General features: G+C 56.9%; 58 protein-coding genes, 1 tRNA gene and 1 pseudogene (1 of these 60 running past the window's edge). 24 read left to right on the forward strand and 36 right to left on the reverse strand.

The genetic code is table 11. The features are described from left to right. Nucleotides 1–244: 244 nt before the first annotated feature. The gene (gene msrQ / locus GOW16_RS18545; protein ID WP_170418053.1) at nt 245–859 is read right to left on the reverse strand and encodes a protein-methionine-sulfoxide reductase heme-binding subunit MsrQ; all 615 of its coding nucleotides are present in this window, start codon (nt 857–859) and stop codon (nt 245–247) included. A gap of 4 nt (nt 860–863) precedes the next feature. Then, nucleotides 864–1766 carry a protein-methionine-sulfoxide reductase catalytic subunit MsrP gene (gene msrP / locus GOW16_RS18550; RefSeq protein ID WP_170418056.1) on the reverse strand — a complete coding sequence of 301 codons (903 nt, stop codon included), beginning with the start codon at nt 1764–1766 and terminating at the stop codon, nt 864–866. A gap of 334 nt (nt 1767–2100) precedes the next feature. Here msrP and GOW16_RS18555 point away from each other — a divergent pair, with 334 nt between their 5' ends. Continuing rightward, nucleotides 2101–2916 (forward strand): cyclase family protein, encoded by an 816-nt coding sequence (locus GOW16_RS18555; protein WP_170418060.1) that lies wholly within the window; start codon nt 2101–2103, stop codon nt 2914–2916. A gap of 70 nt (nt 2917–2986) precedes the next feature. Further along, nucleotides 2987–3382 (forward strand): GFA family protein, encoded by a 396-nt coding sequence (locus GOW16_RS23155; RefSeq protein ID WP_170418063.1) that lies wholly within the window; start codon nt 2987–2989, stop codon nt 3380–3382. Nucleotides 3383–3502: 120 nt separating this feature from the next. On the opposite strand, the gene clpB is transcribed toward GOW16_RS23155, so the two are convergent. Beyond that, nucleotides 3503–6121 (reverse strand): ATP-dependent chaperone ClpB, encoded by a 2619-nt coding sequence (clpB, locus tag GOW16_RS18565; protein ID WP_170418066.1) that lies wholly within the window; start codon nt 6119–6121, stop codon nt 3503–3505. Nucleotides 6122–6248: 127 nt separating this feature from the next. Next, nucleotides 6249–6569, reverse strand: a complete 321-nt coding sequence (locus GOW16_RS18570) for a hypothetical protein (RefSeq protein WP_170418069.1) — start codon at nt 6567–6569, stop codon at nt 6249–6251. Between the two features lie 147 nt (nt 6570–6716). Between GOW16_RS18570 and pyrF the strand changes: the two genes are divergently transcribed. Further along, nucleotides 6717–7421, forward strand: a complete 705-nt coding sequence (gene pyrF / locus GOW16_RS18575; RefSeq protein WP_170418072.1) for an orotidine-5'-phosphate decarboxylase — start codon at nt 6717–6719, stop codon at nt 7419–7421. Between the two features lie 264 nt (nt 7422–7685). On the opposite strand, the gene GOW16_RS18580 is transcribed toward pyrF, so the two are convergent. Continuing rightward, a complete protein-coding gene (locus tag GOW16_RS18580; RefSeq protein WP_170418075.1) occupies nt 7686–8093 on the reverse strand; it encodes an NUDIX domain-containing protein in 408 nt (135 codons plus the stop codon). An 87-nt stretch (nt 8094–8180) separates the two neighbouring features. Here GOW16_RS18580 and GOW16_RS18585 point away from each other — a divergent pair, with 87 nt between their 5' ends. Further along, nucleotides 8181–9434, forward strand: a complete 1254-nt coding sequence (locus tag GOW16_RS18585) for a DNA polymerase IV (RefSeq protein ID WP_170418078.1) — start codon at nt 8181–8183, stop codon at nt 9432–9434. Between the two features lie 2 nt (nt 9435–9436). On the opposite strand, the gene GOW16_RS18590 is transcribed toward GOW16_RS18585, so the two are convergent. Then, the gene (locus GOW16_RS18590) at nt 9437–10297 is read right to left on the reverse strand and encodes an N-formylglutamate amidohydrolase (RefSeq protein ID WP_170418081.1); all 861 of its coding nucleotides are present in this window, start codon (nt 10295–10297) and stop codon (nt 9437–9439) included. A 149-nt stretch (nt 10298–10446) separates the two neighbouring features. On the opposite strand from GOW16_RS18590, the gene GOW16_RS18595 reads away from it, so the two are divergent. From GOW16_RS18595 to GOW16_RS18610, 4 genes are all read left to right on the forward strand, one after another. Further along, a tRNA-Val gene (locus tag GOW16_RS18595) sits at nt 10447–10521 on the forward strand. Nucleotides 10522–10614: 93 nt separating this feature from the next. Then, nucleotides 10615–10740 (forward strand): type B 50S ribosomal protein L36, encoded by a 126-nt coding sequence (gene ykgO, locus GOW16_RS18600; protein ID WP_005648635.1) that lies wholly within the window; start codon nt 10615–10617, stop codon nt 10738–10740. 142 nt (nt 10741–10882) lie between these two features. Then, nucleotides 10883–11701: a DUF2189 domain-containing protein gene (locus GOW16_RS18605; RefSeq protein ID WP_170418117.1), complete on the forward strand. Its 819-nt coding sequence runs from the start codon at nt 10883–10885 to the stop codon at nt 11699–11701. Between the two features lie 237 nt (nt 11702–11938). Next, nucleotides 11939–12955: a Fe(3+) ABC transporter substrate-binding protein gene (locus GOW16_RS18610; protein WP_170418120.1), complete on the forward strand. Its 1017-nt coding sequence runs from the start codon at nt 11939–11941 to the stop codon at nt 12953–12955. 66 nt (nt 12956–13021) lie between these two features. Here GOW16_RS18610 and GOW16_RS18615 read toward each other — a convergent pair whose 3' ends face one another. Continuing rightward, nucleotides 13022–13951 carry an autotransporter domain-containing protein gene (locus tag GOW16_RS18615; RefSeq protein WP_170418136.1) on the reverse strand — a complete coding sequence of 310 codons (930 nt, stop codon included), beginning with the start codon at nt 13949–13951 and terminating at the stop codon, nt 13022–13024. A 242-nt stretch (nt 13952–14193) separates the two neighbouring features. Here GOW16_RS18615 and GOW16_RS18620 point away from each other — a divergent pair, with 242 nt between their 5' ends. The 3 genes from GOW16_RS18620 (at nt 14194) to GOW16_RS18630 (ending at nt 16543) form a co-directional block, all read left to right on the forward strand. Further along, nucleotides 14194–14409 carry a hypothetical protein gene (locus GOW16_RS18620; RefSeq protein WP_170418139.1) on the forward strand — a complete coding sequence of 72 codons (216 nt, stop codon included), beginning with the start codon at nt 14194–14196 and terminating at the stop codon, nt 14407–14409. 163 nt (nt 14410–14572) lie between these two features. After that, nucleotides 14573–16105 (forward strand): phospholipase D family protein, encoded by a 1533-nt coding sequence (locus GOW16_RS18625; RefSeq protein ID WP_170418142.1) that lies wholly within the window; start codon nt 14573–14575, stop codon nt 16103–16105. 72 nt (nt 16106–16177) lie between these two features. After that, a complete protein-coding gene (locus GOW16_RS18630; RefSeq protein ID WP_170418145.1) occupies nt 16178–16543 on the forward strand; it encodes a cupin in 366 nt (121 codons plus the stop codon). A 147-nt stretch (nt 16544–16690) separates the two neighbouring features. On the opposite strand, the gene htpX is transcribed toward GOW16_RS18630, so the two are convergent. Further along, complete coding sequence (htpX, locus tag GOW16_RS18635; RefSeq protein ID WP_170418148.1) at nt 16691–17596, reverse strand: zinc metalloprotease HtpX; 906 nt, start codon at nt 17594–17596, stop codon at nt 16691–16693. A 284-nt stretch (nt 17597–17880) separates the two neighbouring features. Here htpX and GOW16_RS18640 point away from each other — a divergent pair, with 284 nt between their 5' ends. Then, nucleotides 17881–18300, forward strand: a complete 420-nt coding sequence (locus GOW16_RS18640) for a hypothetical protein (RefSeq protein WP_170418151.1) — start codon at nt 17881–17883, stop codon at nt 18298–18300. 60 nt (nt 18301–18360) lie between these two features. On the opposite strand, the gene gyrB is transcribed toward GOW16_RS18640, so the two are convergent. Beyond that, nucleotides 18361–20778, reverse strand: a complete 2418-nt coding sequence (gyrB, locus tag GOW16_RS18645) for a DNA topoisomerase (ATP-hydrolyzing) subunit B (RefSeq protein WP_170418154.1) — start codon at nt 20776–20778, stop codon at nt 18361–18363. A 125-nt stretch (nt 20779–20903) separates the two neighbouring features. Continuing rightward, the gene (locus GOW16_RS18650; RefSeq protein WP_170418157.1) at nt 20904–21476 is read right to left on the reverse strand and encodes a TetR/AcrR family transcriptional regulator; all 573 of its coding nucleotides are present in this window, start codon (nt 21474–21476) and stop codon (nt 20904–20906) included. A gap of 99 nt (nt 21477–21575) precedes the next feature. Between GOW16_RS18650 and GOW16_RS18655 the strand changes: the two genes are divergently transcribed. Beyond that, entirely contained in the window at nt 21576–22142 is a 567-nt protein-coding gene (locus GOW16_RS18655; RefSeq protein WP_170418160.1) for a carboxymuconolactone decarboxylase family protein, read from the forward strand. Here the strand turns inward: GOW16_RS18655 and recF are convergent. The 6 genes from recF to mutM all read right to left on the reverse strand — a co-directional run bounded on the left by recF (nt 22139) and on the right by mutM (nt 28747). Continuing rightward, nucleotides 22139–23236: a DNA replication/repair protein RecF gene (gene recF / locus GOW16_RS18660; RefSeq protein ID WP_170418163.1), complete on the reverse strand. Its 1098-nt coding sequence runs from the start codon at nt 23234–23236 to the stop codon at nt 22139–22141. The two genes, GOW16_RS18655 and recF, sit on opposite strands and share 4 nt — an antisense overlap. Nucleotides 23237–23280: 44 nt before the next feature. Further along, nucleotides 23281–24402 carry a DNA polymerase III subunit beta gene (dnaN, locus tag GOW16_RS18665; protein WP_170418165.1) on the reverse strand — a complete coding sequence of 374 codons (1122 nt, stop codon included), beginning with the start codon at nt 24400–24402 and terminating at the stop codon, nt 23281–23283. Between the two features lie 228 nt (nt 24403–24630). Further along, on the reverse strand, nt 24631–26016 hold the full coding sequence (gene dnaA, locus GOW16_RS18670; protein ID WP_170418168.1) for a chromosomal replication initiator protein DnaA: 1386 nt from the start codon (nt 26014–26016) through the stop codon (nt 24631–24633). 540 nt (nt 26017–26556) lie between these two features. After that, entirely contained in the window at nt 26557–26820 is a 264-nt protein-coding gene (gene rpsT / locus GOW16_RS18675; RefSeq protein ID WP_170418171.1) for a 30S ribosomal protein S20, read from the reverse strand. Nucleotides 26821–27052: 232 nt separating this feature from the next. Then, a complete protein-coding gene (locus tag GOW16_RS18680; RefSeq protein WP_170418174.1) occupies nt 27053–27829 on the reverse strand; it encodes an enoyl-CoA hydratase in 777 nt (258 codons plus the stop codon). A gap of 66 nt (nt 27830–27895) precedes the next feature. Then, a complete protein-coding gene (gene mutM, locus GOW16_RS18685; RefSeq protein ID WP_170418177.1) occupies nt 27896–28747 on the reverse strand; it encodes a bifunctional DNA-formamidopyrimidine glycosylase/DNA-(apurinic or apyrimidinic site) lyase in 852 nt (283 codons plus the stop codon). Nucleotides 28748–28833: 86 nt separating this feature from the next. Between mutM and ubiE the strand changes: the two genes are divergently transcribed. Together ubiE and ubiB are read left to right on the forward strand one after the other, a co-directional pair. Continuing rightward, nucleotides 28834–29586, forward strand: a complete 753-nt coding sequence (gene ubiE / locus GOW16_RS18690; RefSeq protein WP_170418180.1) for a bifunctional demethylmenaquinone methyltransferase/2-methoxy-6-polyprenyl-1,4-benzoquinol methylase UbiE — start codon at nt 28834–28836, stop codon at nt 29584–29586. After that, the gene (gene ubiB / locus GOW16_RS18695; RefSeq protein WP_170418183.1) at nt 29587–31116 is read left to right on the forward strand and encodes a 2-polyprenylphenol 6-hydroxylase; all 1530 of its coding nucleotides are present in this window, start codon (nt 29587–29589) and stop codon (nt 31114–31116) included. It abuts the gene before it with no gap. A gap of 96 nt (nt 31117–31212) precedes the next feature. Here ubiB and GOW16_RS18700 read toward each other — a convergent pair whose 3' ends face one another. Continuing rightward, on the reverse strand, nt 31213–32388 hold the full coding sequence (locus tag GOW16_RS18700; RefSeq protein ID WP_170418185.1) for an acetyl-CoA C-acyltransferase family protein: 1176 nt from the start codon (nt 32386–32388) through the stop codon (nt 31213–31215). A gap of 119 nt (nt 32389–32507) precedes the next feature. On the opposite strand from GOW16_RS18700, the gene GOW16_RS18705 reads away from it, so the two are divergent. From GOW16_RS18705 to GOW16_RS18725, 5 genes are all read left to right on the forward strand, one after another. Next, the gene (locus GOW16_RS18705) at nt 32508–33071 is read left to right on the forward strand and encodes a helix-turn-helix domain-containing protein (RefSeq protein WP_170418188.1); all 564 of its coding nucleotides are present in this window, start codon (nt 32508–32510) and stop codon (nt 33069–33071) included. A gap of 111 nt (nt 33072–33182) precedes the next feature. Next, nucleotides 33183–34367, forward strand: coding sequence for a glycine C-acetyltransferase (locus tag GOW16_RS18710; protein ID WP_170418191.1), 1185 nt, complete (start codon nt 33183–33185; stop codon nt 34365–34367). Between the two features lie 14 nt (nt 34368–34381). After that, on the forward strand, nt 34382–35410 hold the full coding sequence (tdh, locus tag GOW16_RS18715; RefSeq protein ID WP_170418561.1) for an L-threonine 3-dehydrogenase: 1029 nt from the start codon (nt 34382–34384) through the stop codon (nt 35408–35410). A gap of 45 nt (nt 35411–35455) precedes the next feature. Further along, entirely contained in the window at nt 35456–36352 is an 897-nt protein-coding gene (locus GOW16_RS18720; protein ID WP_254429846.1) for a tryptophan 2,3-dioxygenase, read from the forward strand. A gap of 3 nt (nt 36353–36355) precedes the next feature. Beyond that, nucleotides 36356–37183, forward strand: coding sequence for an alpha/beta hydrolase (locus tag GOW16_RS18725; RefSeq protein WP_170418194.1), 828 nt, complete (start codon nt 36356–36358; stop codon nt 37181–37183). A 164-nt stretch (nt 37184–37347) separates the two neighbouring features. Here GOW16_RS18725 and GOW16_RS18730 read toward each other — a convergent pair whose 3' ends face one another. From GOW16_RS18730 to pip, 10 genes and pseudogenes are all read right to left on the reverse strand, one after another. Next, complete coding sequence (locus tag GOW16_RS18730; RefSeq protein ID WP_217354678.1) at nt 37348–38025, reverse strand: hypothetical protein; 678 nt, start codon at nt 38023–38025, stop codon at nt 37348–37350. A gap of 48 nt (nt 38026–38073) precedes the next feature. Next, nucleotides 38074–38496: pseudogene (locus tag GOW16_RS23160) on the reverse strand (DMP19 family protein); the annotation flags it as partial. A gap of 258 nt (nt 38497–38754) precedes the next feature. Then, complete coding sequence (gene infB / locus GOW16_RS18735) at nt 38755–41229, reverse strand: translation initiation factor IF-2 (RefSeq protein ID WP_170418200.1); 2475 nt, start codon at nt 41227–41229, stop codon at nt 38755–38757. Nucleotides 41230–41237: 8 nt separating this feature from the next. Next, a complete protein-coding gene (locus tag GOW16_RS18740) occupies nt 41238–41861 on the reverse strand; it encodes an RNA-binding protein (RefSeq protein ID WP_170418203.1) in 624 nt (207 codons plus the stop codon). A gap of 22 nt (nt 41862–41883) precedes the next feature. Then, nucleotides 41884–43497: a transcription termination factor NusA gene (gene nusA, locus GOW16_RS18745; protein ID WP_170418208.1), complete on the reverse strand. Its 1614-nt coding sequence runs from the start codon at nt 43495–43497 to the stop codon at nt 41884–41886. After that, a complete protein-coding gene (rimP, locus tag GOW16_RS18750; RefSeq protein ID WP_170418211.1) occupies nt 43497–44087 on the reverse strand; it encodes a ribosome maturation factor RimP in 591 nt (196 codons plus the stop codon). The genes nusA and rimP overlap by 1 nt, the downstream gene beginning before the upstream one ends. 164 nt (nt 44088–44251) lie before the next feature. Beyond that, nucleotides 44252–44422, reverse strand: coding sequence for a hypothetical protein (locus GOW16_RS18755; protein WP_170418215.1), 171 nt, complete (start codon nt 44420–44422; stop codon nt 44252–44254). A 9-nt stretch (nt 44423–44431) separates the two neighbouring features. Next, nucleotides 44432–45349: a hypothetical protein gene (locus GOW16_RS18760; RefSeq protein ID WP_170418218.1), complete on the reverse strand. Its 918-nt coding sequence runs from the start codon at nt 45347–45349 to the stop codon at nt 44432–44434. Between the two features lie 93 nt (nt 45350–45442). After that, entirely contained in the window at nt 45443–46264 is an 822-nt protein-coding gene (locus tag GOW16_RS18765; protein ID WP_170418221.1) for an ABC transporter substrate-binding protein, read from the reverse strand. Beyond that, the gene (gene pip / locus GOW16_RS18770) at nt 46261–47238 is read right to left on the reverse strand and encodes a prolyl aminopeptidase (protein ID WP_170418225.1); all 978 of its coding nucleotides are present in this window, start codon (nt 47236–47238) and stop codon (nt 46261–46263) included. Before pip ends, GOW16_RS18765 begins: the two co-directional genes overlap by 4 nt. Nucleotides 47239–47286: 48 nt before the next feature. On the opposite strand from pip, the gene ubiG reads away from it, so the two are divergent. Further along, entirely contained in the window at nt 47287–48036 is a 750-nt protein-coding gene (gene ubiG / locus GOW16_RS18775) for a bifunctional 2-polyprenyl-6-hydroxyphenol methylase/3-demethylubiquinol 3-O-methyltransferase UbiG (RefSeq protein WP_170418229.1), read from the forward strand. Nucleotides 48037–48598: 562 nt separating this feature from the next. Here ubiG and GOW16_RS18780 read toward each other — a convergent pair. Genes GOW16_RS18780 through GOW16_RS18795 form a run of 4 tightly spaced genes read right to left on the reverse strand, consistent with a single transcriptional unit; the run spans nt 48599 to nt 50907 of the window. Further along, a complete protein-coding gene (locus GOW16_RS18780) occupies nt 48599–49039 on the reverse strand; it encodes a MarR family winged helix-turn-helix transcriptional regulator (protein WP_170418232.1) in 441 nt (146 codons plus the stop codon). Nucleotides 49040–49053: 14 nt separating this feature from the next. Beyond that, nucleotides 49054–49884, reverse strand: a complete 831-nt coding sequence (locus GOW16_RS18785; protein WP_170418236.1) for a carbon-nitrogen hydrolase family protein — start codon at nt 49882–49884, stop codon at nt 49054–49056. Further along, the gene (gene grxC, locus GOW16_RS18790; RefSeq protein ID WP_050605571.1) at nt 49884–50141 is read right to left on the reverse strand and encodes a glutaredoxin 3; all 258 of its coding nucleotides are present in this window, start codon (nt 50139–50141) and stop codon (nt 49884–49886) included. Before grxC ends, GOW16_RS18785 begins: the two co-directional genes overlap by 1 nt. A gap of 37 nt (nt 50142–50178) precedes the next feature. Beyond that, nucleotides 50179–50907 carry a ComF family protein gene (locus tag GOW16_RS18795; RefSeq protein WP_170418240.1) on the reverse strand — a complete coding sequence of 243 codons (729 nt, stop codon included), beginning with the start codon at nt 50905–50907 and terminating at the stop codon, nt 50179–50181. 16 nt (nt 50908–50923) lie between these two features. Here GOW16_RS18795 and GOW16_RS18800 point away from each other — a divergent pair, with 16 nt between their 5' ends. Both GOW16_RS18800 and hemH read left to right on the forward strand, forming a co-directional pair. Beyond that, complete coding sequence (locus tag GOW16_RS18800) at nt 50924–51754, forward strand: methyltransferase domain-containing protein (RefSeq protein ID WP_170418244.1); 831 nt, start codon at nt 50924–50926, stop codon at nt 51752–51754. Nucleotides 51755–51811: 57 nt separating this feature from the next. Then, nucleotides 51812–52861 (forward strand): ferrochelatase, encoded by a 1050-nt coding sequence (hemH, locus tag GOW16_RS18805; RefSeq protein ID WP_170418247.1) that lies wholly within the window; start codon nt 51812–51814, stop codon nt 52859–52861. A gap of 76 nt (nt 52862–52937) precedes the next feature. Here the strand turns inward: hemH and GOW16_RS18810 are convergent, their stop codons facing one another. Next, nucleotides 52938–53120, reverse strand: coding sequence for a hypothetical protein (locus tag GOW16_RS18810; protein WP_010442520.1), 183 nt, complete (start codon nt 53118–53120; stop codon nt 52938–52940). A 139-nt stretch (nt 53121–53259) separates the two neighbouring features. Next, nucleotides 53260–53859, reverse strand: coding sequence for a L,D-transpeptidase (locus tag GOW16_RS18815; protein ID WP_170418249.1), 600 nt, complete (start codon nt 53857–53859; stop codon nt 53260–53262). A gap of 169 nt (nt 53860–54028) precedes the next feature. On the opposite strand from GOW16_RS18815, the gene GOW16_RS18820 reads away from it, so the two are divergent. Next, entirely contained in the window at nt 54029–54544 is a 516-nt protein-coding gene (locus GOW16_RS18820; protein ID WP_170418567.1) for a CAP domain-containing protein, read from the forward strand. 69 nt (nt 54545–54613) lie between these two features. Here GOW16_RS18820 and GOW16_RS18825 read toward each other — a convergent pair whose 3' ends face one another. The 3 genes from GOW16_RS18825 to lptB all read right to left on the reverse strand — a co-directional run. Then, nucleotides 54614–55078 (reverse strand): PTS sugar transporter subunit IIA, encoded by a 465-nt coding sequence (locus GOW16_RS18825; RefSeq protein WP_170418252.1) that lies wholly within the window; start codon nt 55076–55078, stop codon nt 54614–54616. Nucleotides 55079–55138: 60 nt separating this feature from the next. Then, nucleotides 55139–55702, reverse strand: a complete 564-nt coding sequence (hpf, locus tag GOW16_RS18830; protein ID WP_058273067.1) for a ribosome hibernation-promoting factor, HPF/YfiA family — start codon at nt 55700–55702, stop codon at nt 55139–55141. 253 nt (nt 55703–55955) lie between these two features. After that, nucleotides 55956–55970 carry the 3' end of an LPS export ABC transporter ATP-binding protein gene (lptB, locus tag GOW16_RS18835; protein ID WP_170418255.1) on the reverse strand. Its footprint extends 744 nt past the window's final position, so the window shows 15 of its 759 coding nt (coding positions 745–759); its start codon lies off the right edge, out of view — the gene reads right to left on this strand; it ends in the stop codon at nt 55956–55958.

A 55970-nucleotide genomic window follows, 5' to 3' on the forward strand; every position in this document is an offset into this window, starting at 1 on the left:
TGTCCAACCGTCTCTCCGGCCCGTCAGCACCGCCTCAGCAGCGCCGGTGAAGGGGGTTCTAAGGTCTACCAAACAAAGCCGCAAGCGGAAAATTCGATAAATTTGCAAAAAACCGAAAAATCTATTTTTGCGCGCAAAAACAACAATCTAGCAAAGAGAAGTTATTCCTGAGAACGCCACAAGGGGATTACTCAGCACCGAATCTGACGGTTTCGACAGTGTTCCCCGCAGACTTGGTGCCGAGTCACGCGGAATCGGCTGGACGGATCCGAGTCAGAAGGTCGGAAACCCGAACGCGTAACAATAGCAGGCTTACGATCAGAGAAAGATAGACCAGCGGCTCGATCTGAAATCCCTTGGCTAGCATGACATAGTGCAGCCCGCCCAAAATCGCGGCAGGAAAGACAAGCCGCTGCAGGCTGCGCCAACGGGGGCCTAATTTACGCACCGACAGATTGTTTGACGTCACCGCCAGCGGGATCATCAGGACAAATGCGGCCATGCCGACTGTTATATAGGGACGCTTCAGAATATCCGCCCAGATCTGGCTGGGCAGCTGCACGTCCAGAACCAGCCATACCAATAGGTGAAGACTGACATAAACAAAGGTCAGCACGCCCAGCGCCCGGCGAAACTTCAGCAGGTTCAGCCCCAGGAACCGTCGCAGCGGTGATATTGCCAACACAACGATCAACAACTGAAGCGCCAGTTCGCCGTAGCGATGCTCCAACGCCTCAATCGGATCTACGCCCAGACCGCCGGTCAGCCCCTGGTAAAACAGCCAGGGGGCCGGCAGCGCCCCCAGCAGGTAGACCAGCCACACCGGAATGCGGCGTAAAATCTGATTCAGCGTCTGCATGGTCTTAGTAGAATTCCTTCAGATCCATACCTTCGTAAAGACCGGCGACCTCATCTTCGTAACCGTTGAACATCAGCGTCGGGATACGCTTGGCAAAAAGACCGCCGCCAATCTGACGCTCGGAAGCCTGCGACCAGCGTGGATGATCCACATTCGGGTTCACATTACTATAGAAACCATATTCGCGCGGGGCAGACATGTTCCAACTGGTGGGCGGCTCGACATCTGTAAGAGTGATACGGACAATCGACTTGATGGACTTGAAGCCATATTTCCACGGCACGACCAGACGCAATGGCGCGCCATTCTGGTTGGGGATCGGATTGCCGTAGATACCAGTCGCCATGATGGTCAGCGGGTGCATCGCCTCGTCCAGGCGCAATCCTTCGCGGTAAGGCCATTCGAGGATCGGAAACTGAACACCGGGCATCTCATCAGGACGGTACGCAGTTTCGAAGGCCACGTATTTCGCGCCTTCCTGCACACCCGCCATATTCAGAAGATCCGCCAGTTCAAACCCGTTCCACGGGATCACCATCGACCACGCTTCGACACAGCGAAATCTGTAGATGCGCTCTTCGACCGTCATCTCGGACATGATGTCCTTGAAGTCATATTCACCCGGATTGTCGACCATCCCGTCAATCGTAACGCTCCAGGGTTCGGTGACCAAAGTATGCGCGTATTTTGCGGGATCATCCTTGCGAGTCCCGAACTCGTAGTAGTTATTGTACGAGGTGATCTCTTCCCACGTGTTGGGTTCCAGAGCGTCCTGCGCCGCTGCCGGTCTGGCCAGCCCCGCCAATCCCACACCCGCCAGGCCGGCCATCACCTGCCGCCGGTTCAGGAACGCCGCCTGCGGCGTGACGTCGGCATGTGTCAGTGTATTGGTCCAGCGATGCGCCATTTATGTCTCCTTGGTAAACTAGCCTGAGAATCCAGTTAACCCGCTGATACCACACCGCCAAGGCAACATGCGTCACGATTGGGAGACGAGACTGTAACGTTTCACGCCAAGTCCAAACCAAACTGCCTCAGTTACCCGCCGGCCAATTGCGCCAAAACCGTTAGTACCTGTCACACCAAGTTGATCGCATCCCGCCCAATTCGGCCAGAACACCCGGACCTTCAATCTTTACAACTGCTTCATGCAACTTGCAGTCTTGGTGTCAGGATCGGCCGACAGGCCCTTAGATCCGCTGTCCACCCGATTGTCGGGCATGACCATAGGGAGAAGACGAATGTGTGACATCTGCGTGATGAACGCGGTCAAAGACCGTATGCTGTCAAGAAGAGGGTTCTTCAAAGCTGCCGCCGCCTCGGGTGCGGCCGTAGCCGCAACGGGGGCCAGTGCACCGATTGTTTTGGCTGCTGGCGCGGGCAAAGTTGAGGACATGACCCACACGATCGGCGCCGAGTTCCCAACCTATTTTGGCGAACCGGGGTATGCGTCCGAACAGGTTTTTAATTTCGGCGAACACGGCTTTAATTTGCAGCGCCTCACAGTCAATGAACACACCGGCACTCATATTGACGCGCCATTGCATTTTTCGGCGGACGGGGCATCGGTGGATGAGATCCCGGTATCCGATCTTGTTGCACCACTTTGTGTCGTCGACATCGCTGCTCGGGCAGCCGAGGATGCCGATACGCTGCTGACACCAGATGATCTGAAGGCTTGGATGTCAGCAAACGGAGATATCCCGGATGGCGCTTGCGTGGCCTTGTATTCCGGTTGGGCCGCCAAAGCCGACAGCGACGATTACCGCGGATTTGACGGCCAAGCACAACATTATCCCGGCTTCCACCCCGAAGCGGCAATAATGTTGATCGAGGAGACCGGCGCACGCTCTATTGCATCAGACACGCTGTCTCTTGATCACGGCATTTCAACCGACTTCGCCACCCATTATGCATGGCTGCCCACGGGTCGTTTCGGGATTGAGAATATCGCCGGATTGGATCGCGTACCGGCTGCAGGTGCCACTCTGGTCATCGGCGCCCCGAAACATGCGGGCGGCACCGGAGGGCCGGCGCGCATTTTTGCGATGGTCTAGGACCATATTGACAGCGACATGGGAAAACCCGCCGGACTGACCGGTTTTCCCAAAACAGGCGGAGTGGAATATGCTGACAGGTACTTGCCATTGCGGCACAACTGGCTGGACATTGAATGCCGCGCCTGAGTCGGCCACCGCCTGCAATTGCACGATCTGCCGGCGTTATGGAGCACTTTGGGCCTATGGGTATGTTGGACGGGATATAGAAACAAGCGGCCAGACCAGCACATATCTGCGCCAAGACAGCGGAGATATCTGTTTCCAGTTTTGCCCGATCTGCGGGTGTATAATGTACTTCGCTGCAAAATCAGCAGATCAGCGTGGCCGTTATCGAGCGGCTGTCAATTTACGTATGTCCGACCTGTCACTGATACATAAGGTGCCAATTCGCCGCTTTGAGGGGCACAACAGCTTCAAGGCACTTCCCGGCGATGGCAGAACGATAGAGGACGTCTGGTTCTGAGCTATGACATGCCCACCCGATGTTGGGCAGCAGACGCTCTGCAATACGCAGAGCTGATACCGGAACCTCAACGCAAAAAGGCCCGCCAAATTGGCGGGCCTTTCTTTTTAGCATTGCGGATCAATGCACCACGGCATCATCCGGGCGAGGCCGGTCTGACGTGCCCAAGCGGTCACCGATGATTAGGCCGTCCGTGCCTGCGGTTACCGGAACGGTCTCTCCGTCTTTAATCTCACCAGCCAACAGCGCTTCGGCCAATGGGTTCTGCAAGGCGCGCTGGATCACGCGCTTGAGTGGACGCGCACCAAACACCGGATCATAGCCTTCGTTCGCCAGCCATTCCTTGGCACCGTCGTCCAGAACCAGTTCGATCTTGCGGGCGGCCAGACGTTTCTGCAGGCGCGCCATCTGGATATCAACGATACCATCCATATCGGCCCGCTTGAGCCGGTCAAAGATGATGGTCTCGTCCAGACGGTTCAGGAATTCCGGCCGGAAATGCGCCCGGACGGCATCCATCACGTCACGCTTGGCCTGCGCACTATCCGCACCTTCTGGCAACTGGCTGAGCGCCTGAGACCCAAGGTTCGACGTCAGGATGATCAGCGTTTGCTTGAAGTCCACGGTGCGGCCCTGACCATCGGTCAGAACACCATCATCGAGAACCTGCAGCAGCACGTTGAACACATCCGGGTGCGCCTTTTCGACCTCGTCAAACAGCACAACCTGATAGGGCCTGCGCCGCACCGCTTCGGTCAGCACACCGCCTTCGTCATAGCCGACATAGCCCGGAGGAGCCCCGATCAGACGGGCGACCGCGTGTTTCTCCATGAATTCGGACATGTCGATACGCACCATCGCGTTGTCGTCATCGAACAGGAAGTTCGCCACGGCCTTGGTCAACTCGGTCTTACCCACGCCGGTCGGTCCGAGGAACAGGAATGAGCCCAACGGGCGGCCTTCGTCATTCAGGCCCGCACGCGCACGGCGCACAGCGTTGGCCACGGCAGTCACCGCCGCATCCTGACCAATGACACGCGAATGCAGTTCATCTTCCATCCGCAGCAGCTTCTCGCGCTCACCTTCCAGCATTTTCGAGGTCGGAATACCGGTCCAGCGTTCGACCACCGAAGCGATCTGTTCCGGGCGCACCGTTTCCTCGGCCATCATCTGGCTGCTTTCGGCGTTCTCGGCCTCGGTCAGCTTTTTCTCAAGCTCGGGGATGACGCCATAAGACAACTCACCCGCTTTCGCCAGATTGCCTTCACGCTTGGCGATCTCCAGATCAGCACGCGCCTTGTCGAGCTGCTCTTTCAGATCGCGCGCGCCAGCAAGCTTGTCACGTTCAGCCTGCCACTGGGCGGTCATCTCGGCGGATTGCTCCTGCAGGTCGGCAAGATCCTTTTGCAAAGTTTCCAGACGATCCTTCGAGGCCGCGTCATCCTCAAGCTTCAGTGCTTCTTCCTCGATCTGCATCTGCAGGATCTGGCGATCCAGCTGATCGAGCTCTTCGGGCTTGGAATCCACCTCCATCCGCAGGCGCGATGCCGCTTCATCGACCAAATCGATGGCTTTGTCGGGCAGGAAACGGTCGGTGATATAGCGATGCGAGAGCGTCGCTGCCGACACCAGCGCCGAGTCCGAAATACGCACGCCGTGGTGCAACTCGTACTTTTCCTTGATGCCGCGCAGGATGCTGATCGTGTCCTCGACCGTCGGCTCCTGCACCATCACCGGCTGGAACCGGCGCGCAAGGGCCGCGTCTTTTTCGACGTATTTGCGGTACTCATCCAACGTGGTGGCGCCGATACAATGCAGCTCACCCCGGGCCAATGCAGGCTTGATCAGGTTGGCAGCATCCATCGCGCCGTCGGATTTACCGGCCCCGACCAGCGTGTGCATCTCGTCAATGAACAGGATGATCTCACCAGCGGCCTCGGTGACCTCGGTCAGAACGGCCTTGAGGCGTTCTTCGAACTCACCACGGTATTTTGCGCCCGCAATCAGCGCGCCCATATCCAGCGCGAGCAGCTTTTTGTCCTTCAGCGATTCCGGCACGTCTCCGTTCACGATGCGCAGGGCCATGCCCTCGGCAATCGCAGTTTTACCGACGCCGGGTTCACCGATCAGAACCGGGTTGTTCTTGGTACGGCGCGACAGAACCTGCATCGAGCGGCGGATTTCTTCGTCCCGCCCAATGATCGGGTCAATCTTGCCCTCAGCCGCAGCCTCGGTCAAGTCACGCGCGTATTTTTTGAGCGCGTCATAGCCCTCTTCCGCCGACGCACTATCGGCGGTGCGCCCCTTGCGAATATCGTTGATCGCTTCGTTCAGTTTCTGAGCGGATACAGCTCCGGCTTCCAACGCCTCTTTGGCCTTGGACTTCACCATACACAGCGCCATCAGCACCCGCTCGACGGGTACAAAGCTGTCACCTGCCTTAGTCGCAATTTTCTCGGCTTCTGCAAAAACCTTGGCGGTCTGGCCATCCATGTAAATCTGGCTCGCATCACCGCTGACTTTTGGAATCTTGGATAGCGCAGCATCCAGCGCCTCGACCACACGGGTCGGCGCGCCGCCCGCGCGTGTAATCAGGTTGCTGGCCAGCCCCTGATCGTCATCCATCAATGCTTTCAAAAGATGTTCGGGCATCAATCGTTGGTGCCCCTCACGCAGCGCAATGGTCTGCGCAGCCTGCACGAATCCCCGTGCCCGCTCGGTGAACTTGTTTAAGTCCATAGCATTCTCCTTTTCTTAAGCGCCCTGAATGTAATGCGCCCGCTTGGCGGCACGCGTCGGTCTGGGCCTCACATTCAATCTGGGAAATATCTTTGCCCGTTCAAGGGGCTGGAGCGCAGATTCAGACTTATCGTCGGGGTACGGTGTAGACAGTGTATCCGCCCGTCTGCGCGACCTCGCGCGCAGGGTAAATTTCCACCAACGATTGTGCGGCGTCGCTGCCCGTCGGGCAGGAAACAAGGTCTGCTGCATCATCCAGAAAATTGACTGTAAACGACGTCTCGCCGGTCAATTGGCAATCATCGTCGGTCGAACGATAGCCGCCCACCAGACGCAAATTGTCATTGGTCGGAGACTTGATAACCGTATCCGCCGCCTCGGTTTCCAACGGCATATCCTGGCATCCGACCAAAGCCAGCAAAATCCCAACACCCAATATCTGTTTCATAAGTCCCCCATCGAAAATTCCTGTGAATGTGCGGCACCATACCATAATCGGGCGAAAGCTGCGTGAACTCGGACACGCGCGCGCTGCATGGACACAGACGCCCGAAACCGCTAGGACGCAGACGTTTGCCAAAAAGGAGCCCGCACCATGTCCGATGATCGTCTGATCGTAGCCCTAGATGTTCCCAATGCCCTGCAGGGGCTGGCCATGGCCGAACGGCTTGGTGACAGCGTTTCATTCTACAAGATCGGGCTGGGAATGCTGACCGGAGGCGGGCTGGCTTTGGCCAACGAACTGAAACAGGATCACGGCAAGCGCATCTTTCTGGACATGAAGCTGTTCGACATCGGCAACACGGTTGAAAACGCCGTTCGCGGGCTGGCGCAGTTCGACCTGGATTTCCTGACGGTACATGGTGACCCGCATGTGGTACGCGCCGCAAAAGAGGGGGCTGCGGGCAAAGACCTCAAGATTCTGGCGGTGACCATTCTGACTTCGCTCAACCGCGATGATCTGGATGCCAGCCTATTGAAAGTAGGCGACATACAGGAATTGGTGGTCGAACGCGCCGCGCGCGCGCTTGAGGCAGGCGCAGACGGAGTCATCGCCAGCCCGCAAGAGGCCGCCCTGATCCGCGCCCTGCCCCAGGCCGAGGGCCGCCTGATTGTGACACCGGGTGTGCGCCCGGTCGGTGCAGCGCTTGGTGATCAGAAACGCGTCGCCACCCCTGCCAGCGCGATCAGCGACGGTGCCGATCATATCGTCGTCGGACGCCCGATTTATCAGGCCGAAGACCCCAAAGCGGCTGCACAGGCAGTTTTGGATGAGTTAAAAACTTTGCCCCATAACTGAACGTCTCGACCAAATATTGGGGCGATCATGGCAGAAAGTCGAGCTCAACCGGTTGACCTTACGTCACTTTTTGCCGAATCCGCGCCAAATCGTCTCTGTGCCCGAAAACACACATGAAATATGCGAGTTTTCGTTGTGTAACCTCGATCCTATCTAAATCCCGGAATTTGCGCGATTCTAGTGGTGTGATACTCCCCGCGGACCATCTCTTCCTGAGGTCCGTCACCTCCCCCCGCCAATCGCGGGGGGTCTTCTTCAAAAAACTCACGCACCAAAGGACAGCCCGCCTTCGGTCAGGTAGTCACGAAGGCGGATTACAAAATTCGGCACTGCCAGAGCATTCTCAAGATACCTTTCCGGTGACATCAAACACCATCCCTGCCCTTCATCGCCAAACCTGATCAGGTTAACATTGCCGGGTGGTCGGTGAGCTGCAAAGAACCGACTCTGCCCATATCTGCGCGACCAGACGAAATCAGCCTCTTCCAGATGCAGCCCCACTTCTTCCAGTGTTTCACGCCTGACGCATTCAATCGGGGTCTCTGATCCTTCACGCCCGCCGCCGGGAAAGTCGAAATGACCCGGAAAAGGGATGTCCTTCCTGTCGTCCCTTTGAATCACCAACAGGTCTGATCCAAGAAACAATGCGACCTTGGCCCCTGTGAACTGCATGAACGCTTTCTCTTTGTATCCTGACCGGATAAATTTTAGCCAGAACCACTGATACGACAAAGCGCATAAAACTGAGATGTGAATGTAATGCCCGCTTTATGCCGCGATTGCTTTTCAACATTGGAACAGGAAGTGCGCTGCCCCTCCTGCGGTAGCCCGCGAATCAAGGCGCACCCCGAGTTGTTCGATCTGTCTATTGCCCATATGGATTGCGACGCATTTTATGCCTCAGTCGAAAAGCGGGACAATCCCGAGTTGGCCGATAAGCCGGTGATCATCGGGGGTGGAAAACGCGGTGTTGTGTCAACCGCGTGTTATGTGGCCCGCATTCGGGGGGTCCGCTCGGCTATGCCGATGTTCAAAGCGTTGCAACTGTGTCCGGAGGCCGTTGTCATTAAGCCTCGGATGTCCGTTTACGCCGAGGTGTCGCGACAGATCCGAGCCATGATGGACGAACTGACCCCCATCATTGAACCGCTGTCGCTGGACGAAGCCTTCATGGACCTGTCCGGCACGCAAAGGCTGCATGGCGCGCCACCCGCGGTCATGCTGGCAAGGCTGGTAAAGCGAATGAAAGACGACCTGGGGGTGACAGGCTCGATCGGTCTGTCGCACAACAAGTTTCTGGCCAAAGTCGCCTCGGATTTGGACAAGCCACGTGGATTTTCAGTGATTGGAAAAGCCGAGACTGTCGATTTCTTGTACGACAAACCTGTGCGCCTGATTTGGGGGATCGGACCGGCGGCACAAGAATCGCTGGATCGTGCAGGCATCAACACGTTCGCGGACCTGCTGCGCTGGGATCAGGAGGCACTGACAACCCGGTTCGGCTCGATGGGGTATCGGCTATGGCATTTGGCGCGTGGTCAGGACAATCGGCGTGTTTCCTCGCACGAACCCATGAAGTCGATCAGCAACGAGACCACGTTTTTTGAGGACACCGCCAGTCTGGACATCCTGGACGGCCATCTGTGGCGCATGTCCGAGAAGGTTGCGGATCGGGCCAAAGCCAAAGGACTGGCCGGACGAGTCGTGACTCTGAAGCTCAAACAAGCCAACCACAAGATCATCACCCGGCGGGTTTCGTTGCGGGACGCAACACAGATCGCCGATCGCATTTACCGTACAGCGCGTGGGCTATTCGATCAGGTAGGCGATAAAGGGCCGTACCGCCTTTTGGGCTGCGGCATTTCCGATCTGTGCCCCGAAGATCAGGCGGACATCTCGGGCGATCTTCTGGATCCTGGCGCGGCAGTTCGGTCTAAGGCTGAACGCGCCACAGATGAAATCCGGCGCAGGTTCGGAACGGATGCGATTGTCAAAGGCCGGGCGCTGCGCTGACGTTACTCGGCAGCCAGGCGCAATGAATCACGGCCAATGCCCGAGATTTCCTGTATGACCTGCCGCAATACGTCCTGAAACGCCGAGAAATTTTCGTTCGGCGCGATTTTGGCCTCATCCATGTACAAAGAGCGATCGATCTCAATCTGTATGGCGTGCTGATTGCGTCCGGGCCGCCCGTAGGTCTGCGTCACGTAAGCACCGGCAAAGGGCGCGTTACGCGCCACGATCAGACCCGCCGAGGCAAAGGCGGATTCGATCCGGTCCACAATCCCGGTTGAGGCTGAGGCCCCAAACCTGTCACCCAACACGATCTGCGGCCGCTGAGACTTGGACGTACTGGCCATAGAAACCGCTTCATGTGGCATCGAATGGCAATCGATCAATATCGCCTCACCGAATGCGGCGTGCGATTCGGCCAGCAGAGATTTTAGTCGCGCATGATAGGGACGCCAGCAGGTGTCGATGCGCAGACGCGCCTCATCCATTGTTAGTTTTCCACGATAGATTGCACGCCCATTTGCCACGACCCTGGGAATCACACCTAGTCCGGACGCGACACGGGGATTGTGCCCGTGACGGCGCGCACCCTGGATCAAAGCCGGGTCCAGTTCCTCTGCGCTGCGGTTAAGGTCCAGATAGGCCCTTGATTTTGTAGCGGATATCAGGGGCGCACCGTAGTCAACGGCTGGGGAGAACAACTGATCTACGAAAGCATCCTCCGAAGACCGAATCACATTCTGGCTCAGAACCGTCCGGTTCAGCATCGCCTGGGGGTAGTTTCGGCCGCTATGAGGAGAAGAAAAAACTACGCAAGACGTGCGCTTGACGGGCATATCCAATACGTAAGCTGCGTTCTTCATGGTGACTCCTTGTTCGCATTGAACATAGACCGGAAAATAGTTCTACCAAACCCCTTGAACCCCTTTGCGACTCCTTTTATAGACCCCGCTACCGGCGCGGGGTTCCGCGCCCCATTTCGTTATGGGGCAAGACAACGCAAAGGTTAAGTGGGCGGTTAGCTCAGCGGTAGAGCACTTCGTTGACATCGAAGGGGTCACAAGTTCGATCCTTGTACCGCCCACCATCGTTTCATTGTTTCGGGTCTGACCCGGGACACCCGCTAACCCAGGCGCTGGCCACGTCCTTGATGAAGGCGCCGCAGATTGGAGACAGACCCATGAAGGTCAAGAACTCGCTCCGCTCGCTCAAGAACCGGCACCGTGATTGCCGTGTTGTGCGTCGCAAAGGCCGCGTCTACGTGATCAACAAGACGCAGCGCAAGTTCAAAGCTCGCCAGGGCTAAGAACTGCACATAGCCGTGTAAAGAAACCGTGCCATTGGGCGCGGTTTTTTTGTTTGCATTGTTGCGCCCATTGCGCAGACTTGGCTGCCCTATTGCCCCTCTTCCAAACCTGTTGCAAACTTGCAAAAGGAGGAGGGATGTCATGACATCCAAGACCGCAGGTCCGTCACCACCAGACAATTTGTCACCGCATCAACCGGCAATGCCAAAGGTCAATAAGGTGACCGCCGCAGATATCACGGCCTCGCTAAAGGCCGGGTTTTCAGACTTTCTGGCTCGCCCCGTCCTGAGCGGATTCTTCGGCCTGTTCTATGCGGTTTTCGGGCTCTTGTTGGTTTGGAGCCTGATCTGGCTTGGCAAAATCTGGATGATCATTCCAGCTATTGTGGGGTTTCCGCTGGTCGCTCCTTTCGCTGCCGCCGGGCTTTATGAGATGTCCCGCCGGTTACAGAACAACGAGAGTTTCGGTTGGTCGGAAATCCTCATCGTCATGGCCAATCAGCGCAAGCGCGAGATGGGCTGGATGGCGTTTGTCACCTTGTTCATTTTCTGGGTTTGGATTTACCAGATTCGACTTTGGCTGGCGATCATCCTGCAGAATGCATCATTCTCGGATTTTGATGGTTTTTTGAATATCGTGCTCTATACACCGCAGGGCTGGACCTTCCTTGCTGTTGGCACCTGTATCGGCGCATTTCTATCGGCTGTACTTTTCACTGTCACCGTCGTCGCCATGCCATTGCTGCTAGACCGGGAAGCCAATTTCGTTTCTGCCATGATCACGTCCATTCGCGTTGTCACAGAAAACCCGATGGTTATGCTCAGCTGGGCGGCGATTATCTCGGTCACTATGCTGTTGTCGTTGGTTCCGGCGTTTTTGGGCCTGATATTCACACTGCCTATACTGGGTCACACCACATGGCATCTCTATCAGCGGGCTGTGTCGCCAGCAGAGGGGTGACCCATCCAGCATTCGTTTGAGCAGCTGCGCGCTTTTTTCTTCCGCAGAGTACCAAAGCGCAAAGCCATCACAGAGTATATTTTTTCTTCTGTATATTCGGGAAGAACCTGAAAGCGGACGGCAGCGACTTTTTGCCCAAGTAATTTTGTCAGATTTACTTGCTTCCCCCTGAGAATCGTTTAATTGACAATTTCAGTCGGATTACGACTGCCGCACATTTCAATGTTTGGAGTTAAGATGCTCAAATCCTCTACCTGCGTCGCCGCCGCCCTGACGGCCCTGATTGCCACCTCTGCCGCCGCCGAGGGTGAGCTGAACCTTTATTCCTCGCGTCACTACGACACCGACGAAAACCTCTATACCGATTTCGAAGAGGCCACCGGCATCACCATCAACCGCATCGAAGGCAAGGCTGACGAGCTAATCGCGCGGATGGAAGCCGAAGGCGCGAATTCGCCGGCAGACATCCTTCTAACCGTCGACACTTCGCGTCTTGCACGGGCCAAGAATGCGGGCATCCTGCAACCGATCGAAAGCGCCGTACTGGAAGAGCGCATTCCGAACAACCTTCAGGACAGCGACAACGAATGGTTCGGCTTCTCGCAGCGCGGCCGTATCATTTTCTTCGACAAGGAAAACGTCGCCAACCCGCCGGCGACATATGCCGATCTTGCCAAGCCCGAATACAAGGGCAAGATCTGCATTCGGTCCTCCAGCAACACCTATAACCAAACCCTTCTGGCGTCGATCATCACTCATGAAGGCCCCGAAGCGGCAAAGGCCTGGGCCGACGGTATCGTGGCAAATATGGCCCGTGAACCACAGGGCGGTGACACCGATCAGCTGCGGGGTATTGTCTCCGGTGAATGCGATATCGCGGTTTCGAACACCTATTACTTTGCCCGCGCCATCCGCAAAGATGTCAAAGGTGTCTCGGCCGATATCGACGCTATCGGTTGGGTTTTCCCGAACCAGGACAGCTATGGCGCGCATATGAACCTGTCCGGTGCGGGTGTGGCCGCAAATGCACCGAACAAAGAGAACGCCATTCTCTTCCTCGAGTATCTGGCAAGCGACAGTGCACAGCAGTATTTCTCGGCCGGTAATGACGAATTCCCCGCCGTTGAAGGCGTCGCACTTGCGGATTCTGTGCAGTCGCTGGGTGATTTCAAAGCGGATGAGGTCGTCCTGTCCGACGTCGCCGAAAACCTGCCCGAGGCGCAAAAGATCTTTAACGAAGCCGGCTGGAAGTAATCCGGACGAAACCCAGAGCAGTATGAAGGGCGCAGAGATTCTGCGCCCTTTCTTTTGACAACCGGTTCAGAACCGCACTCCGAACCCAACGGAAAAACCGGAAAATGAATCGGCAATGACGCCGTTCAGCATAATGCGCGCGCCATCGACAGCAGGCAGCCCGACCTTCGTGGTATCAACCTCAATTCCGATACCGGCCGTCGCCAGCCAGTTCGTATCCAGCACCGTCGCGCTGTCGCCGTGATAAAGCACAACGCCCCCGTCCAAAACCAGTTTAGACGGGCGGCCCAGAAGCTTGACCTTTTCCAGCGGATAGCGATAGCGCGAGAACAATGTCGTCTGGTTCGAATTCGCGCGCGCATTCCCCGCCTGAGGTTCGTTTATCGGATAGAACTCCAAAAACGTTTGGCGCAACCTGTATTCTGCCTCCCAACGACCGTAGTTCGCCTCACGAAAGATGCTCAGAGACGCTCCGACGCCAAAAGCGTTTAGGTTGCCGTCCACCACACCCGCCCCATTCGAGCGAGACGGAAACAAAGGAAAATTGGAAAACACCGCATCTGTGGTGACATGGCCAAGCGACAGATGCGCAACCGGTCGGATATACCAATCATTGGTGATCGGAAGCTCCCACCCGACGCCAAGGGTCGCGGCGATGCTTGACCATGTCACGTCCAACTCTGTGTCCGACCCGATCTCGGGGAAAATCACCACCGGGTTGTAATTCTGATACGCGAGCTGGCCTTCCACATACAGGCCATTATCCAGTGGTTTGAACCCGCCACGCAGCTGTGTAGACCGCAGATTTCGCGCGTCACCGGATGCGCTCAGAAAAGAAAGGGACGACAATGTTTCGTTTGGCGTGGCTGCGACACTCAGCACTGCAAGCGCAGCACGAGCGGCGGCTTCAGAAGCGTCAGGATCAAGGTTTTGCGCATTGGTCGACGGGGCGAAACTCCAGATCAAAAACGATGTGTACGCAACAAGTCTATTCAATCGCGGGTTCGCCTGTAGATTTTTTTGTCGGCTGCCAAGCGCGTCTGTTTTGCGCGCACTGTGTAATCCGGATCGTAACCCAATCCTGTTGTAAGAAGAATTAAAACGACAATAACTCAATTACGAAATCTTAAGGCTTGTATTTTGGAAACACTCGTTTGCAACGGTGTTTTCGACAAACACCCGGAAAGTGATTTGGCATTTATCGCCGAAACGGGTTCAATCGCCTTGGGAGGTTTGCCATGAAAAACCCGGACAGTTTCGAGAAATTCTACTTTGCCAAAGTAGGCATGGGCGAAGCCTGCGGTTGCGCCGAACGGGTTATTGATGTGTTCGAATTCAACCGAAAAGGTGGCGCACAATCAAAACGCGCGCTGAAACCTGAAAAACGCAAACGCCGCTCATTCCGATCCTGGGCCGTGAAGTACGGTTTGATGAGCCGCAAACCTCGAACCTGAAGTTTTTCAGAGGAAATCAGGGATAGTGCCGGTGCCGCTGTCAGGTGAATTATCGTCGGCGATCGAGACAAAAGCAGGCGAAACGATCCTGCATATCCGGAAAGAATCTTGCAATCGCCCCTCTAAGCTAGTCACCTGAGACAATAGTGGGGGGAGGAAATCGATGAAACCATGGGCTTTCGTGGTCTATCTGTGCTGTACGCTGACTCTTGCCGCTTGCGCCCCCAAAACCCGCAGCTTTGACAAAACGGTTTCATCCTCGCTTCCTGCTCGTGCGAACAGCACCCTTGCGCAAACAGCCAACCGGCTTGGCGATCCCAAGGATGGGCGATCCGGCGTGAGGCTGATCAGCGACGGAGAACAAGCGCTGGTCTCGCGGCTTTTGATGGCAGCCGCAGCAGAGCGTACAATCGACGCGCAATATTACCTTCTGCACAACGATCCCACCGGTCACCTGTTTGCGGCCAGCCTTTTACAGGCCGCCGACAGAGGCGTGCGCGTCCGACTGCTTTTGGATGACATGGACACGTCCAGCTATGACGCGATGACAGCCGCGCTGGACTATCACGAAAACATCGAAATTCGCCTGTTCAATCCGTTTTGGCGGAATCAGAACCTTCTGATAGCCGGGCTGACAGACTTCAAACGCATCAATCGCCGGATGCACAACAAATCCATGACCGCGGACAACTCGTTCACGATAGTTGGAGGACGCAATATAGGGGCCGAGTATTTCCTGGCCCGCGAAGATATGAACTATGCCGATCTGGACGTTCTGGCCGCAGGCCCTGTCGTGAACGAGGTTTCCCAAAGCTTTGACGCCTACTGGAACAGTGAATTTGCCGTTCCTGCCCGGGCGGTTGTTGGGGAACCCGAAGCCTTCAGCCTGCCAGATGCCCGAAACAGATTGAATGAGTTAGTCGATGAAGCAAGGCAGACGCAGTACGGCTCGGCGCTCAGGAAATCCGCACAGGAAAGTTTTGCAGACGGCGCGCTGACGCTGGATTGGGTTCCGGCGCGGTTATATGCGGATCCTCCTTCAAAAGCCGCAGGTGTCGAAACGTCAGATCCCATTCTTGCATCGCAGCTACTACCATATTTCGAAAATGCCGACAGCGAGGTGAATATCGTGTCGGCCTATTTCGTACCGCGCAACAATGGCGTTAGGTGGATGACCGAGTTAGAAAATCGCGGCGTCGACGTCAAGGTTGTGACCAACTCACTCGGTTCAAATGACGTCGTGCCGGTCTATGCGCATTACGCTAAGAAACGTCGGGCATTGCTGCGTGGTGGGGTCGAACTTTATGAATTGCGACCGGACGCTTATCAAGTGCGGCGCCGTGGAGTAAACTGGGCGCAATCCCGGTCCGGTCTGCATTCCAAGGCTTTTGCCATTGATGACCGTTACCTCTTTGTGGGCTCTTTCAATTGGGACCCCAGATCCGTGAACATTAATACCGAAATGGGTATTCTGATCGACTCGCCAGCGTTGGCCATTCAAACGCTGGGCGCTTTGGACGAGGCCCTGCCCGCCTATACCTACCAGGTGACGTTGGAACGTGCGGGCCAGCTTAAGTGGAAAACACGGGGCTCGGGCGGGGAAATACTGGAGTACGAGTCCGAGCCCACAGGATCAGCATGGGATCACATCATCTCTGGTTTTCTGGGCATCTTGCCAATCGGATCACAGCTTTAGGGTCGTAGGAAACGATCTATGCAACCCACTTTTTTGAATTGACCGCAGAAAAAGGCGGAAAGGAATTTCACTGTGAAGTACTACAAACTCTACTCCGATGCCGCTGGCGACAGTCTTTGGGACGAAATTGAAGTCCGAGTCGAGGAACGGAGTTTCGCCCCACCTGCACAGGCCATCGAAATATCCGAACCTGAACCGGTCAAGCAAACCATGTTTCTGCGGCTCCGATCAGGGTGGAATGAACCCATCCATCCAACTCCGGTGGTGCAAAAGCTGGTTTGCCTTGCGGGTAGAATACGTGTCACCGCAAGCGACGGAAGCTACCGCGATATCGGTCCGGGCGATGTTTGGCACATGGAAGACAAGGTCGGGAAAGGTCACCACACCAAGGTCACAAGTGATCTGGATTTCGAAGCCATCATAATTCAATACGAATAACTTCGGTGTTCTGACGCAGATGCCAGGAACCCAGACATTTTGTTGGTCTGCGGACAACACCGTTATGGGTTGACGGTTTTCGGGTGTTCTGACCGCCAGGCTACGCGCGGGCACATGATCGGTCGCAATGCGTTTGGAAGCTGCGCCTCAGCCCCAAGGACCCGAGCTGGGCGGGGTATTCCGATCGTTTCTGGTACCACGTGGCTCAGCTTGACCATACTTCCGGGTTAGCTCTCTCAGCGCTGCGATCCGATTGGCCGTTGACGGGTGGGTTGAGAATAGCTTGTCGCGGCTATGCGCGTGCAAAGGGTTGATAATAAACATATGAGCGGTCGCCGGATTCCGTTCGGCTGCGTCATTGTCAATGCGGGCTGCACCCTGCTGAATACGTTCAAGTGCCGAGGCCAGCGCCAAGGGTTGGCCGCAAATTTCGGCCCCAAGGCGATCGGCTGCGTATTCCCGTGTTCGACTGATCGCCATCTGCACCAAACCAGCCGCCAGGGGCGCGAGGATCATCAGCGCTATCGTTCCGATCAAACCGACCGCATTGTCCCTTCTGCCCCCAAAGAAAAGCGCGAAGTTGGCCAGCATCGTGATCGCACCTGCAAATGTCGCGGTAACTGTCATGATCGCAGTGTCGTGGTTCTTGATATGTGCAAGCTCGTGCGCGACGACGCCCGCCAGTTCCTCGCGCGAGAGGGTCTGCATCAATCCAATGGTCACGGCGACTGCGGCGTTGTTGGGATTGCGGCCTGTTGCAAAGGCATTGGGTTGCGGCGTGTCCAGTAAATAAACGGCAGGCACCGGCATGCCGGCATTCTTCGCCAAGTCTTTAACCATCTCGGACAAACCCAATTGATCACCGGCCGGAACAGGTTGTGCATTGTGCATCCGGAGGACCATCTTGTCCGAGTTCCACCAAGTGAACACGTTCATGCCGGCGGCAATCACAAGGGCGAACAGCATGCCCCCAGAACCGGCCAGCAGGTATCCCAAGCCCATGAACAAAGCTGTCATTGCGGCCATCAGTATCGCAGTTTTCGTATATCCCATTCGACACCCCGTTCCCCGCAGTGATGACGCTGATCTGTGATCAATACCCTCTGCTTGCAAGGATTATCGCCCGGATTCATGAAAGTCCAAGCACCAGAAGGGCATGATTTAGATTTGGTCTGCTGCTCGAAAAGAAAAAACCGGCTTATTTTCAAGGACTTTTGCTACTGGTTGCTGCGACAGCGCAACTCTCATCTCCTTGTGTGAATAATTTTACTTCCGCCGCAGCGCGCTTCTGGCACTATCGGGTGCACGTGTTTTGAAAAAGTGTTGTGAGTAAGCCAATGTACCTGGCCAGGATTGATACGAACAATTGCGCCGTCAATGACCTCCGCAAGGATGAGTTCGCGCGAAACTATACATTGTTGGACGATAGCGCGGTGTATGCACGCTGGAAAAAAGGGTCCTGGCAGATCACCCGAATCGGCGATATCTGGAAGAGATCCGGGAAGGTGTTTTCCGTTCCCTATGAAGGCACCGACAGCTATCCGTCATTTCAGTTTGCCGAGGATGGAACGCCACATCCTTTGATGGAAAAGGTATTGAAAGCACTGCCTGATGACATGACGCCGTGGCAACGGGCTTTGTGGATGGCCACACCCAAGGCAGAGCTTGCGGGCAGAAGTCCCGCAAACTGCATTCAAACGGGCGATGACCGCGTTGTCGACATTGCGGCCCAAACGCGTGCACATTTCTTCCACTAGCCGAACCACGAGGCGGTGGGTTCAGGCAAATAGGCAAGATATCGGCGGTACTACACCAACCTAGAAATCCAGATTCTCCACACTCAGGGCGTTTTGCTGGATGAACTCGCGGCGGGGTTCGACGACATCGCCCATCAGTTTGGTGAACAGATCATCCGCCTCAACCATGTCGTCCACGCGCACCTGCAAGAGCGTCCGCGCATCGGGGTCGAGCGTGGTTTCCCACAGCTGATCGGGGTTCATTTCACCAAGGCCTTTGTAGCGTTGCAACGACAGGCCCTTTTCGCCCTCTTCCAGAATAGCACGCAGCAGATCCAGCGGGCCGTGGATGACCTGTGACCGGTCGCGACGGATCAGGGTGGCCGGGGTGTTGTAGATCTCTTGCAAGCTTTGGGTGAAACTGCCGGTTTTGCGCGCCTCGCCCGAGCGCAGCATCGGACCGTCCAGCGTGCGAACTTCTTCGACACCGCGCAAGATACGAGCGAGACGAATGCCGTGATCCTGTGTGATCCGACCCTGCCAGCCGCGTTCATATTCCAGTGCGATCAGGTCCAGACGGGCTGCGACCTTATCAGCCACGCCTTGCAGGTCCGCGTCGACCGCGCCCGGAACAAAAGCTCCAGCCACCGCAGCCTGTTCCAGAATGTGTCGCGGATAATGTGTTGGGAAGGCGTCCAGCACACGTTTCAGCTGGCGCGCTTCGTCAACGACGCGTGTCAGATCCTGACCGATGATTTCCTCACCCGAGCCGAGTTTCAAGACAGCGCCTTCAACACCCTGATTGATAAGATAGTCATCCAGCGCGGCCTGGTCCTTTAGGTAAACCTCTGATTTACCACGTGAAACTTTATACAACGGAGGTTGAGCGATATACAGATAGCCGCCCTCGATCAACTCAGGCATTTGCCGATAGAAGAAAGTCAGCAGCAGCGTCCGGATATGCGCGCCGTCGACATCCGCGTCGGTCATGATGACGATCTTGTGGTAGCGCAGCTTTTCGATGTTGAACTCGTCGCGCCCAATACCCGTGCCCAATGCCATCACAAGGTTACCGATTTCCTGAGACGAGAGCATCCGATCAAACCGCGCGCGTTCGACGTTCAGGATTTTACCGCGAAGGGGCAGCACGGCTTGCGTCAGTCGATCCCGGCCCGTCTGGGCGGACCCACCAGCCGAGTCACCCTCGACGAGGAAGACTTCGGTTTTCGATGGGTCTTTCTCGGAACAGTCTTTCAACTTACCAGCCAGATAATTCACATCCATTGCCGTCTTGCGTCGGGTCAGTTCACGTGCTTTCCGCGCCGCTTCTCGGGCCAGTGCAGCCTCGATGATCTTGCCGACGATAACTTTAGCCTCGTTAGGGTTCTCTTCGAACCACTCGGCCAGTTTTTCGTTCATCAAACCTTCGACGGCCGGACGCACTTCGGACGAGACCAGCTTGTCCTTGGTCTGGGAGGAGAATTTCGGATCGGGCACTTTGACCGACAGCACGCAGGTCAAACCTTCGCGCGCGTCGTCGCCAGTGAAGTTGACCTTTTCCTTTTTCGCGATCCCGCTGGATTGTGCGTAGTTGTTGATCGTCCGGGTCAAGGCGCCCCGGAAGCCGGCCACATGAGTGCCGCCATCGCGCTGGGGGATGTTGTTGGTGAAGGGCAGCACCGTCTCGTGATAGCTGTCATTCCACCACATCGCGATTTCGACACCGATCTCGTCGCGCTCGCCCTTGATATAGATCGGTTCAGGCATCGCAGCGGATTTCGAACGGTCGAGGTATTTGACGAATTCCTTGACGCCGCCCTCATAGAACAGCTCGGTTTCCAACCGTTCCGCAGGGCGTTCGTCGATCAAGATGATCCGCACGCCCGAGTTCAGGAAGGCAAGCTCGCGCAGGCGCTTTTCCAGCGTTTCAAAAGAGTATTCCAGGTTCGAGAACGTATCGGTCGAGGCCAGGAAACGCACCTCGGTTCCCGTCCGATCACCGCAGTCGTCAACCACTTTCAGATGTTCAACCGTCTCACCGCCTTCGAACCTTGCGACGTGTTCCTTACCATTGCGCCAGACCCGCAACTCTAACCAGTTCGACAGCGCGTTCACAACCGAAACACCCACGCCGTGCAGACCGCCAGACACTTTGTAGGAATTGCTGTCGAACTTACCACCGGCATGCAGCTGAGTCATGATAACTTCGGCAGCGGACACACCCTCTTCAGGGTGAATATCGACAGGAATTCCGCGCCCGTTGTCGCTGACAGAGACACTGGAATCCGCGTGAATTTTGACAGTCACATGATCGGCGTGACCGGCCAAAGCTTCGTCAATCCCGTTGTCCACAACCTCGTACACCATATGGTGCAAACCCGAGCCATCATCAGTGTCGCCGATATACATACCGGGGCGCTTGCGAACAGCCTCCAAGCCCTTGAGAACTTTGATGGAATCTGCGCCGTATTCCTGTGGTGCCTGTGTGTCGTCGGACATGCCGTTAGTACCTATATTATTTTGGTAACTTATACGTTTTCTGGGGGGGAATGTCACGCGCTGCCCCAACATTTTGTGTCGACCAGGTGTGATTTCGTTAGTTTTGGCAGCTGACTGCCGAATCCCTACAACCGGTCGATATCAGCCGCTATATCCGCGGCGATTTCACGAGCGTCAACATCACTGCGCTCAGCAGACAAACGCAGCCCCAGAAGATCAGATTGGTAGCGTGTCGCCAGCCGGTTGGGATCATGTTCAGGGGCAATATCGCCCGCCTCTTGCGCCTGGCGGAACAGATCAGCAAAACAGGCCTTCATCTCGGACATGAGGTCCCCCGCCTGCCCCGCCAGTTCGTGATCCCTGGCCAGCAATTCAGCATACGTCTTAGCCAACATGCAGGCTTTCGCGGGCGCTCCGCTGGCCTCGATCACCAAACGCGGCTGCGCCTTCAAAGCTTCCAATGGTCCCAACCGGTCGGCCAGAGCCTTCAGCCGCATGACACCCTCTTGCGCGTAGCGTTCCAGCGCCAGCGCATACAAAGCGTCCTTAGATCCGAATGCCGCGTAGAAACTGCCGGGCTTCAATTTCAACTCACGCTCAAGATCTTTCAAAGATGTCCCCGCCCAACCCTGACGCCAGAAAATATCCCTGGCCTGCGCGATCAGGGCATCACGGTCATATTCAGGTTTACGCGGCATCATCTTCACCAATTCTTGAACGGTTGCTCAAATATATACTTGAGTGATCACTCAAGAAAGACTATTTCTGCCAGAACGCGCCAAAAAAGGAGTTCCGACATGGCCAATTTCCCGTCTCATGACCTCGAAACCGCGCCAGAAGCGTCCAAACCGCTGCTGGAAAAGTCCCAGGCCGCTTTCGGTCGCCTGCCCGGCCTGCACAAGGTCATGGCCGAAAGCCCTCAGCATCTGGAAGGCTATCAGGTTCTGCACCAACTGTTCCTGCAGACTGAATTCGACAATGACGAGAAAACCGTCGTCTGGCAGACAATTAACGTGGAAAACGAATGCCACTATTGCGTGCCCGCTCATACCGGCATTGCCAAGATGATGAAGGTCTCGGACGACATCTCGAACGCGTTGCGGGATGAAACCCCGCTGCCCTCCGCCAAGCTCGAAGCGCTGCGCACCTTCACCCTGCAAGTGATGGAAACCCGCGGCAACCCGACCGAAGCACAGCTGCAAGCCTTCTTTGACGCAGGCTATTCGCACCGCGCGGTTCTGGATGTCGTTCTTGGCCTGGCACAGAAAACCATGTCCAACTACGTCAACCACATGGCGCAAACGCCAGTGGATGAAGTTTTCCATCCCCTGGCTTGGAAACGTAAAGTCAGCGAACCTGCCTAAGAGCTAACGACCGAACCATCGTCGCCTTCGGTCACAATCAGTGTCTGGGCGCGATCGCCCAGTTCCGCAAACAGCTCAGGCCCGGTGCCAGTCATCCAGGCCTGAGCGCCAAGTGCGCAAATCTCATCATACAGAGCCGCGCGCCTATCCGCATCCAGATGGGCGGCCACCTCGTCCAGCAATACGATCGGAGGCGCGCCGACCATTCCCGCCAAAGCACGCGCGTTTGCCAGGATCAAGGACACCAACAGCGCCTTCTGCTCTCCGGTCGAACAATCCTTGGCCGGAACGCCTTTGGCGGCAAACACGCCATACACGTCCGACCGATGCGGTCCCACCAAAGTGCGTCCAGCTGCCAAATCGCGGAATCGGCTTTCATTTAGCGCATCGCGCAAATCCTCCGAAGTTTCCGGCATCGCACCTTCGGTTTGCACCAACTCCAACTCCGCCGATGGAAACGCAGTTTCCGCCTGATCCTGCGCCGCCCGCAGATGGTTCAGTGCAGACAGCCGTGCCGCGTGAATGCGGTGCCCAGTCTCAGCCATCTGCCCTTCAAGTGCGGCATACCAATGCGCGTCCCGCACCTGCTCTTTCAACAAGCGGTTCCGTTCACGCATGGACTTTTCATAAGCCAAAGATGCTTCGGCATGGGCAGGATCAAAACTCAGCGCGATCCGGTCGAGAAAACGCCGACGTCCTTCGGCGCCCTCGATCCAAAGCCGGTCCATCGACGGGATCAGCCAGACAACCCGCGCCAGTTTGCCCAGATCAATCTGGCTGGAAGTCTTGCCATCAATGCGAACCTGCCGCGCAGCACCACCTTCGGACCAGGTTTCAATCTCGTATTGCTGCCCTTGCGCCTTTAGCAACCCGGACAGCTTCCAACCCAATGCCTCGGGCCGTCGGGTCATCTCGGCCGCGCTAGCCCGCCGCATGCCGCGGCCGGGGGAAAACATGGACACTGCCTCAAGGATGTTGGTCTTACCCGCGCCGTTCGGTCCATGAATCGCAACGGGCCGACCATCCAATGACAACCGCGCCAACTTGTGAGACCGAAAATGCGAGACCGTAAGCTCGGTCAGGGCCAAACCCATGACCCCTCCCTTCCGTTATTTCGCTTCCGCCGGAAGCAACGCGATCAGACGCGCATCGGCATGACGACGTATACCGCGCTCTGATCACCGCCTTCGCGCATCAGGGTCGGGTCAGCCGCTGAATTGAACAGGAACACGGCGTTCTCACGATCTACCTGAGAAGCAATTTCCAGCAGGTACTTGGCGTTGAATCCAATCTCCAGCCGCTCATCATTGTAAGCAACAGCCAGCTCTTCCTCGGCCGCGCCACTGTCCGGAGCGTTGACCGACAGCACCAGCTTATCGGCGTCCAGCTGCAGTTTTACTGCGCGAGACCGTTCGGAGGATACAGTCGCAACCCGGTCTACGGCCTGCGCAAATTCGGCGGCATCGACTTCCAGCTGGCGCGTATTGCCCTGCGGAATCACACGTGTGTAGTCCGGGAATGTCCCGTCGATCACCTTAGAGGTCAGCGTGATATCCGGGGTTGCAAAACGCACTTTCGTTTCGCTTACCGACACGGCGATATCCATCTCATCGTCGTCCAGCAGCTTGCGCAGCTCACCCACGGTTTTGCGCGGCACGATCACACCGGGCATGTCTGCAGCGCCATCAGGAAGATCCGCGTCGATGCGCGCCAGACGGTGACCATCGGTAGCCACACAACGCAGCACCTTGCCGCCTTCGGACCCATCGGCCACGTGCATATAGACCCCGTTCAGATAATAGCGTGTCTCTTCGGTCGAGATGGCGAATTTGGACTTGTCGAACAGACGGCGCAGCAGGGCTGCCGAGGCCGTAAAGTTCGACTGATACTCTGAGGAAGCCATCACCGGGAAGTCTTCTTTCGGCAAGGTCGCCAGCGAGAAATTCGACCGGCCTGCTTCAACGGTCAGACGACCTGCGGCGCTATCGGCGGTCAGTGTCACCAACGCTCCGTCCGGAAGCTTGCGCACGATCTCGTGCAACGTCGTCGCGGCAACCGTTGTGGCGCCGGCCTTTTCGACCTGCGCAGGCGCCTTGTCGACGACTTCGATATCCAGGTCAGTCGCCCGGAACATCGCCTGATCGCCTTCGGCTTCGATCAGAACATTGGCAAGTATGGGAATGGTGTTGCGACGTTCGACAACAGATTGGGCCTGGGAAACGGCCTTGAGAAGGGTGCCGCGTTCGATGCTGATCTTCATACCCTTAATTCCTCTGACTTGCGTGCCGAAATGGGCGGGACTGGCACGTTAGCGGTTCCGCCCTGAGGCACAAGGATTTTTTACAGATTTCTCGGTCGGAATGCCCAAAGGGTCAAGGGCCGCGTGGCCCGGTGGGCACAGTTCATTTCTAACCGTGGACAATTGCGCACAAGAAAACGCCCCGGGCGTGAGGGTCCGGGGCGTTTTCTTGTGTGTGGTTGATGTACGTCAGGCTTCCAGCGCGCGCCGCAGCATTTCCACGTCTTCCGCGATCTGGCCGTCCGTGGTTTTCAGCTCTTCGATGCGTTTGACGCCGTGCATGACAGTGGTGTGGTCACGTCCGCCGAAGCGGCGACCGATTTCCGGCAGAGACCGGCTGGTCAACTGCTTGCACAGATACATCGCCACCTGACGCGGGCGGGCATAGGACCGCAGGCGTTTGGGGCCGATAATGTCAGAGAGGCGGATATTGTAATAGTCCGACACTTTACGCTGAATCTCTTCGACGGTGATCTTGCGCTCCGACGCGCGCAGAACATCGGCCAGACAATCCTGCGTCAGCTCCATGTCGATCTCGCGACCCACCAGCGAGGCGAACGCAAACAGACGGGTCAAAGCACCCTCCAGAACGCGAACATTGGTCGAAATGCGTTGCGCAAGAAATTCCAGAACACCATCGGCTATTGTCAGATCGGGATAGGTTCTGCTGTACTGCTGCACCTTGTTCTGCAGGATGCCCAGACGCAGTTCATAATCGGTTGGGTGCAGGTCGACAACCAGACCACATTGCAGACGTGACTTAACGCGATCCTCAAGATCTTTGATTTCGCCTGGGGCGCGGTCGGCCGAGATGATGATCTGCTTGTTCTGATCCACCAGCGCGTTGAATGTGTGAAAGAACTCTTCCTGCGTTGAATCCTTGCCAGCAATGAACTGGACATCATCCACCATCAGCACGTCAACCGAACGGAACAAGTGCTTGAAGTCCATCATCCGACGTTCGCGCAGGGCTTGGACAAAGCGATACATGAACTGTTCCGCCGACAAATAGAGTACGTTCAATTCCGGGTGCTTGGTTTTCAGCTCCCATGCAATCGCGTGCATCAGGTGCGTCTTACCCAAACCGACGCCGCCATAAAGCACAAGCGGATTAAACGTAACGGGACCGCCCTCAGAGACACGTCGCGCAGCGGCATGAGCCAATTCGTTGGGTTTGCCAACAACAAAGCTGTCGAAGGTAAAACGCGAATCCAGCGGAGCAGCCTGCAAGGATTCAAGCGCGTCATTCGCGACGTCCATTTGCGGCGAAACAGGTGCATCCCGCACAACTGTCGGCTCGGGTTCGGTCTCTGTCTTAGGGCGCGCCGGTGAGTTGGCAGCGACGCGGAAGGCCAGTCGTTGAACCGTTTCCCCCGCGGTGTTCATCTCATACAGTATGAGATCCGCAAAGTTCTGACTGACATAGTTGCCCATAAAGTTTGTCGGCACGGAAAACACCGCTACGCCATCCTGCAACTCTTGGAACTCAAGAGGTTCGATCCAGGTGGTGTAATTGTTTTTCCCGATGGCCTTAAGCAACTTGTTTCGTAGTAGTCCCCATTTCTCTTGTGTCATTAAGCGCCTCACGCATCCCATTCTTTATTGGCCTGTCGGCCTTATTGCTATTTTCCGGTCACCCGGATTAAGCATTCACACGCAAAGGGATACCCGACGCCAAACCGCAGAAGTTTGGCGGGTGTGTCTCAGAATGTCTGCACAACCATTTCAACCGGCGCTCCATACCCGAAACGCCCTGAAAACAGGGTTGCGCAACGCAATCTCATATTCGACAGGGCTTGGTTCCCTGGTGACCCAAGGACCGCAGCAGATTAGCAAACCAGTTGCCAACATTCGTTCCTGACCATTCTGATGCCCGTCAGTTCGGTCGTTGGAACAGCCTGTCCCCCCAAGCGAGTGAATCGCTGTAACAGTGGTAGCAAGAGGCCGAGGCATCCGGCAACGAAACTCTGATATTGACTCGTATCTTTCGCGGAAAGAATCTCTCGGATTTGTGAAGGCGCGGCTTTCCGGCAACAGCACAAAAAAAGCGCCGCGGGATGCAGCGCTTTTTTTATCAATTTACGTTGTCTGATTGACCTAAGGTCAACCTGGACCTTAGCCCAGCGCTTTCACACGAGCCGACAGACGCGACATTTTACGCGACGCGGTGTTCTTGTGGAAAACGCCTTTTGTGACGCCGCGCATCAGTTCAGGCTGAGCTGCGCGAAGGGCTGTGGTTGCAGCGTCCTTATCGCCGGATGCGATCGCTTCTTCTACTTTACGCAGGTAGGTGCGGATGCGCGAACGACGTGCTTTGTTGATTGCGAAACGCTTTTCGTTCTGACGAGCGCGTTTTTTTGCTTGGGGCGAATTAGCCATCTGTGTCTCTGACCTTTGGTTCGGTACGTTATCTAGGGTTGCGCGCCACGGAATATCCGCACCGGATCAGAAATCACGAGTGTGAGTCGGGCCAAGCGGGCCGCACGCGCATGTATAGCGGCGCTTACTATCCAAGTTGGCCCGGTTTGCCAAGCCGATTCTTTCGCCGTGCGTGTCAGGTATGAAAAAGGCGGGCAAAAGCCCGCCGGATTCGATTGGATCAGGGTACCGGTTATTTGTCGCGGAATTGCGCGGCGCGCTTTTCCAGGAACGCGGCCATGCCTTCCTTCTGATCCTCTGTCGCGAACATCGAGTGGAACACACGGCGTTCAAACAACATGCCTTCGCTCAGTGGCAACTCATAGCTGCGGTTCACCGATTCCTTGGCCGCCATCGCGGACAGCTGGGATTTCTCTGCAATCTTTTGGGCCGCGCCCATCGCCTCGTCCATCAGCTTTTTGGCGGGCACAACGCGGCTGACAAGCCCGGAACGCTCGGCCTCTTCGGCGTCCATAAAACGGCCGGTCAGGTTCATGTCCATGGATTTGGACTTGCCAACAAACCGCGTCAGACGCTGGCTTCCGCCCAACCCTGCAATGACGCCAAGGTTGATCTCGGGCTGGCCGAATTTGGCGGTGTCCGCGGCAATGATGAAATCGCACAACATCGCCAGCTCGCATCCGCCGCCCAGCGCATAGCCCGCAACGGCCGCTATGATCGGCTTGCGGATCGCGCAAACGCGATCATTCAACGAACCAAACAGGTTCGAGCTGTAGACATCCACAAAGCTCATCTCGGACATTTCCTTGATGTCCGCACCTGCCGCGAACGCTTTGTCCGACCCGGTGATGACGATGCAGCGCACCTTGTCGTTGCTATCCGCATCTTCCAATGCGGCGCACAGTTCCTGAGCCAGCTGTGAGTTCAGCGCATTCAGCGCATCGGGTCTGTCGAGCTTGATAAGGGCGACGTGGTCTTCGATTTCGACGATGATCGTCTCAAAAGCCATGAGGTGTAAGCTTCCGGTTGTTCCGTTCAGGTACGATTCCTTACCACGCGAATTTGCTGGATCAAGTTATCTTTGGCATTGCGCACAGTAGAAGGATGAGCGACCGGACTGGGTGATTCTTTTGATCGGCACACCACAACCTTCGGTCTTGCAAGGCTGTCCCTCACGGCCATAGACGTCAAAGCTGTGCTGAAAATATCCAAGTTCTCCATCAGCTTGGCGGAAATCCCGTAGGGATGATCCACCCGCCTCAATCGCGTCTTGCAACACTTTCCGGATGATCGGAACCAAAGCTGCAACACGCGCTGAAGAAATTTGTCCGGCCTTGCGACGTGGCGACACTCGGCCGCGATAAAGCGCCTCGCAAACGTAGATATTGCCCAATCCCGCAACGATTCCCTGATCAAGCAACGCGGATTTGACCGGAGTGTTCTTGCCGCGAAACGCATCAATCAGGTGTTGCTCGTGAAAATCATTGCCCAAAGGTTCCGGCCCAAGAACCGACAGCAGTTTGTGGTCCTCTGCCGTTTCTGTCTGCAACAGGTCCATCGCACCGAACCGGCGCGGATCATTGAACGTAATCCGCGCGCCATTGGCCATGTGAAAGACCACATGGTCATGTTTTTCGGGCATCGGATGTTCGTGTGCGAATTGCCCTAATGGGTCACCTGATACAGTCATCCGACCCGACATGCCGAGATGAATCAGCAATGTCTCACCGCTGCTGAGGTCGGCAAGTATGTATTTCGACCGCCGACGCAATCGCTGAACCGTTTGCCCGGTCAACCGCGCGGCCATCCGTTCCGGGAAGGGCCAGCGCAGATCAGGGCGATTCACATCCGCCTTTTCGATCACCACGCCCTCCATCGCAGGGCTCAGGCCGCGTCTTACTGTCTCGACCTCGGGCAATTCGGGCATTAGAGGGCTCCTAATTCAAAGGGCCGCATTGTGCCCCGGTTCCAGAGCCCTATAACAGAGGCGAAATTCGACAAACGGCAAGGCAAATGTCCGACAACAGCGACAAGACCACTCATTTCGGGTTTGAAACCGTCCGCGAGGCTGAAAAGGCCGGGCGCGTGCAGGGCGTGTTTAACTCGGTCGCCTCGAAATACGACGTGATGAACGATGTCATGTCGATGGGCATTCACCGGGTCTGGAAAGACGCGATGATGGACTGGCTTGCACCGCGTCCCGGCCAGCGCCTGTTGGATGTCGCAGGTGGCACCGGAGACATCTCGTTCCGTTTTCTAAAACGCGCGGGCTATGGCCATGCCACCGTGCTGGACCTGACCGAACCGATGCTGGTCGAAGGCCGACAGCGCGCAGAGGCTGATCAGATGGCCGACAGCTTGAACTGGGTCGTTGGTGATGCGATGTCACTGCCCTTCGACGACAACACGTTTGACGTTTACACGATCTCATTCGGCATCCGGAACGTAACCCGCCCGCAAGAGGCGCTGAACGAAGCGTTTCGTGTCTTGAAGCCCGGCGGTCGCCTGATGGTGCTGGAATTCAGCCAATTGCCGAATGACGGGCTGCAAAAACTCTATGACCTCTACAGCTTCAATGTCATCCCGCGCATGGGCAAGCTGATTGCCAATGACTACGACAGCTATCAGTACCTGGTCGAATCGATCCGCAAGTTCCCCGATCAGGAGACATTCCTGAGCATGGTCCGCACTGCCGGTTTTGAAAACGCCAAGTACCGCAACTTGAGCATGGGCATCGCTGCGCTGCATTCCGGCTGGAAAATTTAGATGCGCGGCCCTCACAACATTATCCGCCTGATCCGCACAGGCGCAACGCTTGAGCGCACAGGGGCAATGAACGTCGTGCTGGATGCGTTCGAAGCGCCGCGCGCGTTGCGGTTTCTGGCACATGCGTTGGGCAAACCGTTCCAATGGCTGGGCTACAAGGGCGATCCGGAAATGCCCCCCGCCACACGCGCGCTGACCGCACTTGGACCGGCCTACATCAAGTTTGGTCAGGTTCTGTCAACCCGACCCGACGTGGTGGGCGACGAACTGGCCGAACAACTGCGCGTGCTGCAGGACAAGCTGCCGCCGTTCTCCCGGGCCGAAGCAATGGCAGAGGTGGAAAAGGAGCTGGGCCAGCCGCTTTCCGAAATGTTCAGCGATTTCAGTGAACCCATCGCTGCGGCCTCAATCGCTCAGGTTCACAAGGCCAAACTGGTCAGCACCGGCGAAGACGTGGCCGTTAAAGTTCTGCGTCCCGGTATCGAGCGCGCGTTCCGCAAGGATGTGGACGCGTTCTATTTCGCCGCACGCATCGTGCAACTCTTCGCTCCCGGCGCGCGCAGACTGCGGCCCATGGAAGTGATCGAACATTTCGACGGGGTCGTACGCGGTGAACTTGACCTGCGCCTGGAAAGCGCTGCCGCTTCTGAATATGCGGCCAACACCAAGGACGATGCCGGGTTCTGGTTGCCGCCGGTCGTGTGGTCCCTGTCCGCTCGCCGGGTCATGACACTCAGTTGGGCCGACGGTATTCCGCTGGGCGAGAACGCCGCGCTGGACGCCGCCGGGCACGACCGCCGAGACCTCGCGGAACGCGTCCTGCGCCTATTCCTGCTGCACGCACTGCGCGATGGCTTCTTCCACGCCGACATGCATCAGGGCAACCTGAAGGTCGCGGCCAACGGGGACATCATCGCCTATGACTACGGCATCATGGGCCATATCGACGAATACACCCGCCGTGTGTACGCCGAGATCCTCTTTGGCTTTATCCGCCGCGATTATAAACGCGTGGCCGAAGTGCATTTCGAGGCTGGCTATGTCCCCGCAAATCAGGATGTCGATGAATTCGCCCGTGCCCTGCGCGCAGTCGGAGAGCCGATCTTTGGCATGGACGCGACGCGTATCTCGATGGGCCGCCTGCTGAATTACCTGTTCGAGGTGACAGAACGGTTCGGCATGGAGACCCGCACAGAACTGATCCTGCTGCAGCGCACAATGGTGGTTGTCGAAGGCGTCGCGCGGTCACTGGACCCACATATCAACATCTGGGAGGTCGCCCGGCCAGTTGTTGAAGACTACATCAAGCAATCCATCGGCCCCCGCGCGGCCCTGCGCGACTTTGGCAAAACGGCATTGGTATTGGCCCGCTTTGGGCCCCGCCTGCCTGCTTTGGTGGAGAATGCGCTGATCGCTCAGACGCAGAAGGATGATGCCCAGAACAAAGGACTGCCGACAGCGATTCTCTCTGCAACCATCGGGGCCGCCGCCGGTGCCGTAATTGTCCTAATCCTGACGGCCTTCACTTAAATCCAGTCCGTCAGCTTCATCTGGCCAAAAATATCCTCGGGGGGGAATCGCGTTTAGACGCGACGGGAGGCAGACAGCCCCCCTGCCCAATCCGAATCAGAGCCGTTCAAAGGCAATGGCAATGCCTTGTCCGCCGCCGATGCACATGGTGACCAAGCCTTTGGACCCGCCGATGCGTTCCAACTCGTACAACGCCTTAAGGGTGATGATTGCGCCTGTTGCCCCGACCGGATGCCCCAAAGCAATTGCGCCCCCGTTCGGGTTCACTTTTGCCGCATCCAGACCCAATTCCTTGTTCACCGCCAAGGCTTGTGATGCGAAGGCCTCATTGCTTTCGATCACATCAAAATCCTCGATCGATAGGCCCGTGCGCTCCAACAGGTTCTGAACGGCCGGAACCGGTCCGATCCCCATAACCTCGGGTCGAACACCGGCGTGACCATATCCCAGAATGCGCGCTTTGGGTTTCAGACCCGCTTTCTCGGCGGCCTCTGCCGTGGCCAAAACCATCGCAGCCGCACCGTCGTTAATGCCCGACGCATTCCCGGCCGTTACCCGTCCGTCTTTCTTGAACGCAGGACGCAATCCAGCAAGCGCCTCGACCGAGGTCTGCTTGGGGTGCTCGTCGACCATGAAATCAACCATGTCGCGTTTGACTTTGACCTGCACTGGCGCGATCTGGCTTTCGAAAAAGCCAGCCCCAATTGCTTCTGCTGCACGGGTTTGGCTGGCCAGAGCAAATTCATCCATCTGCTCGCGTGTGATCTGGTGTTCATCTGCTACGTTTTCGGCCGTCACACCCATGTGACCCGTACCAAATGGACAGTTGAGCGCGCCAAGCATCATATCGAGTGACTTAACATCCCCCATCTTCGCCCCCCAGCGCGCCTGAGGCATGATGTAGGGGCTGCGCGACATGCTCTCGGCACCTCCGGCCACAGCAAACTCCGCATCGCCCAGCATCAGAGACTGCACTGCGGACACAATCGCCTGCGCACCAGAACCACACAGACGGTTCACATTCATAGCAGGCGTTTCGTTCGGAATGCCCGCCTGTTTGGCGGCAGCACGCGACAGGTACATATCGCGTGGCTCGGTATTGATGACATGACCAAAAACCACGTTGCCGATCTGTGTCGGCTCGACCCCGGATTTCTCCATCGCGGCCTCGGTCACAACGGTCGCAAGATCTATTGGCGCTGTTGAGGCCAACGCCCCGCCAAAAGTGCCGATCGCCGTGCGGGCACCATCAAGAATCACGATGTCTTTCATGTCTCTCCTCCTTTTGGGATTTGGCGGCACTATGCATCTGCGGAATCAGGCTGTCCCATGGAACGTACCGTCACAAGCAGAATTGACATCCGACAGGCAAAAGCGCATGAGATTCCGTCATGACGGAAAACCCAGACGATATCCTGACACGCCTGCCCGCCCGCCTGAAAGAGGCGCGCCGCGCCAAGGGCCTGTCGCTTGAAGCCGTGGCAAACCTCAGCGGTGTATCCAGATCCATGGTCAGCCAGATCGAACGCGGCGAAAGCAGCCCCACAATCTCGACCCTATGGAACCTGACCCGTGCTTTGCAGGTGGATTTCGCAGGCTTGCTGGAAGATGCAAAAAACACGGACCAGATCGAAGTCCTTAGGAAATCTGAGGTGCCCAGCATCGACAACATGGGCCAAAACTGCCGGATTCGCATTCTGTCACCACCCGAAGAGGCAGGTGGTCACGAGGTCTACGACATTGAATTCGACAAAGACGGCGCACTGAACAGCCAGCCCCATGCGCGTGGAGCACGTGAGCAACTGACCGTGCTGGAAGGCGCGGTTCGCGTAACCTCAGGATCCGCAATCAGCGACCTGAAACAAGGTGATACGGCGCGCTATTCAGCGGACATTGCTCATTCGATCGTCGCCAGCGAGCCGGCGCGCGTATTCCTGATCGTCAAAAACGCCTGACTCTGGCAAGAATCCGCCTTCACGGATTTCCTTCCCGTATATTGTAATTCCCCCATTTGGGAATTATGTCCGTTATGTTAGATACGCGACTCATATAAACCGGAGACCGCCATGGCCGATGCATTCCTGTCCCACATCTCGGACACCCTTGCGCAGATTGAATCTGAGGGTCTGTATAAACGCGAACGAATGATCACCTCGCCTCAGGGCGGTGAGATTACTGTGGGCGACAAACAGGTGATCAACCTGTGCGCCAACAACTATCTGGGTCTAGCCGATCATCCCGCGCTGATCGACGCCGCTAAGGGCGCGATGCGACCGAAAGGGTTCGGCATGGCCTCGGTCCGGTTTATCTGCGGCACGCAGGACATTCACCGCGAGTTGGAACAGAAGCTGGCGAAGTTCTTGAACAAGGACGATGCGATCCTGTTTGCAGCTTGTTTCGATGCCAATGGGGGGCTCTTTGAGCCCTTGTTAGGACCTGAAGACGCCATCATCTCAGACAGTCTGAACCACGCCTCGATCATCGACGGGGTGCGGCTGTGCAAGGCGAAGCGCTATCGCTATCTGAACAACGACATGAACGACCTTGAGGCCTGGTTGAAACAGGCGCGCGAGGATGGAGCGCGGCATATTATGATCGCGACCGACGGCGTCTTCTCGATGGACGGTTACCTGGCCAACCTGCCGAAAATTCGCGAGTTGGCCGATAAATATGATGCCATCGTCATGGTCGATGACTGCCACGCCACCGGCTTTATGGGGCCGAACGGCGCGGGTACACCGGATCATTTCGGTGTTGACGTGGACATTCTGACTGGAACTTTGGGCAAGGCACTTGGGGGGGCAATCGGCGGTTACATCGCCGGGCCGCAGCCAGTGATCGATCTGCTGCGGCAGCGGGCTCGGCCTTATCTGTTCTCCAACTCGCTGCCGCCCTCCATCGTCGCCGCAGGTCTTGAGGCGATCCGTTTGGTCGAAGATGGCGACATACTGCGTGCCCAACTGTTCGGAAACGCCAAGTACTGGCGCGCAGGACTTGAAAAGCTGGGCTTTGATCTGCTGCCCGGCGAGCACCCGATCATCCCGGTCATGCTGGGTGAGGCCACGCTGGCGCAGGACATGGCATCGCGCCTGTTTGATGAAGGCGTCTATGTCTCGGGCTTCTTTTTCCCGGTCGTCCCGCGCGGGCAGGCAAGGATCAGAACGCAGATGAATGCGGCTCTAACAAAGGATGAATTGGACCGTGCACTGACCGCCTTTGGTAAGGTCGGCAAAGAACTGGGAGTGATCTGATGCGACCCAACACGATGAAAGCTCTGGAAAAGTCCAAACCCGAGGAAGGTCTGTGGATGGTCCAGGCCCCGGTGCCCGAGATTACCGAGGATGAGGTTCTGATCCGCATCAACAAAACCGGCATCTGCGGGACCGACATCCATATCTGGAACTGGGATGACTGGGCCGCAGCCACGGTGCCGATCCCGATGATCACCGGCCACGAATTCGCGGGTGAGATCGTTGAGATCGGCCGCAATGTCACCGGTCTTGAGATCGGCCAGCGTTGTTCTGGCGAGGGCCATCTGATCACAACTGACAGCCGCCAAAGCCGGGCGGGCAAGTTCCATCTTGACCCGGGTACGCGGGGTATTGGGGTGAACGAACAGGGCGCTTTCGCCCAGTACCTTAAACTACCGGCATTCAATGTGGTACCCCTGCCCGAAGATGTGCCGGATGAAATCGGAGCGATCCTTGATCCCTTGGGCAACGCAGTTCACACCGCGCTCAGCTTTGATCTGCTGGGTGAGGATGTGCTGATCACCGGTGCAGGACCGATTGGGATCATGGCCGCCGCCGTCGCCCGCCATGCTGGCGCGCGGCATGTGGTCATCACGGATATCAATCCCGACCGCCTGACGCTGGCTGAACATGTGGTGCCGACTGTGCGAACAGTCGATGTCAGCAAAGAAGAGCTGCAGGATGTGATCGCAGAACTGGGCATGAAAGAAGGCTTCGACGTTGGTCTTGAGATGTCCGGCTCGCAAATCGCGCTGGACCAGATGGTCGAGGCGCTGGTGATGGGCGGCAAGATCGCTCTGCTGGGCATCCCGCCCGGGAAATCTCCGGTGGATTGGTCGCGTATCGTGTTCAAGGCGATCACCATCAAGGGCGTCTATGGGCGTGAGATGTTTGAGACCTGGTACAAGATGATCGCCATGCTGCAGAACGGCCTGGACGTCAGTCGCGTCATTACACATCGCTTTGGTGTTGATGAATTTGCCCAAGGGTTTTCAGCAATGAAATCGGGTCAATCTGGCAAGGTTGTTCTGGACTGGACTTAACGCTCTGGAATTACGCAGGATCAGACCCTAAACAGGGATGAACTCATGCGTTTGGAGGAGCAAATGGGCGACAAGGACAGGTATCTTGAGCGTGGAATCGAAGACACTCTGGTCACCGATTTCACGGAAACCCATCGCAAGAGCTATGGTGATTTTCTGCAGCTTAAGACGCTGCTGAACCTGCAAAAGACCTTTCAGAACCCCGCGCAGCCGGATGAGATGCTGTTCATCATCATCCATCAGGTCAGCGAGTTGTGGCTGAAACTGATGCACCACCAGCTGGTCGAGGTTCGCCGGTTTCTGCAACAGGATGACTTCGGTCCGGTGATGAAGAACCTTGATCGGGTCAAAGCAATTCAGCGCCAATTGATCACGGCGTGGGAAACCCTGCTGACCATGACGCCCGCCGATTACATGACATTTCGACAAGCACTTGGAAGTTCTTCGGGATTCCAAAGCTATGGCTATCGCCAGATCGAGTTCATTCTGGGCAACAAGGACGCCTCGACCTTGAAGGTGCACGAACATGACGCAGAGGTCATGGAGGTTCTTAACGCCGCTCTGACGAAACCTTCGCTATATGACGAGGTGTTGCATATGCTGGCGCGCCAAGGATTCGACGTTCCGCAAGAGCTACTGGATCGGGACTATTCACAACCCTATTCAGGCGATCCGCGTATCGTGAAAATCTGGGTGCAGGTGTTCCGAAACACAGAAAAGCACTGGGATCTGTATGCTCTGGCCGAAAAGCTGATGGATGTGGAATCCTTGTTCCAGCGCTGGCGTTTTGACCATGTCACAGCCGTGGAGCGCGTGATCGGTAACCAACCCGGCACCGGAGGGTCCAGCGGCGTGTCCTTTCTGCGTAAAGCACTGGAATTGAGGTTCTTCCATGACCTCTACGACGTGCGCACCGAATTGATGTATGCAGGGCAGGAGTAGGCAATGCTGTATCGGGGGTTTTCTCAGGATGAGCTAGAGCGTGAATACTCTCCCAGTTCGATGATCGGTGGTGATCTGACGCCGTATCTGGACAGCTACACCGCGCTCAGCGCGCAGCACCGGGCGCAGATGAAAGTGAAGGAGAACCTCGCCTATGGCGAAGCTCCGACACAAGTGCTGGATTTCTTTCCCGCGAAAGGAACAGGCGCGCCGCTGCATATCTTTGTCCACGGAGGGTATTGGCAGGCGCTCAGCCAGCGCGACTCTGCGATGATGGCCCCGGCAATGATTGAGGCCGAGCAATCCTTTGCCACGCTGAACTACACGCTGGCCCCGGATGCCCGCATTGGGGACATGATCGAAGAGTGCCGTGATGCGCTTTTGTGGCTGGCGGCGAATGCCTTCAATCTGGGGTTCGATCCATCGCGGATCACCCTTTCGGGGCACAGCGCCGGGGCGCATCTGGTGGCGATGGTGATGGCGACCTCCGCCGATGCATTGGCCCGCGCAGGACTGCGCGTGCGGGATGTGATCCTGATCAGTGGCATCTATGACTTGGAACCGATCAGTCTAACCTCGGTGAATGATCCCCTGAAACTGACGCCCGTTGAGATACACGATCTGTCACCTATCCTGCACCTGCCCCGCCCCGGCCCGCGTTATAGCGTGACCGTGGCGGAACGGGACACGCCCGAATTCATCCGCCAAAGTCGAGACTACGCCGAGGCGTTGCGCAAGGGGGGCCATTCGGTGAGTTTTAACTTGCAGAGGGGGGCGCATCATTTCGACATCATCATGCATCCGGGGACATATTTGCCGTCGTCGCGATAGTCGCGTGTGCTGGACCAAAGAAAATCTTGGCCCGTGTATCACAAATCAACAAAACCGCAACGAACCGAACACCTATAGCAACGCCGAAGATGTCAGAAGCGCGCGCAGCACAGGAGCGTGCTGGTCATATACCTGACTTCAAATGACAATTTTCTCGCTTAAGTTCAGTGGACACGATTTCGAGCATCGAACTGGCGCAGCGCTTTTCTAACCTCGCGATTGCTCAATACAGCTACGGCAGCCTTGTCAGCCAGACTTATGATCATCGATTTGGAATCATCAATACGAATGACAAAATGCCCACGGCGACCTTCGCAATGGATCATCACATAGCGCCCTTTTCTTTCAGGGTCATTGTCGATCATCAGGTGCAAAGCGACAACATCCTGGGATGACAGATCAGGCGCCATGTCAAGCAAGAGCGCCGCGATCAGGCCCAGACGTTCAGTTCGTGCCAGTTCGCAATTTTGATCTACGACTTCTTTCTTCAAATTGTGACCAGAGTTAAACAAGGCAAGTAACTGATCTTCTGTTTCCACCGTCTCTTTCGGCATTTTCGGGACAAGCAGAAACCTCTCGGCCACATCCATCCCATTTAAGACGGTCTCTTCTCCCTGCTCGGTTCGCAAAGCGATTCCCCAGATCACTGTTTGCTGGCCAAAAACACTTGCGAAACTACCAGGGCGCACACCCAGGAAATGGCCACCCGTCATCTCATAAACCGCCTGTGCATAGCCGGCGAGTTGAGCATTCTCAATCTTCGCCTGAAGGCCAAGAGCCTCACGGTCTTGAAAACGTTGAACTCGGGGGCCATCCAGCTTCAGAAATTGTTCCAACTTCACAGGGTAGTCACCATCCGGCACCACTTTTATGCGAGGCTGAAGCCATGCGTTTATCTTTGCGTGGTAGTCTGAATACGCAGCGTAAAACCGAGAATCCAGAGCGTCCAAAGCGGCCTTTTCGATCCCGGGAGCCTCAATAAGCGCACCCAAGCATGACGCCAGCTCAGTCAGACCCGCGTTTTTCAGACCATTCTGCGCATGAGCTAGGGTCATGGGATCCATCCGTGAATTGTGCCGGAATTGGGAATGACCCCCATTGCACACCTGTGCGTAGTAATAATCGGCATAGTACACCTGTGGAGCTTCCTCCGCGATCTCATCCGCAGAATAGGCACCCCGATCACGCGCGGCGTTCACCCAGCTGACAACTGAGCCGACGAGAGCGTATTCTTCTGCTTCCGGTGCGAGCACAGATGCAGGAACAAATATTTCATGCCGGTGTTGGCGGGGTTTGAAAAGATTGCGAAGCATCTCTTAGTCTTCCTAAACGAAACATTGAATCAAGTGACGGGGTATCACTTATAAGGCGAGCGAATTGTGGAGCGAATATGGCGGCGCTGCAAATAAGTGTGCCTCTAGGATTCCAAAGGATCGGATGGAAAACCATAGGTCTTAAAAATTGTAAGGCACTGACTTTCAATCTAAATTCAGAAAGCCAAAGACCATGGCGTCTCACAAGAAAAAAGCGGCTCGTAGGAGCCGCTTTTGTTGTTTCAGTTGTTTCCCAGATCAGTCCAGCGTGCGGGTGACTTCTTCGCGCTCGAAGATCTCGATCACGTCGCCTGCGCGGATATCGTCGTAGTTCTCGAACGCCATACCGCATTCCTGACCCGACTGAACCTCAGCCACCTCGTCCTTGAAGCGCTTCAGGGTCTTCAGCGTGCCTTCGTGGATCACCACGTTGTCGCGCAGCAGGCGGACGCCTGCGGAACGACGGGCCACGCCTTCGGTGACCAAACAGCCGGCAACCTTGCCAACGCCGGTGACCTTGAAGACTTCGCGGATCTCGGCGTAACCGATGAACTTCTCGCGGATCTCCGCGCTCAGCAGACCGGATGCGGCTGCCTTCACATCGTCGACCAGATCGTAGATCACCGAGTAATAGCGGATCTCAACACCCTTCTGGTTCGCGGTGTTCCGCGCCGATGCGTTGGCACGCACGTTGAAGCCAAAGATCGGTGCGCCCGAAGCCTCGGCCAGGCCGACATCCGTCTCGGTGATTGCACCGACGCCCGAATGCAGCACGCGTACGCGCACTTCGTCGTTGCCGATTTTTTCCATCGCCTGAACGATGGCCTCGGCCGAACCCTGCACGTCCGCTTTCATCAGGATCGGCAGCTCGGTGACGTTTTCGTCTTCCTTTGCCTTCTGCATCAGCTGCTCAAGGGTTGTCGCGGCACCAGCGGCAGCGCGTTTGTCCTTGGCGGCTTGCTCGCGGTATTCAGCGATCTCACGGGCCTGCGCTTCGGTCTCGGTCACGTTCAGAACGTCACCCGCTTCGGGTGTACCATTCAGACCCAGAACTTCGACCGGGACCGAGGGTCCAGCTTCCTTGACGCGTTCACCCTTGTCATTGATCAGCGCACGGACCTTACCGTACTGCTCACCCACAACGAAGATGTCGCCCTGGTGCAGCGTCCCGTTCTGAACCAGAACGGTGGCCACGGGACCGCGACCCACATCCAGCTGCGCCTCGATCACGGCACCCTGGGCGGCGCGATTCGGGTTGGCTTTCAGCTCCAGAATTTCGGATTGCAGCGCAATGGCTTCCAGCAGCTCATCCAGACCCTGACCAGTAATGGCCGAGACTTCGACGTCCTGAACCTCACCCGACATTTTCTCAACGATCACTTCGTGCTGCAGCAGATCGGTGCGCACCTTGTCCGGGTTCGCATCCGGCTTGTCGACCTTGTTGATCGCCACGATCATCGGGACCTCAGCCGCTTTGGCGTGGTTGATCGCCTCGATCGTCTGCGGCATCACCGCGTCATCAGCAGCAACCACCAGAACCACGATATCCGTGACCTGAGCCCCGCGCGAACGCATTGAGGTAAAGGCCGCGTGGCCCGGTGTATCCAGGAAGGTCAGCGTGGTGCCGCCGTCGGTTTTCACCTGATAGGCGCCGATATGCTGGGTAATACCCCCGGCCTCACCGGCCACAACGCGTGCATCGCGAATCGCATCCAGCAGCGAGGTCTTACCGTGGTCAACGTGACCCATGATGGTGATGACCGGCGGACGCGGCTGCAGATCGTCTTCGCTGTCTTCGACTTCTTTGATGACGTCCTCAACATCCGAATCAGAGACACGGGTGACCTTGTGGCCAAACTCTTCGATGATCAGCTCGGCAGTATCGGCGTCGATGGTCTGGTTCTGCGTGACCATCATGCCCATCTGCATCAGCGATTTGACCACGTCAGCCACACGCTCGGCCATACGGTTGGCCAGTTCCGAGACCACGATTGCCTCGGGCAACTGAACGTCACGGATCACCTTTTCCCGCTCGACGGTACCGCCCATGGCTTTCTGACGCGCCCGCTCCTGCTTGCGCTTCATCGCGGCCATCGAACGCTGACGGTTTCCTTCACCCCCGGTAGCCTGACCAAGAGTCAACTTGCCCGAACGGCGGTTGTCGTCGCGCCCTTTACCACGACCGCGCTGTTCGCGTTCCCGGTCCTGTTTGCGCGGTGTGGCTGCAGGTGCAGGTTTGCTCGCCGGGCTGCGCGCCGCTTTGGGTTCTGCCGGCGCCGGCGCCGCAGCAGCACGCTTGGCAGCTTCTTCTGCCTCTTTGCGCTTGCGTTCTTCTTCTTCGGCCTTGGCCCGTGCCTTTTCCTCGGCCTCGCGCTGTTCGCGTTCCTTGGCCTCTTGTTCCGCGCGACGACGGGCGCGTTCTTCTTCACGCGCCTTTTCCGCTGCTTCACGGGCGGCGGTCTCTTCGACCTCACGGGCCTTGGCGGCCTGAAGCGCCTTCATCCGGCGGGCCATTTCCGCATCGGAAATCCCGGCAGGGCGGCGCGACGGATCACCCGAAGGCGTTGCTCCGCCACCCGGTTTGCCAGCACCCGGCTTGGGAACCACCACGCGTTTGCGTTTGGTTTCCACCACGACATTCTTGGTACGTCCGTGGCTGAAACTCTGTTTCACATTTCCGGGGCGTGCCCCGCCACGAAGACCCAATGTCTTTTTGCCGTCATTATCGCTCATAAAGCTTCTTACCCTTCCGCGCGGCCCCTGCCGCCGTCATCCGTTTCGCGCAAGCCACGCAGGCGCTGCGCTTCCTCTACAACACGTTTGGCGAGTCCGCCAGAGGCCAGCGCCGCATGAATCACGGTTTGGCGCCCAAATGCCTGTCCCAACTCGTCCGCCGTCAGCCAACCGATGTACTTTCCGAAGTGCGGCGTGCTGAGTTTCGACTTGCCGCGCCCCGAACCATCAGAGGCTTGCATCAGTACCTGGGCCTCTTCCCGGTCCAGCCACGTCTTGACCTTTTCATAGCCGGCGACCGCGTCACCGGATTTTCGCGCAAGGCTCACCAACTCGATCACGCGACGTGCAACCTGACGTTCAACGTCGTCCGCAAGACCTTTTGGCACGCTTACCTGCGCCTTGAATCCGCGCGCAAACAACTTTTTACCAACGGCTTTGTCCAAGGCACTGCGTTCCGCCGAAACATAAACGCCACGTCCCGGCAGTTTTGCCGCGACATCCGGAAAGACCTGACCGTCCGGCCCCGCTACAAAACGTATCAACCCATACTTAGGTTGAATCTCGCCCGTGGCGATGCACTTGCGTTCAGGTCCCTCGGACCGATCCTTATGGACGCCACCGCGACCCATACGCGCCACCCGAAGCCTGAGATCAGGCTTCGGCCTCCTCTTCGGTTACTTCGCTGTCTTCTTCAGCTTGCTCCAACTCAGCCGGATCGACCCAGCCCAGCATGATCCGAGCGGTCATGACCAGATCCTGCGCCTCTTCCAGCGTCACGCCGAAAGGCTCCAGAACACCATCATCCTTGATTCGCTCGCCATCGACCGTTGTCCAGCCGCCGGCCAATTCCCAATCAGCGCAAGTGGCGAAGTCTTCCAAAGTCTTCACGTCATCCTTGGCCAATGCCTCAACCATCTGGGGTGTCAGGCCTTCAAATTCAATGAGGCTGTCCTCGGCGCCCAGCGCACGGGCACTTTCCAATGCGGCTTTGGCTTGTGCTTCGAGGAATTCGCGCGCACGCGTCTGCAGCTCTTGCGCGGTCCCCTCGTCAACGCCGTCGATCACCAGCAGTTCTTCGATTTCCACATAGGCTACCTCTTCGAGGTTGGTGAAGCCTTCGGATACCAGCAACTGGGCAAAGAACTCATCCAGATCCAGGCTGTCCATGAACAGCTGGGTCCGGGCTTCGAATTCTTTCTGACGACGCGCCGATTCTTCGGCCTCGGTCATGATGTCGATGTCCAGATTGGTCAGCTGGCTGGCCAGACGCACGTTCTGACCGCGGCGACCGATGGCCAGCGAAAGCTGTTCCTCGGGAACCACAACCTCGATTTTTCCGGCTTCTTCATCCAGAACCACCTTGGAAACCTCAGCAGGCTGCAGCGCGTTCACCAGGAAGGTCGGTTGATCTTCATTCCAGGGAATGATGTCGATCTTTTCGCCCTGCAGCTCGTTCACGACGGCCTGCACGCGGCTGCCGCGCATACCAACGCAGGCACCGACAGGGTCAATGGAGCCATCATAGGAAATAACGGCGATCTTGGCGCGCGAACCGGGGTCACGGGCGACAGCCTTGACCTCGATGATGCCGTCATAGATTTCGGGCACTTCCATCTTGAACAGCTCGGCCATGAATTCCGGCGCGGTGCGCGACAGGAAGATCTGGTGGCCACGCACTTCGCGACGGACCTCTTTGATGTAGGCACGCACACGGTCATTCGGACGATAGCTTTCGCGACCGATCTTGTCATTGCGACGCAGAACGGCTTCGGCGCCGCCCAAATCAACGATGACGTTGCCAAACTCTTCACGCTTGACCGCACCGTTGATGATGGTGCCTGCGCGATCTTTGAAGTCTTCGTACTGACGGTCGCGTTCGGCTTCGCGGACTTTTTGTAGAATCACCTGCTTGGCGGACTGCGCAGCGATACGGCCCATTTCAACCGGAGGAACTTCTTCGACGAAGACGTCACCAACCTCAGGCGCTTCCATATACTGCTTGGCCTGTTCGACGGTCATCTCGGCCTGATAGTTCTCCAACTCTTCGTCCTCGACCACGGTGCGGACGCGGGTGAAGGTGGCCTTGCCGGTCTTGCGATCGATGCTGACGCGGATGTCCATCTCGGCGCCGTAGCGGCTCTTGGCGGCGCGGGCGAGCGATTCTTCCATCGCTTCGACAACCAGACCGGGGTCGATCATCTTTTCGCGGGCCACGGCCTCGGCGGTCTGCAGCAGCTCCAGCTGGTTGGCTGAGGTGATTGCCATCAGTTCGTCTCCTCTTCGGACCCTTCGGTCTCAATCTCGTCGAAAGCGTTTTCGTTCAGGGCACCGGCGTCTTTGCGCTGGCGCAGCATTTCCTTGATCAGGTCATCGGTCAGGACCAGCTTGGCATCGCTCAGCCAGTCGAATTGCAGACCAATGGTAATCGTCTCGTCCCCTTCAGGAATATTGATCAGAACCTCATCCCCCTCGGTCCCGGCCAGTTCACCCTTGAAGCGGCGGCGTCCGTCGATCAGTTCAGCGGTCTCAATCTTGGCCTCGTACCCTTCGAACATCTCAAAGTCCTTGAGCCGGGTCAGAGGGCGGTCGATGCCGGGGCTGGACACTTCCAGCGTATAGGCGTCAAGGATCGGATCCTCGACATCCAGCGTAGCGCTGACCGCGTTTGAAATCTCGGCGCAGTCATCGACTTCGATACCGCCATCAGGTTTGTCTGCCATGATCTGCAGCGTGGTCTGCTTGCCGCTCATCAGCCGAATACGCACGAGTTCATATCCCAGATCCTCGATCACGGGGATCAGTATCTCGGCCAGTCGCCGGTCGATGGCTGCTTTGGCTATCAGGTCGTTTGTCATCTGGTACTCTACCCTGTCAGTCGGGCACAAAAAAACGGGCGCGCGGCCCGTCGATCTTTTCCGGTGGAGCCCCGGACCGAAGCCCGACACGCCGCTGTTAACGGCCATATAGCCAAGCGACTACAAGATTGCAAGCCCAAGCACTGGGATGAGCAATCACAATATCAGTTCGAGAGAATCCACTCACCATTCGCACAGACGTAAGGACCAACCCGATCCCCGTCTTCGTAAACCTCGCCGTCAAACAGGCATTGACGTCCCTGGGACTGTGCGCCCCCTGACAAAGCGATGGCGACAATCGCGATAGTAGCGAATAGAGCAATGCGTTTTTCCATTGAAACCTCCTATTCCGCCGAAGATGCAAAAAGCGCAGGCTGCGTATTGCGCGGATAGATAATCACGGACAGCGTGCCTCTGCCCTGAAACCGTTCGGCGTCAGCTAGCCGTGGCGGGAAGAGTTGATCAAAGGCCACCCTGTTCAGCCCCAGTTTCATTTCAGATCCCGACAGGAACTCAAACGGCGTCCGCGCGGCACAGGCGTGAAACATAGCGTTCTGCTGCACCGTAAACTGTCGCATGATGTTGGATGACCCACCGACCGGCTTGACCAGAACAGTGATCCCCTGTTTCAGAAAACTGTCGGGGCAGGTGAACATCATCGGTTTGTCGTCCGCATTTGTGTCATGCAACAACACGCCTTCGGCTGTTACCTCGTGCTTGAAGGGACTGAACACGGTCTCTTGCTGAATGAACTTCGTATAGAGTGTTGCAAACAACTGGCTGTCGTCGCGGGGTTCGGCTTTTATCCCTTCGTACAGATCCGCGATCGCCTGCCACATCCGGGAATCCGCTCCGCGCAACGTTCCCGGCAACGAAAACGGACCTTCCAGATCATAAAGCACTTCGCGCAGCTCGACCGACAGGGAATCGTCCTTTTCCAGCCCGCGAATCTTGTGCACCAGCTCCGAATCATTCAGGGCGTAATAGCCATGCGATTTCAACGTGCGCCTCAAAGCGCGCATCTCGGACAGTTTCCGCGCTGTCGTCTCTTCGTCATCCTCTGGTGTCGTCTTTACGGCCTCAAAACCGTTATCCAGCAACTGAGTGAGCGACTGCCCGTCGCGGGCATCTAACTCTATCGTCCCGTTTTTGCTGACTTTTACTGTCACGTCTTTACCTGTTTTCAAGGCAAACACGGTGACATACGCCAGCACACCGGACAAAATGATTATCGTTAAACTCTTTAGACCTTCGACTTTCATGGGACTTCTCCCATTTTCGAAACAATTCAACCAATATAGCGCATACAATAGCAAAAAATCGAACAAAATTGAAGGCAGGCGAGTGAGCGGGGGTTAAATCAACCACCAACGCTCGGCAATTCGGCCATCATCCAGAGGCCGATCCGCTCCGATCTGACGTGGCATGCCGACATGTCCGGCAACGCCCAGTGCCATATCGGCTTCGCTTGGGAAAAACCGCAATCCGCGGTGCGCGCTCAGTCCTTCGCTCTGCGGCAATGCGGCGACGTCCACAAAGCCGTCTCGCAGCGCCTCTGTCCGCACACGTGCATCCGGGATGACGATAACTTCGAAGGTTTCGGCCCAGCCTGCTGAACCATCTTTGTAATGGCCCGCAACACGGCGTCCAAGGAAGTGACGATTATCATCTGCACGTTCAACCCGATAGCACCCGGTACCATTCGCGCCCTGCAGGGGCGTCACACCTTGCCCATTGCGCGTGATAACGAACCTGCTGTCGGACAGAAGGAAAGGAAGGCCCGGGTTGGCCTTGGTCAACTCAAGACGTACACGATTCTCCGACATAGCTTCGACACGCCCAACATCGCCCAGAACGACCATAACATCGCTGATATCAAAGGCAGCGCCATCGTGAAAACGCGCAGCGTCGCGCAGATCAAAGGTCCAGATGCGAGCTTGGGAATCAGTCTGCCAACCGGTCGCAAGCTCTCCGCGCAGGGTACCATCGGGGGCAATCTCGGTCAGCGTGTCGAACACCGCCCCTCGGGCGACCTGATCAAGGCTGTCATCGCGTGGCACTGCCAGACGCAGGGTGCCGCCCACTTTGGGCGCATCGGCCAAAGTGGCACCCGTCGCCGCCAGCAACGCGGCGGCAGCACCGGAAGCAAACAGGGCACGACGGTCGATCCGGGTCATGACGCACCCTCCGCCACGCGGTCCATGATTCGAACCAGCTCGGCGCTTATTCCGGGTTCAGACAGCGCATGCCCGGCCTGCCGCACCATCTTCAGCTCGGCATTGGGCCAAAGCTGGGCAAGGTTCCAAGCGGCCTGAGGCGGACAGATCATGTCGTACCGCCCCTGCACGATATGGCCGGGGATATGCGCGATCCTGTCCATCTGGTCCAGAATCTGCCCGTCGCGTTCCAGAAACGCGCCGTTCATGAAATAGTGATTCTCAAGCCGCGCAAAGGCCCGCGCGTATTCACCGGGGCTTTCCCCAGTCGCGCCATGCGAGTGGATCGAGGCCAGCGCGTTTTCCCAGCTGGACCAAGCCCGGGCATACAGGATCTCGGTCGCGCGATCCCCTGAGAACAGGCGTTTGTTATAGGCGCCGATCGTGTCGCTCAGTTCATTTTCCGACAGCAGAGCGGTGAATTTTGACCATTGCTCGGGCCAGAACTTGCCCGCGCCTCCACCGTAGAACCAGTCCAATTCAGCCTGAGTGGCCAGGAACACACCGCGCAAGACCAGTCGGCTGACCCGATCCGGGTGCGACTGCGCATAAACCAGCGCAAGCGTTGCCCCCCAGCTGCCGCCAAAGACGATCCAGTCGTCAATATCCAGCAGCGTCCGCAGCCGCTCGATATCGTCCACCAGATGCCAAGTGGTGTTGTCCGTGACCGAGGCATGCGGGCGCGATCGCCCACATCCACGCTGATCGAACAGAATCACCCGGTAAACGTCCGGGTCGAAATAACGCCGCATTGCGGGGCTGCAGCCGCCGCCCGGCCCCCCGTGCAGAATCACCACCGGAATGCCATTGGGATTGCCGCATTGTTCCATATAGATACGGTGCCCGTCGCCCACATCGACCATGCGCTGATCGAATGGATCGATCGGCGGGTACAGATATTGAACTGCGCGCTTTTGGTCCGGGTACTTGTCCATTATGGCCCTATATAGTCCTTAAGCGTAAAAGAGCATACGGAGACAGGAATGCAAGCGCATCCGAACACGGTTGACCCTTCCGAGATCGCAAAATTCGAAGCGATGGCCGCAGAATGGTGGGACCCGCATGGAAAATTCAAACCACTGCACATGCTCAACCCCTGTCGGCTGGATTATATCACACAGCAGATCGCGGGCGAATTTGATCGTGATTTGAAGGCCCCGAAGCCGTTCGAGGGCCTGCGTTTGCTGGATATCGGCTGCGGTGGCGGATTGCTGAGCGAACCGATGGCGCGGTTGGGGGCCGAGGTCGTGGGTGCCGATGCCGCCGAAGGCAACCTGCCCGTCGCCCGTATCCATGCCGAACAATCAGGGTTGCAGATCGACTATCGCCACACCACTGCCGAAGACCTGGCCGCCGCAAGCGAACAGTTCGACGTGGTGCTGAACATGGAGGTGGTCGAACATGTGGCCGACCCCCTTGGTTTTCTGACCGCATCGCAAGACTTGCTGAAACCCGGCGGATTGCTGATCTGTTCCACTATCAACCGCAACCCGAAATCCTATGCGATGGCCATTTTCGGTGCCGAAGTCGTCATGCGCTGGCTGCCCCGCGGCACGCATGAATGGAACAAGTTCATCACCCCCGATGAGCTGTTCGACCTGCTGCGCCAATCCGGGCTGGAGCCGGTGGACCGCAAGGGATTTGTGTTCAACCCGATCCTATGGAGTTGGTCGATCTCGGACCGTGATCTGAGCGTGAATTATGTGACGGCGAGTGTGAAGCCGGGGTTGTAGGATGGGTGTTTACACCCATTATTCTGTCGACGATTATTGTGAGAGATGGGTGCAAGCACCCATCCAACGTTTGATTAGCATAACCTCTTCAATATTGCTTAGATGAAATTTGACCCGCCAGTAAACACGCCAAAGTCACACAAGAGCCTCGGCTCAATTCTAGCATTCGCCTTTATTGTGTTTTGGCTTGTAGGGATGTTTTCCGCCTTCAACGGTTTAGCCTGCAAAAGTGATCGCAACGAAGGCAAAATCAAACTCGGTTTCTGTAACGTCGCACTGGTAAGTAGTGTTTGGGCTCGCCTAACACCTATCGGACAGGCTAGAGGGTCAATTGTTAACCTTGAACGCGGCATAGCTCTTTCGCAATTGGGCCGGGCATAGCTCTTTCGCAATTGGGCCGGAGTGAAGAAGCAAAAGCTGCATTCGAGCGCGCAATTCGATGTGCACGCTCCGTCGCCCAGCGCTCTTGGGAAGCAAAGCTGTACGATAGGATGAGGTTTGTAAACGATAAGAACGCTTCAGGTTTATGGGAGCAGGTCGTTACAATGACCAATTAGATCCCTTACTCCCCCTCAAGCTGCAACCGTAGATCTCGCAAAACCGGCAACGTGCTACGAACCCGCTCCAGCCCCAGCTCACCGACCACGCGGTTGATCAGTGGGGCAATCGAGGAAATCGCCTGATCGCGCGCACGACGGCCAGCGGGGCTGATGGCGACCATCTTGCGGCGGGCGTCGTCCCAGTCGGGGCGGATGTGGATGTATCCGGCCCATTCCAGCTTGGCCAAGGTGTTGGTCATCGCTCCTCGGGTCACGTGAAAGGTGCTGGCCAGTTGCGCGGGAGATCGTTCGCCCCCGACAAAGACCAGATGGTTGAGCACCGAGAAATGAGAAATCTCCATGCCCTTGGGTAGCACCCTGCTAAGCCGGTTGCGCAACAGCTGATCTGCGGTCAGGATTTCGCTGAACAGCGTGACCGCAAGGGCATTGTGTTCGTCAGTCATGGTCCGGTTCTGGATCAGGGTCCGTCAAAGCGACGGACGTGAGTCAAAGAGGGCACCCGACGGCGCGCCTCAGACACAGAACTATCATGCAAATCGAAAATGTGAATGCCCGGATCGGTTCCTGCGTCGATGACGACCTCTCCCCACGGGGCAACGACCATGCTGTGGCCGTAAGTATGGCGCGTTTTTCCGCGGGCTTTGGGATGCTCACCGGTCTGGGCCGGCGCCAGAACCCAACAGCCCGTTTCAATCGCACGGGCGCGCAGCAGCGATTCCCAATGCGCAGCCCCGGTCACAGGCGAAAACGCTGCCGGAACCGTCAGGATACGCGCACCCGCCTGCGCCAACGCCGCATAGAGCGCCGGAAACCGGATGTCATAACAGACGGTCATACCGACCTTGCCGAATGTGGTGTCGGCAATCACCGCCGTATCGCCAGGGCGGTAGTTTTTCGATTCGCGGAAGGTCTCGGATTCGGTGACCTGCACGTCGAACATGTGAATCTTGTCATACCGCGCCACGACCTGCCCCTGCGGGTCGATCATGAAGGATCGGTTGGCAAACCGCCCGTCCGTATCATGCGTTTTGATCGCCAGCGACCCGATCAGCAACCAGACGCCCAGCGCGGCGGCCTGATCCCGCAGGCCAGCCAACGTCTGGTCGTCTTCTTCATGCTGCAGAACGGCGCGCTGCCGCGTGGTGCTGGTAGACACGCAATTCATCACCTCGGGCGTCAGGATGAACCGCGCGCCTTGCTCCGCTGCCTCAGCCATCATGGCACGCACCATGTCCAGATTTTCAGCCGGATCGTCCGACGAGGTGATCTGCAGCAGCGCGGCTTTCATCAGGCCGCGAGCAGGCGGTCCAGCTTGCCCTGACGCTCCAGCTCATACAGGTCGTCACAGCCGCCTACATGCTGCGTACCGATAAAGATCTGTGGGACGGTTCGTTTGCCACCGGCGCGCTGGATCATCTCGGGCTTGCGCTTGGGGTGCATCAAAACGTCGACCTCCTTGAATTCGACGCCCTTCTGCTTGAGCAAGCGCTTGGCCGCGTGACAAAAGCCGCAGAGCGGTGAGGTGTAGATTTCTACCGGTTTCATATTCCGTACCTTCGCGTTTCGCATAATCTTGGGCGAATTAGGCATCCTTGGCAACGCGCGCTAGGGTCAACACGAAAATATGATTTGCTCCGGATGCAACGCAGACACGCGCGCAAGCCGCCAGCGTCGCGCCGGACGTCATCACATCATCTACCAGCAGGATATCGCGTCCTTGCATGCGGGTTTTTCGTTTTGGATGGGCGATGATCGCGTTTTCTAGGGTTTCAACCCGCTCTACCGCTGTTTTGCCATCCAGAACCGAAGTCCTTCGACGGCGAAGCAAAAGGTCCGGGCACACCTCTAGCCCGACCTCTTTCCCAAGGTGCTGCGCCAACAGGGCCGATTGGTTGTACCGGCGCTTCAGCAACCGGGACCAATGCAGAGGCACCGGTGCAACCAGCATGCCTTCCCGGAACAGCTCCTGCCCAGCCCGCGCCAGCCAGCGGGCGGCAGGACGCGCCAGTTCGGGTCGGTCACCATGTTTCAATGCCAATATCAGCGACCGCGCCTTACCCTTGTACAGCAGCGCCGCGCGCGCGTCCTGCCACGGGCGCGGCGCGGCCATGCAATCGTCGCACTCAATCCGATGCCCGTCGGACATCCCCGGCAACGGCACCCCGCAGCTTTCGCACACGACCCCGCCGATAAAGGGCGTCTCGCGCCAGCAGGACCCGCACAGACCGAAGTCCGCCTCGGTCAAATCACCGCATCCCATGCAGCGCGGCGGATAGATCAGCGCTACGGCGGTTTGAATCCGCTGCCACATGCGATAGTTGCGCCCTATGAAACTGCCCGAGTCCAATGCACCCTCTCTGTTTGATCGCCCGACGCTTGTCCGGCGCCGTGCCCGCGCAAAAGATGAGGCCCTGTTCCTGCAGCGTGCCGCCGTGGACGAAGTGCAGGATCGGCTCTCCATGGTTAACAAAACCTTTACGGCCCCGGCGATCGTGACGCCTTTTGCGCATATCTGGCGCGACGTATTGCCAGGGGCCGAGATCACTGCCGATGACGAAGTATTGCTCCTGAACCCCGGCGCGCATGATCTGGTGATCCACTCAATGGCGCTGCATTGGGCCAACGATCCTGTCGGGCAACTGATCCAATGCCACCGCGCCTTGCGCCCCGACGGGTTGCTATTGGTCGTATGTCTGGGCGGAGAAACCTTACACGAGTTGCGCGCAGCGCTGGGACAGGCCGAGGTCGAGGTAACCGGAGGGCTCAGCCCTCGCATCGCGCCGATGGCAGAGCTGCGCGATTTAGGCGGTTTGCTTCAGCGGGCAGGACTTGCCCTACCAGTAGCAGATTCCGCGCGTCTGACGGCGGAATACCGCGATCTGATCCACTTAATGCACGACCTGCGCGCCATGGGTGAAGCCAACAGCCTGTCAGGGCGCTTAAAGCAACCCACCAAGCGACAGGTTTTTGCCCGTGCGCAGCAGCTTTATGCTGACAATTTCCAGACGCCCGATAGGCGACTGACCGCCACCTATGAGTTGATCTGTCTGACCGGATGGTCGCCCGACGAAAGCCAACCAAAACCGCTGCGCCCCGGATCGGCCAAAGCGCGCCTTGCCGATGCGCTAGGCACCAAAGAAGGCAAACTGTCCAATTGACGACCCGGCTTTTACGGTTATCTCAGGCCAGTACAGAGAAATATCAGGAAGCATCAGATGTTTGACGCCACTCGCCCCGATCATGCCCCCGCAGACCATCCCAAGGTCAAAATGGGCCGCGTCGGCATTCTGCTGGCCAATCTCGGCACGCCGGATGACTACAGCTATTGGCCGATGCGCCGGTATCTGAACGAGTTTCTGTCGGATCAGCGCGTGATCGACTATCCCAAATGGAAATGGCAGCCGATTCTTCAGGGCATCATCCTGACCAAACGCCCGTTCAGCTCGGGCGAGGCGTACAAATCGATCTGGAATCACGACAAGGGCGAAAGCCCGCTGATGACGATCACCAAGGATCAGACAGCCAAGCTGCGCGACGCAATGCAGGAACGGTATGGCGATCAGGTAATGGTCGATTTTTGCATGCGCTACGGCAATCCATCCACCAAATCCAAAGTGCGAAAGATGGTGGCCGGGGGCTGCGACCGCATCCTATTCTTCCCGCTCTATCCGCAATACGCGGGCGCGACGACTGCAACCGCCAATGATCAGTTCTTCCGCGCGCTGATGGACGAAGTCTGGCAACCCGCTTCACGGACCGTTCCCGCTTATTTTGACGAACCCGCCTATATCGACGCCTTGGCCGGATCAGTGGAAAAGGCCTATGCAGCGATGGAAACCAAGCCGGATATCCTGGTCTGCTCCTATCACGGCATGCCCGAGCGTTATCTGCAGCAGGGCGACCCCTATCATTGCCAATGCGCGAAAACGAGCCGATTGCTGAAAGAGCGGCTGGGCTGGTCGGACGATCAGCTGGTCTCAACTTTCCAATCGCGATTCGGACCAGAGGAGTGGTTAAAGCCCTATACAGTTGATCACGTGGCCGAGCTGGCGCGGCAGGGGAAGAAAAACATCGCCGTCATCGCGCCGGCTTTTTCTGCCGATTGCATCGAAACGCTGGAAGAGATCAACGAAGAGATCAAAGAGAGTTTTGTAGAAGCCGGTGGAGAAAACTTCACCTATATCCCCTGCCTCAACGACGACGATTCGCACATCGCAGCGCTGGGCAAAGTGATTCAGGATAACCTTCACGGCTGGCTGGACTGACCTGCGTCCTTCAATCAGGCATGAAAAAAGGCGGTGGAAAAATCCACCGCCTTTTCTCTAGATAATGCTCGTCAAATTAGCTTGCTGCAACAGCTGCGGCAACTACGACCAGCAGGATCAGCGGCAGGATGATGCCCTGCGACGAACCCTGAGTTTCCTCTACAACAACCGGTGCTTCAACAACCGGCTCTTCCAGGTTACCAGCATATGCGGTCGAAGCAGCAGCAGTCAGTGCAGCGGCGAGAACGAGTTTCTTCATATTAACCTCCAGAATTTGCACGGTTCCAAATAGCGAAACCGCACACTCAAGACTTACCTCGTGGTTTTTTCTAATCAGCTATCTGGCTGGAATGCAATTGCAACTTGAGCCGCAAGCGGGTTCGTGCGCGAAAATGTCGTCAAATAAGCAACACTTGCGTGCCGACATTCGTCATCGAGAACAGTTCGGCGATATCCTCGTTAAACAGACCGATGCATCCGTTCGACGACCGGCGGCCAATTTTGCGCGTGTCATGCGTTCCGTGAATGCGGTAGTATTTCCAGCTAAGGTATAATGCGTGCGTTCCCAACGGGTTATCAGGACCCGGCGGAATATGGTCCGGCCATTCGGGATTTCGTTTCTTCATCGAAGGTGTCGGCGACCAGCTGGGGCCTTCAACTTTGCGAATGACGCTCGTGCGGCCCCGGCGTGTCAATTCCTCGGTCAACGGCACTGACGATGGGTAGAGTTTATACACAGATTGATCATCTGACCAATAATGTAGCGCCCGGGAAACGGTATCGACCAAAATGGCCCCATTTTCGGTATTTGAAAAATAGGGCTGCCAATCCAAGGCACGGAAACCCGAGACGTTCCGACGAACCTGAGGCTCGGGCTCGGGCGCCGGGCGCAAAGGGTCGCCGGGAATATATTGGGCAATCGCCGGCGATGCCAACATGGCCGAGGCACCTGCCAGAAATCCACGGCGACTGGAGGAGTGAATGGGCTTCTTGACCATAGCGACCGGTCCTTTGCGAAAGATGTCCTGAAATTTTGACGCATTTTATTGCCAGAATGCGTCAATCGCAAATCAAACCGGCAGAAACATGCAAGAATCAGCCATTGCAGGTTTGCCCAAGGCTGCATGGCGCGCTATGCCGTATGACGACACAATAATCAGGTCGATCATGACGCGTATTCTCACATTACTGTTTCTTTGCTTTGTTGCGCTGGCTGCTTGCACCCCAAGCGGTACGCCAACTTACGGATCTGATGGCCGCCCGCTGCCGACGGTCTACAAGATTCGTGGCAACCCGGAAAAACTGCAGTTCCGCATGCTGGATTCTGTTAACGCCTTGCGGCAGGCTCAGGGTTTGCAGGCGGTTCAGCTAAACTCGCAGCTGAATGCTGCGGCCGCGACCCATTCCAAAGATATGGCACGGCAAAACCGCCCGTGGCACTTCGGTTCGGACGGATCGTCGCCCATAGATCGCGCGCAGCGTGTGGGCTACTACGGAACTTTCCTGGGCGAGGCGATTTCGGAAACCTATGAGACCGAGACCGAGACACTGGCCGCCTGGATGCAGGAACCTGGCCCCCGCGCCGTGATCATGGACCCCAAAGCCTCGCAGATGGGTTTTGCTTGGCACCAGGAAGGTGGCGGAAAGATCTGGTGGACACTGGAAATGGGAACAGGCGGGTAACAAAAAAGCCGCGGCAAAGAAAAAGCCCCCGAAAATCGGGGGCTTTTTTCGTATATATATATATAAAGATCAGGCGGCTTGCATGGACTGTGCCTCGGTCAGAATTGCATAGAGCTTGACCGGATCAGGGTTGGCACGCAGCTTGGTGCAAACGGACGTGTCGCGCAGTGTTCGGGACACCAGCGCAAGCGCCTTAAGGTGATCAACACCCGCCTCTTCAGGCGCGAAAAGCGCAAAGGCAATGTCGACGGGCTGCCGGTCGACCGATCCAAAATCAATCGGCTTTTCAAGCATAACAAACACACCCGAGACAGATTCCAGATCGCCCAATCGCGCATGTGGCAAGGCCACGCCGTGTCCAACTCCGGTTGGACCCAGGCTTTCACGCTCGAGCAGGCAATCGACGACGGTCTGCGCATCAAGACGCAGAGTCCCGGCGGCAACATCGCCGATTTCCTGAAACAACCGCTTCTTGCTGGAAGCGGCGGACAATACACGTACTGCTTCGGGCTTTAATATGCTCGAAAGCTCCATCATCACGCTCCACGGCGTAGCCCCTGCATGTGCAGAGGCGCGCCTTGCTAGTCTTGCCTGTTACGGATCAATCCAGCCAATATTACCGTCTTCGCGACGGTACACGACATTCAATCCGTCCTTGTTTTCATTTCGGAACACAAGCACCGGCGCACCGGCAAGTTCCATCTGCATGACCGCCTCTCCAACACTCAGCGATGGGATCTTGGTTTCCATCTCAGCCACGATCATGGGCTGCAGAGTATCGGGTTCGTCAGCCGTCTCCGATTCGTCAGAGGCGAGGATATATGACGACGCTCCGAAGAGTTCAACAGGCTCGGACCGATCCTTGTGGTGGTCCTTCAGGCGGCGCTTATAGCGGCGCAATTGCGTTTCCATCTTGTCGCAGCATCCCTCAAACGCCGCGTAAATCTCGGTTGCGTGTGCCTTGGCCTGAGCGGTCAGGCCGGTGGAAAGATGCACTGTGGTTTCGCATACATATTCATGCGCTGAACGGGAAAAGACGACGTTGGCGTCCGTAGGACGTTGGGCATATTTGCCCACGACCTCGCCCAGTTCGGTCTGCACATGAGTTTGCAGGGCCGCACCGATGTCGATCTGTTTTCCGCTGATTTGGTAACGCATGTGATCTCCTTCACAATTCACACCCATTTCTGACGTCACGTAATGCGACGCGCTTGTTTTTATCGGGTGGGGGACATCGGCAAATCCTGCGGTAACCGCACTGGCTCCCCTTCCAGGAAGGGGCGTCGTGATCCAGTCGGGAACCGAAGAAATGCCATGCTCCAATTGAGGCAAGAGACGGCGGAAGAGTCAATCAAAACAGACGTGTATATACGTGATTTCCGCCATGCCTTCGGCGCAAATCTGCGCAAGCTTATGAAATACGGAA

This window comes from Ruegeria atlantica, assembly GCF_013033965.1.
In the GTDB taxonomy this organism is placed as follows: Bacteria; Pseudomonadota; Alphaproteobacteria; order Rhodobacterales; family Rhodobacteraceae; genus Ruegeria; species Ruegeria atlantica_D.

Bases quoted from the DNA above. Each gene is read 5' to 3' on its own strand.
- msrQ (WP_170418053.1), bottom strand. From the start codon at position 859: ATGCAGACGCTGAATCAGATTTTACGCCGCATTCCGGTGTGGCTGGTC.
- msrP (WP_170418056.1), bottom strand. From the start codon at position 1,766: ATGGCGCATCGCTGGACCAATACACTGACACATGCCGACGTCACGCCG.
- GOW16_RS18555 (WP_170418060.1), top strand. From the start codon at position 2,101: ATGTGTGACATCTGCGTGATGAACGCGGTCAAAGACCGTATGCTGTCA.
- GOW16_RS23155 (WP_170418063.1), top strand. From the start codon at position 2,987: ATGCTGACAGGTACTTGCCATTGCGGCACAACTGGCTGGACATTGAAT.
- clpB (WP_170418066.1), bottom strand. From the start codon at position 6,121: ATGGACTTAAACAAGTTCACCGAGCGGGCACGGGGATTCGTGCAGGCT.
- GOW16_RS18570 (WP_170418069.1), bottom strand. From the start codon at position 6,569: ATGAAACAGATATTGGGTGTTGGGATTTTGCTGGCTTTGGTCGGATGC.
- pyrF (WP_170418072.1), top strand. From the start codon at position 6,717: ATGTCCGATGATCGTCTGATCGTAGCCCTAGATGTTCCCAATGCCCTG.
- GOW16_RS18580 (WP_170418075.1), bottom strand. From the start codon at position 8,093: ATGCAGTTCACAGGGGCCAAGGTCGCATTGTTTCTTGGATCAGACCTG.
- GOW16_RS18585 (WP_170418078.1), top strand. From the start codon at position 8,181: ATGCCCGCTTTATGCCGCGATTGCTTTTCAACATTGGAACAGGAAGTG.
- GOW16_RS18590 (WP_170418081.1), bottom strand. From the start codon at position 10,297: ATGAAGAACGCAGCTTACGTATTGGATATGCCCGTCAAGCGCACGTCT.
- ykgO (WP_005648635.1), top strand. From the start codon at position 10,615: ATGAAGGTCAAGAACTCGCTCCGCTCGCTCAAGAACCGGCACCGTGAT.
- GOW16_RS18605 (WP_170418117.1), top strand. From the start codon at position 10,883: ATGACATCCAAGACCGCAGGTCCGTCACCACCAGACAATTTGTCACCG.
- GOW16_RS18610 (WP_170418120.1), top strand. From the start codon at position 11,939: ATGCTCAAATCCTCTACCTGCGTCGCCGCCGCCCTGACGGCCCTGATT.
- GOW16_RS18620 (WP_170418139.1), top strand. From the start codon at position 14,194: ATGAAAAACCCGGACAGTTTCGAGAAATTCTACTTTGCCAAAGTAGGC.
- GOW16_RS18625 (WP_170418142.1), top strand. From the start codon at position 14,573: ATGAAACCATGGGCTTTCGTGGTCTATCTGTGCTGTACGCTGACTCTT.
- htpX (WP_170418148.1), bottom strand. From the start codon at position 17,596: ATGGGATATACGAAAACTGCGATACTGATGGCCGCAATGACAGCTTTG.
- GOW16_RS18640 (WP_170418151.1), top strand. From the start codon at position 17,881: ATGTACCTGGCCAGGATTGATACGAACAATTGCGCCGTCAATGACCTC.
- gyrB (WP_170418154.1), bottom strand. From the start codon at position 20,778: ATGTCCGACGACACACAGGCACCACAGGAATACGGCGCAGATTCCATC.
- GOW16_RS18650 (WP_170418157.1), bottom strand. From the start codon at position 21,476: ATGCCGCGTAAACCTGAATATGACCGTGATGCCCTGATCGCGCAGGCC.
- GOW16_RS18655 (WP_170418160.1), top strand. From the start codon at position 21,576: ATGGCCAATTTCCCGTCTCATGACCTCGAAACCGCGCCAGAAGCGTCC.
- recF (WP_170418163.1), bottom strand. From the start codon at position 23,236: ATGGGTTTGGCCCTGACCGAGCTTACGGTCTCGCATTTTCGGTCTCAC.
- dnaN (WP_170418165.1), bottom strand. From the start codon at position 24,402: ATGAAGATCAGCATCGAACGCGGCACCCTTCTCAAGGCCGTTTCCCAG.
- dnaA (WP_170418168.1), bottom strand. From the start codon at position 26,016: ATGACACAAGAGAAATGGGGACTACTACGAAACAAGTTGCTTAAGGCC.
- rpsT (WP_170418171.1), bottom strand. From the start codon at position 26,820: ATGGCTAATTCGCCCCAAGCAAAAAAACGCGCTCGTCAGAACGAAAAG.
- GOW16_RS18680 (WP_170418174.1), bottom strand. From the start codon at position 27,829: ATGGCTTTTGAGACGATCATCGTCGAAATCGAAGACCACGTCGCCCTT.
- mutM (WP_170418177.1), bottom strand. From the start codon at position 28,747: ATGCCCGAATTGCCCGAGGTCGAGACAGTAAGACGCGGCCTGAGCCCT.
- ubiE (WP_170418180.1), top strand. From the start codon at position 28,834: ATGTCCGACAACAGCGACAAGACCACTCATTTCGGGTTTGAAACCGTC.
- ubiB (WP_170418183.1), top strand. From the start codon at position 29,587: ATGCGCGGCCCTCACAACATTATCCGCCTGATCCGCACAGGCGCAACG.
- GOW16_RS18700 (WP_170418185.1), bottom strand. From the start codon at position 32,388: ATGAAAGACATCGTGATTCTTGATGGTGCCCGCACGGCGATCGGCACT.
- GOW16_RS18705 (WP_170418188.1), top strand. From the start codon at position 32,508: ATGACGGAAAACCCAGACGATATCCTGACACGCCTGCCCGCCCGCCTG.
- GOW16_RS18710 (WP_170418191.1), top strand. From the start codon at position 33,183: ATGGCCGATGCATTCCTGTCCCACATCTCGGACACCCTTGCGCAGATT.
- tdh (WP_170418561.1), top strand. From the start codon at position 34,382: ATGAAAGCTCTGGAAAAGTCCAAACCCGAGGAAGGTCTGTGGATGGTC.
- GOW16_RS18720 (WP_254429846.1), top strand. From the start codon at position 35,456: ATGCGTTTGGAGGAGCAAATGGGCGACAAGGACAGGTATCTTGAGCGT.
- GOW16_RS18725 (WP_170418194.1), top strand. From the start codon at position 36,356: ATGCTGTATCGGGGGTTTTCTCAGGATGAGCTAGAGCGTGAATACTCT.
- infB (WP_170418200.1), bottom strand. From the start codon at position 41,229: ATGAGCGATAATGACGGCAAAAAGACATTGGGTCTTCGTGGCGGGGCA.
- GOW16_RS18740 (WP_170418203.1), bottom strand. From the start codon at position 41,861: ATGGGTCGCGGTGGCGTCCATAAGGATCGGTCCGAGGGACCTGAACGC.
- nusA (WP_170418208.1), bottom strand. From the start codon at position 43,497: ATGGCAATCACCTCAGCCAACCAGCTGGAGCTGCTGCAGACCGCCGAG.
- rimP (WP_170418211.1), bottom strand. From the start codon at position 44,087: ATGACAAACGACCTGATAGCCAAAGCAGCCATCGACCGGCGACTGGCC.
- GOW16_RS18755 (WP_170418215.1), bottom strand. From the start codon at position 44,422: ATGGAAAAACGCATTGCTCTATTCGCTACTATCGCGATTGTCGCCATC.
- GOW16_RS18760 (WP_170418218.1), bottom strand. From the start codon at position 45,349: ATGAAAGTCGAAGGTCTAAAGAGTTTAACGATAATCATTTTGTCCGGT.
- GOW16_RS18765 (WP_170418221.1), bottom strand. From the start codon at position 46,264: ATGACCCGGATCGACCGTCGTGCCCTGTTTGCTTCCGGTGCTGCCGCC.
- pip (WP_170418225.1), bottom strand. From the start codon at position 47,238: ATGGACAAGTACCCGGACCAAAAGCGCGCAGTTCAATATCTGTACCCG.
- ubiG (WP_170418229.1), top strand. From the start codon at position 47,287: ATGCAAGCGCATCCGAACACGGTTGACCCTTCCGAGATCGCAAAATTC.
- GOW16_RS18780 (WP_170418232.1), bottom strand. From the start codon at position 49,039: ATGACTGACGAACACAATGCCCTTGCGGTCACGCTGTTCAGCGAAATC.
- GOW16_RS18785 (WP_170418236.1), bottom strand. From the start codon at position 49,884: ATGAAAGCCGCGCTGCTGCAGATCACCTCGTCGGACGATCCGGCTGAA.
- grxC (WP_050605571.1), bottom strand. From the start codon at position 50,141: ATGAAACCGGTAGAAATCTACACCTCACCGCTCTGCGGCTTTTGTCAC.
- GOW16_RS18795 (WP_170418240.1), bottom strand. From the start codon at position 50,907: ATGTGGCAGCGGATTCAAACCGCCGTAGCGCTGATCTATCCGCCGCGC.
- GOW16_RS18800 (WP_170418244.1), top strand. From the start codon at position 50,924: ATGAAACTGCCCGAGTCCAATGCACCCTCTCTGTTTGATCGCCCGACG.
- hemH (WP_170418247.1), top strand. From the start codon at position 51,812: ATGTTTGACGCCACTCGCCCCGATCATGCCCCCGCAGACCATCCCAAG.
- GOW16_RS18810 (WP_010442520.1), bottom strand. From the start codon at position 53,120: ATGAAGAAACTCGTTCTCGCCGCTGCACTGACTGCTGCTGCTTCGACC.
- GOW16_RS18815 (WP_170418249.1), bottom strand. From the start codon at position 53,859: ATGGTCAAGAAGCCCATTCACTCCTCCAGTCGCCGTGGATTTCTGGCA.
- GOW16_RS18820 (WP_170418567.1), top strand. From the start codon at position 54,029: ATGACGCGTATTCTCACATTACTGTTTCTTTGCTTTGTTGCGCTGGCT.
- GOW16_RS18825 (WP_170418252.1), bottom strand. From the start codon at position 55,078: ATGGAGCTTTCGAGCATATTAAAGCCCGAAGCAGTACGTGTATTGTCC.
- hpf (WP_058273067.1), bottom strand. From the start codon at position 55,702: ATGCGTTACCAAATCAGCGGAAAACAGATCGACATCGGTGCGGCCCTG.